The 57,671-nt window shown below is 49.6% G+C and carries 49 protein-coding genes, 21 tRNA genes, 1 rRNA gene and 1 riboswitch (1 of these 72 running past the window's edge); of the genes, 9 read left to right on the top strand and 62 right to left on the bottom strand.

What is annotated here, in order from left to right; translation table 11 throughout:
- From BMW55_RS12175 to acpS, 19 genes are all read right to left on the bottom strand, one after another.
- Window positions 1-130, bottom strand: partial view of a L,D-transpeptidase family protein gene (locus BMW55_RS12175; protein WP_089969608.1) — the 5' portion only. The gene continues 623 nt to the left of window position 1, outside the view; the window shows 130 of its 753 coding nt (coding positions 1-130); it begins with the start codon at window positions 128-130; its stop codon lies off the left edge, out of view.
- A 263-nt stretch (window positions 131-393) separates the two neighbouring features.
- Window positions 394-1,182 (bottom strand): RNA polymerase sigma factor SigB, encoded by a 789-nt coding sequence (gene sigB, locus BMW55_RS12170; protein ID WP_089969607.1) that lies wholly within the window; start codon window positions 1,180-1,182, stop codon window positions 394-396.
- Window positions 1,145-1,633, bottom strand: coding sequence for an anti-sigma B factor RsbW (gene rsbW / locus BMW55_RS12165; RefSeq protein WP_089969604.1), 489 nt, complete (start codon window positions 1,631-1,633; stop codon window positions 1,145-1,147). The genes sigB and rsbW overlap by 38 nt, the downstream gene beginning before the upstream one ends.
- Window positions 1,630-1,965: an STAS domain-containing protein gene (locus BMW55_RS12160; RefSeq protein WP_089969601.1), complete on the bottom strand. Its 336-nt coding sequence runs from the start codon at window positions 1,963-1,965 to the stop codon at window positions 1,630-1,632. Before BMW55_RS12160 ends, rsbW begins: the two co-directional genes overlap by 4 nt.
- A gap of 47 nt (window positions 1,966-2,012) precedes the next feature.
- Window positions 2,013-3,026 (bottom strand): PP2C family protein-serine/threonine phosphatase, encoded by a 1,014-nt coding sequence (locus BMW55_RS12155; protein WP_089969599.1) that lies wholly within the window; start codon window positions 3,024-3,026, stop codon window positions 2,013-2,015.
- A 376-nt stretch (window positions 3,027-3,402) separates the two neighbouring features.
- Complete coding sequence (locus BMW55_RS12150) at window positions 3,403-3,753, bottom strand: type II toxin-antitoxin system PemK/MazF family toxin (RefSeq protein ID WP_089969596.1); 351 nt, start codon at window positions 3,751-3,753, stop codon at window positions 3,403-3,405.
- 5 nt (window positions 3,754-3,758) lie between these two features.
- A complete protein-coding gene (locus BMW55_RS12145; protein WP_089969593.1) occupies window positions 3,759-4,073 on the bottom strand; it encodes a CopG family ribbon-helix-helix protein in 315 nt (104 codons plus the stop codon).
- Between the two features lie 209 nt (window positions 4,074-4,282).
- Window positions 4,283-5,476 carry an alanine racemase gene (alr, locus tag BMW55_RS12140; RefSeq protein ID WP_280139772.1) on the bottom strand — a complete coding sequence of 398 codons (1,194 nt, stop codon included), beginning with the start codon at window positions 5,474-5,476 and terminating at the stop codon, window positions 4,283-4,285.
- On the bottom strand, window positions 5,469-5,891 hold the full coding sequence (locus BMW55_RS12135) for a hypothetical protein (RefSeq protein ID WP_089969590.1): 423 nt from the start codon (window positions 5,889-5,891) through the stop codon (window positions 5,469-5,471). The genes alr and BMW55_RS12135 overlap by 8 nt, the downstream gene beginning before the upstream one ends.
- A gap of 121 nt (window positions 5,892-6,012) precedes the next feature.
- Complete coding sequence (locus tag BMW55_RS12130) at window positions 6,013-7,041, bottom strand: LolA family protein (RefSeq protein ID WP_089969587.1); 1,029 nt, start codon at window positions 7,039-7,041, stop codon at window positions 6,013-6,015.
- 16 nt (window positions 7,042-7,057) lie between these two features.
- The gene (locus tag BMW55_RS12125) at window positions 7,058-8,635 is read right to left on the bottom strand and encodes an NAD(P)H-hydrate dehydratase (RefSeq protein ID WP_089969582.1); all 1,578 of its coding nucleotides are present in this window, start codon (window positions 8,633-8,635) and stop codon (window positions 7,058-7,060) included.
- Between the two features lie 418 nt (window positions 8,636-9,053).
- Window positions 9,054-10,397: a polymer-forming cytoskeletal protein gene (locus BMW55_RS12115; RefSeq protein WP_089969577.1), complete on the bottom strand. Its 1,344-nt coding sequence runs from the start codon at window positions 10,395-10,397 to the stop codon at window positions 9,054-9,056.
- 13 nt (window positions 10,398-10,410) lie between these two features.
- Complete coding sequence (locus BMW55_RS12110; protein WP_089969574.1) at window positions 10,411-10,983, bottom strand: anti-sigma factor family protein; 573 nt, start codon at window positions 10,981-10,983, stop codon at window positions 10,411-10,413.
- Window positions 10,931-11,533 carry an RNA polymerase sigma factor gene (locus BMW55_RS12105; RefSeq protein ID WP_089969569.1) on the bottom strand — a complete coding sequence of 201 codons (603 nt, stop codon included), beginning with the start codon at window positions 11,531-11,533 and terminating at the stop codon, window positions 10,931-10,933. Before BMW55_RS12105 ends, BMW55_RS12110 begins: the two co-directional genes overlap by 53 nt.
- Before the next feature lie 206 nt (window positions 11,534-11,739).
- Window positions 11,740-12,711: a 4-hydroxythreonine-4-phosphate dehydrogenase PdxA gene (gene pdxA / locus BMW55_RS12100; protein ID WP_425283861.1), complete on the bottom strand. Its 972-nt coding sequence runs from the start codon at window positions 12,709-12,711 to the stop codon at window positions 11,740-11,742.
- A 28-nt stretch (window positions 12,712-12,739) separates the two neighbouring features.
- Window positions 12,740-14,041 (bottom strand): four-carbon acid sugar kinase family protein, encoded by a 1,302-nt coding sequence (locus BMW55_RS12095; RefSeq protein ID WP_089969562.1) that lies wholly within the window; start codon window positions 14,039-14,041, stop codon window positions 12,740-12,742.
- A gap of 88 nt (window positions 14,042-14,129) precedes the next feature.
- Window positions 14,130-15,080 carry a 2-keto-3-deoxygluconate permease gene (locus BMW55_RS12090; protein ID WP_089969559.1) on the bottom strand — a complete coding sequence of 317 codons (951 nt, stop codon included), beginning with the start codon at window positions 15,078-15,080 and terminating at the stop codon, window positions 14,130-14,132.
- Between the two features lie 115 nt (window positions 15,081-15,195).
- Window positions 15,196-17,025: a sigma-54-dependent Fis family transcriptional regulator gene (locus BMW55_RS12085; protein ID WP_089969556.1), complete on the bottom strand. Its 1,830-nt coding sequence runs from the start codon at window positions 17,023-17,025 to the stop codon at window positions 15,196-15,198.
- A gap of 181 nt (window positions 17,026-17,206) precedes the next feature.
- The gene (acpS, locus tag BMW55_RS12080; RefSeq protein ID WP_089969553.1) at window positions 17,207-17,593 is read right to left on the bottom strand and encodes a holo-ACP synthase; all 387 of its coding nucleotides are present in this window, start codon (window positions 17,591-17,593) and stop codon (window positions 17,207-17,209) included.
- 329 nt (window positions 17,594-17,922) lie between these two features.
- On the opposite strand from acpS, the gene BMW55_RS12075 reads away from it, so the two are divergent.
- The 4 genes from BMW55_RS12075 to BMW55_RS12060 all read left to right on the top strand — a co-directional run bounded on the left by BMW55_RS12075 (window position 17,923) and on the right by BMW55_RS12060 (window position 20,833).
- Window positions 17,923-18,210 carry an antibiotic biosynthesis monooxygenase family protein gene (locus BMW55_RS12075; RefSeq protein ID WP_089969550.1) on the top strand — a complete coding sequence of 96 codons (288 nt, stop codon included), beginning with the start codon at window positions 17,923-17,925 and terminating at the stop codon, window positions 18,208-18,210.
- A 16-nt stretch (window positions 18,211-18,226) separates the two neighbouring features.
- Window positions 18,227-18,679, top strand: coding sequence for a DUF2269 family protein (locus BMW55_RS12070; protein WP_089969548.1), 453 nt, complete (start codon window positions 18,227-18,229; stop codon window positions 18,677-18,679).
- Between the two features lie 141 nt (window positions 18,680-18,820).
- Window positions 18,821-19,342, top strand: coding sequence for an NfeD family protein (locus BMW55_RS12065; protein ID WP_089969545.1), 522 nt, complete (start codon window positions 18,821-18,823; stop codon window positions 19,340-19,342).
- A gap of 3 nt (window positions 19,343-19,345) precedes the next feature.
- Window positions 19,346-20,833: a flotillin lipid rafts scaffold protein FloT gene (locus tag BMW55_RS12060; RefSeq protein ID WP_089969542.1), complete on the top strand. Its 1,488-nt coding sequence runs from the start codon at window positions 19,346-19,348 to the stop codon at window positions 20,831-20,833.
- Between the two features lie 412 nt (window positions 20,834-21,245).
- Here the strand turns inward: BMW55_RS12060 and BMW55_RS12055 are convergent, their stop codons facing one another.
- From BMW55_RS12055 to BMW55_RS12045, 3 genes are all read right to left on the bottom strand, one after another.
- A complete protein-coding gene (locus tag BMW55_RS12055; RefSeq protein WP_089969540.1) occupies window positions 21,246-21,554 on the bottom strand; it encodes a winged helix-turn-helix transcriptional regulator in 309 nt (102 codons plus the stop codon).
- Between the two features lie 228 nt (window positions 21,555-21,782).
- Window positions 21,783-22,412 (bottom strand): LysE family translocator, encoded by a 630-nt coding sequence (locus BMW55_RS12050; RefSeq protein ID WP_211663675.1) that lies wholly within the window; start codon window positions 22,410-22,412, stop codon window positions 21,783-21,785.
- Between the two features lie 144 nt (window positions 22,413-22,556).
- Entirely contained in the window at window positions 22,557-24,059 is a 1,503-nt protein-coding gene (locus BMW55_RS12045; RefSeq protein WP_089969537.1) for a N,N-dimethylformamidase beta subunit family domain-containing protein, read from the bottom strand.
- A 620-nt stretch (window positions 24,060-24,679) separates the two neighbouring features.
- Here BMW55_RS12045 and BMW55_RS12035 point away from each other — a divergent pair.
- Window positions 24,680-25,234, top strand: a complete 555-nt coding sequence (locus tag BMW55_RS12035) for a TVP38/TMEM64 family protein (protein WP_170839910.1) — start codon at window positions 24,680-24,682, stop codon at window positions 25,232-25,234.
- A gap of 63 nt (window positions 25,235-25,297) precedes the next feature.
- Here BMW55_RS12035 and BMW55_RS12030 read toward each other — a convergent pair whose 3' ends face one another.
- Together BMW55_RS12030 and BMW55_RS12025 are read right to left on the bottom strand one after the other, a co-directional pair.
- Window positions 25,298-26,278 carry an L-threonine 3-dehydrogenase gene (locus BMW55_RS12030; protein ID WP_089969526.1) on the bottom strand — a complete coding sequence of 327 codons (981 nt, stop codon included), beginning with the start codon at window positions 26,276-26,278 and terminating at the stop codon, window positions 25,298-25,300.
- A gap of 35 nt (window positions 26,279-26,313) precedes the next feature.
- Window positions 26,314-27,504 (bottom strand): glycine C-acetyltransferase, encoded by a 1,191-nt coding sequence (locus BMW55_RS12025; protein ID WP_089969779.1) that lies wholly within the window; start codon window positions 27,502-27,504, stop codon window positions 26,314-26,316.
- Between the two features lie 354 nt (window positions 27,505-27,858).
- On the opposite strand from BMW55_RS12025, the gene rraA reads away from it, so the two are divergent.
- A complete protein-coding gene (rraA, locus tag BMW55_RS12020; protein ID WP_089969523.1) occupies window positions 27,859-28,365 on the top strand; it encodes a ribonuclease E activity regulator RraA in 507 nt (168 codons plus the stop codon).
- A gap of 93 nt (window positions 28,366-28,458) precedes the next feature.
- Here the strand turns inward: rraA and BMW55_RS12015 are convergent, their stop codons facing one another.
- The 4 genes from BMW55_RS12015 to BMW55_RS11995 all read right to left on the bottom strand — a co-directional run bounded on the left by BMW55_RS12015 (window position 28,459) and on the right by BMW55_RS11995 (window position 32,597).
- On the bottom strand, window positions 28,459-29,007 hold the full coding sequence (locus tag BMW55_RS12015) for a hypothetical protein (protein ID WP_089969521.1): 549 nt from the start codon (window positions 29,005-29,007) through the stop codon (window positions 28,459-28,461).
- Between the two features lie 450 nt (window positions 29,008-29,457).
- On the bottom strand, window positions 29,458-29,862 hold the full coding sequence (locus tag BMW55_RS19460; RefSeq protein WP_089969514.1) for a hypothetical protein: 405 nt from the start codon (window positions 29,860-29,862) through the stop codon (window positions 29,458-29,460).
- A 23-nt stretch (window positions 29,863-29,885) separates the two neighbouring features.
- Window positions 29,886-31,379, bottom strand: a complete 1,494-nt coding sequence (locus tag BMW55_RS12000) for an amino acid permease (protein ID WP_089969512.1) — start codon at window positions 31,377-31,379, stop codon at window positions 29,886-29,888.
- A 100-nt stretch (window positions 31,380-31,479) separates the two neighbouring features.
- A riboswitch (Lysine riboswitch) is annotated at window positions 31,480-31,669 on the bottom strand.
- A 124-nt stretch (window positions 31,670-31,793) separates the two neighbouring features.
- Window positions 31,794-32,597 carry an inositol monophosphatase family protein gene (locus tag BMW55_RS11995; RefSeq protein ID WP_089969509.1) on the bottom strand — a complete coding sequence of 268 codons (804 nt, stop codon included), beginning with the start codon at window positions 32,595-32,597 and terminating at the stop codon, window positions 31,794-31,796.
- Between the two features lie 259 nt (window positions 32,598-32,856).
- On the opposite strand from BMW55_RS11995, the gene BMW55_RS11990 reads away from it, so the two are divergent.
- Window positions 32,857-34,161: an ArsB/NhaD family transporter gene (locus tag BMW55_RS11990; RefSeq protein WP_089969506.1), complete on the top strand. Its 1,305-nt coding sequence runs from the start codon at window positions 32,857-32,859 to the stop codon at window positions 34,159-34,161.
- Window positions 34,162-34,240: 79 nt separating this feature from the next.
- Here the strand turns inward: BMW55_RS11990 and BMW55_RS11985 are convergent, their stop codons facing one another.
- The 12 genes from BMW55_RS11985 to rocF form a co-directional block, all read right to left on the bottom strand.
- Complete coding sequence (locus tag BMW55_RS11985) at window positions 34,241-35,827, bottom strand: asparagine synthetase B family protein (protein WP_170839909.1); 1,587 nt, start codon at window positions 35,825-35,827, stop codon at window positions 34,241-34,243.
- Between the two features lie 255 nt (window positions 35,828-36,082).
- Window positions 36,083-37,159, bottom strand: a complete 1,077-nt coding sequence (locus BMW55_RS11980; protein WP_089969500.1) for a glycosyltransferase — start codon at window positions 37,157-37,159, stop codon at window positions 36,083-36,085.
- Window positions 37,156-38,271, bottom strand: coding sequence for a glycosyltransferase (locus tag BMW55_RS11975; RefSeq protein ID WP_089969497.1), 1,116 nt, complete (start codon window positions 38,269-38,271; stop codon window positions 37,156-37,158). Before BMW55_RS11975 ends, BMW55_RS11980 begins: the two co-directional genes overlap by 4 nt.
- A 1-nt stretch (window position 38,272) precedes the next feature.
- Complete coding sequence (locus tag BMW55_RS11970) at window positions 38,273-39,658, bottom strand: oligosaccharide repeat unit polymerase (protein WP_089969494.1); 1,386 nt, start codon at window positions 39,656-39,658, stop codon at window positions 38,273-38,275.
- Window positions 39,659-39,677: 19 nt separating this feature from the next.
- Window positions 39,678-41,105 (bottom strand): lipopolysaccharide biosynthesis protein, encoded by a 1,428-nt coding sequence (locus tag BMW55_RS11965; protein ID WP_089969491.1) that lies wholly within the window; start codon window positions 41,103-41,105, stop codon window positions 39,678-39,680.
- Window positions 41,106-41,117: 12 nt separating this feature from the next.
- Window positions 41,118-41,894, bottom strand: a complete 777-nt coding sequence (locus tag BMW55_RS11960; protein WP_089969489.1) for a GumC domain-containing protein — start codon at window positions 41,892-41,894, stop codon at window positions 41,118-41,120.
- Window positions 41,895-42,162: 268 nt separating this feature from the next.
- Entirely contained in the window at window positions 42,163-43,989 is a 1,827-nt protein-coding gene (gene glmS / locus BMW55_RS11955) for a glutamine--fructose-6-phosphate transaminase (isomerizing) (RefSeq protein WP_089969486.1), read from the bottom strand.
- 712 nt (window positions 43,990-44,701) lie between these two features.
- Window positions 44,702-46,042, bottom strand: coding sequence for a phosphoglucosamine mutase (gene glmM / locus BMW55_RS11950; RefSeq protein ID WP_089969776.1), 1,341 nt, complete (start codon window positions 46,040-46,042; stop codon window positions 44,702-44,704).
- Between the two features lie 112 nt (window positions 46,043-46,154).
- Window positions 46,155-47,360: a CdaR family protein gene (locus BMW55_RS11945; protein ID WP_089969483.1), complete on the bottom strand. Its 1,206-nt coding sequence runs from the start codon at window positions 47,358-47,360 to the stop codon at window positions 46,155-46,157.
- The gene (gene cdaA / locus BMW55_RS11940) at window positions 47,353-48,195 is read right to left on the bottom strand and encodes a diadenylate cyclase CdaA (protein ID WP_089969480.1); all 843 of its coding nucleotides are present in this window, start codon (window positions 48,193-48,195) and stop codon (window positions 47,353-47,355) included. Before cdaA ends, BMW55_RS11945 begins: the two co-directional genes overlap by 8 nt.
- A 343-nt stretch (window positions 48,196-48,538) precedes the next feature.
- Window positions 48,539-51,325: a phosphoenolpyruvate carboxylase gene (ppc, locus tag BMW55_RS11935; protein WP_089969477.1), complete on the bottom strand. Its 2,787-nt coding sequence runs from the start codon at window positions 51,323-51,325 to the stop codon at window positions 48,539-48,541.
- Between the two features lie 495 nt (window positions 51,326-51,820).
- Window positions 51,821-52,723, bottom strand: coding sequence for an arginase (gene rocF, locus BMW55_RS11930; RefSeq protein ID WP_089969474.1), 903 nt, complete (start codon window positions 52,721-52,723; stop codon window positions 51,821-51,823).
- A 217-nt stretch (window positions 52,724-52,940) separates the two neighbouring features.
- Between rocF and BMW55_RS19835 the strand changes: the two genes are divergently transcribed.
- Both BMW55_RS19835 and BMW55_RS11920 read left to right on the top strand, forming a co-directional pair.
- Entirely contained in the window at window positions 52,941-53,447 is a 507-nt protein-coding gene (locus tag BMW55_RS19835; RefSeq protein WP_089969471.1) for an amidase family protein, read from the top strand.
- Window positions 53,422-54,435 (top strand): amidase family protein, encoded by a 1,014-nt coding sequence (locus BMW55_RS11920; protein WP_089969468.1) that lies wholly within the window; start codon window positions 53,422-53,424, stop codon window positions 54,433-54,435. Before BMW55_RS19835 ends, BMW55_RS11920 begins: the two co-directional genes overlap by 26 nt.
- Window positions 54,436-55,021: 586 nt before the next feature.
- Here BMW55_RS11920 and BMW55_RS11915 read toward each other — a convergent pair.
- The 22 genes from BMW55_RS11915 to rrf all read right to left on the bottom strand — a co-directional run.
- Window positions 55,022-55,096, bottom strand: a tRNA-Gly gene (locus tag BMW55_RS11915).
- A 10-nt stretch (window positions 55,097-55,106) separates the two neighbouring features.
- A tRNA-Lys gene (locus tag BMW55_RS11910) sits at window positions 55,107-55,182 on the bottom strand.
- A gap of 28 nt (window positions 55,183-55,210) precedes the next feature.
- Window positions 55,211-55,287: transfer RNA gene (locus BMW55_RS11905), tRNA-Asp, on the bottom strand.
- A gap of 73 nt (window positions 55,288-55,360) precedes the next feature.
- Window positions 55,361-55,437 (bottom strand) — tRNA-Glu (locus BMW55_RS11900).
- A 5-nt stretch (window positions 55,438-55,442) separates the two neighbouring features.
- A tRNA-Thr gene (locus BMW55_RS11895) sits at window positions 55,443-55,518 on the bottom strand.
- Window position 55,519: 1 nt separating this feature from the next.
- Window positions 55,520-55,594, bottom strand: a tRNA-Asn gene (locus BMW55_RS11890).
- 7 nt (window positions 55,595-55,601) lie between these two features.
- A tRNA-Gly gene (locus tag BMW55_RS11885) sits at window positions 55,602-55,675 on the bottom strand.
- A 5-nt stretch (window positions 55,676-55,680) separates the two neighbouring features.
- A tRNA-Gly gene (locus BMW55_RS11880) sits at window positions 55,681-55,755 on the bottom strand.
- A 10-nt stretch (window positions 55,756-55,765) separates the two neighbouring features.
- Window positions 55,766-55,841 (bottom strand) — tRNA-Lys (locus tag BMW55_RS11875).
- Window positions 55,842-55,850: 9 nt separating this feature from the next.
- Window positions 55,851-55,925 (bottom strand) — tRNA-Gln (locus BMW55_RS11870).
- 10 nt (window positions 55,926-55,935) lie between these two features.
- Window positions 55,936-56,021, bottom strand: a tRNA-Tyr gene (locus BMW55_RS11865).
- A gap of 5 nt (window positions 56,022-56,026) precedes the next feature.
- Window positions 56,027-56,102 (bottom strand) — tRNA-Val (locus BMW55_RS11860).
- Window positions 56,103-56,137: 35 nt separating this feature from the next.
- Window positions 56,138-56,214: transfer RNA gene (locus tag BMW55_RS11855), tRNA-Glu, on the bottom strand.
- A 65-nt stretch (window positions 56,215-56,279) separates the two neighbouring features.
- Window positions 56,280-56,354: transfer RNA gene (locus tag BMW55_RS11850), tRNA-Gly, on the bottom strand.
- An 11-nt stretch (window positions 56,355-56,365) separates the two neighbouring features.
- A tRNA-Lys gene (locus BMW55_RS11845) sits at window positions 56,366-56,441 on the bottom strand.
- Between the two features lie 8 nt (window positions 56,442-56,449).
- Window positions 56,450-56,524, bottom strand: a tRNA-Gln gene (locus tag BMW55_RS11840).
- Window positions 56,525-56,534: 10 nt separating this feature from the next.
- A tRNA-Tyr gene (locus tag BMW55_RS11835) sits at window positions 56,535-56,620 on the bottom strand.
- 3 nt (window positions 56,621-56,623) lie between these two features.
- A tRNA-Val gene (locus BMW55_RS11830) sits at window positions 56,624-56,699 on the bottom strand.
- A 34-nt stretch (window positions 56,700-56,733) separates the two neighbouring features.
- Window positions 56,734-56,810: transfer RNA gene (locus tag BMW55_RS11825), tRNA-Glu, on the bottom strand.
- A gap of 5 nt (window positions 56,811-56,815) precedes the next feature.
- Window positions 56,816-56,891, bottom strand: a tRNA-Thr gene (locus BMW55_RS11820).
- Between the two features lies 1 nt (window position 56,892).
- A tRNA-Asn gene (locus BMW55_RS11815) sits at window positions 56,893-56,967 on the bottom strand.
- Between the two features lie 611 nt (window positions 56,968-57,578).
- A 5S ribosomal RNA gene (gene rrf, locus BMW55_RS11810) occupies window positions 57,579-57,671 on the bottom strand; the annotation flags it as partial.

Here is a 57,671-nt window from a genome sequence, read left to right as displayed (position 1 = left end):
ATAACTTATTGGTTCTTTTATTAATTTCGATTTTGTAATCTGTGAACGCGGCAAAACCCGCACCGGGAAGCGTGAGAGTGGCCATCAGCGCCAGTATAGCTGTCATCACAACCCATTGACGCCATCTCATATGTTTAATGATGTTCTCCTCCCCTTGCTACTGCAAACAACTTCTCGCGGCATGAATATATGATAGATGAAATGATGATTTCTTGGAAGTAGGTTTGCGAAAAAATTTTATAGAATTAAACTGTTTATATAAATATTGCTATTATTTGTATAAAAATGGGATTCAGAAAGATCCAAACACCGCAGGCTGGGTGTGACTATATGGATCGCCGGCGCAAATAAAAAAGCGCGTACCTCCTTCCCGTTTAAAGTCAGGTACGCGCTTTATTTGATCACTTCTGAAGGCTCCATGCGAATCGCTTCGCGAAGCTTTTGCAAGGCTCTTCGCTGCAGGCGGGAAACGTGCATTTGGGAAATTCCCAATTGTTCTCCCGCTTGTTTCTGGCTGAGATTTTCAAAGAAGGTCATCTGCAGAATCTGTTTTTCCCGTTGGGTCAGCACGGAAAATACTTTTTCCAGCAGCAGTTTTTGATCGATTTGATCATATCCGGCGTCTTCGTTGCCCACCAGGTCAAGAAGGGTGACCTGACTTCCGTCACTGGCGGCTTCAATGGGATGATCGACGGAAACCGCATTGTAACTGCGTCCCATTTCCATCGCTTCCAATACTTCTTCAGCGGAAACACCCAGATATTTGGCGATTTCATCTACTTGCGGGGAGCGTTGCAACTGGGTTGTCAATTCTTCGACGGCACTTTTGATGCGCGGCCCCAACTCTTTAATCCGTCTTGGCACATGGACGCTCCATGTTTTGTCGCGAATGTGCCGCTTGATCTCTCCGATGATCGTCGGAATCGCAAATCCTTCAAAACTGCGTCCCAGTGACGGGTCATATCTTCTCAAGGAGGCAAGCAAGCCGATCATGCCGACCTGGATTAAATCTTCATAGGGTTCAGAGCCGCGGGCAAATTTATAAGCCAGCGTTTCCACCAGGTCTTTATAATGATTCACTAATTGCGCCTGGGCCTCTTCATCCCCATTCTCCTGGAATCTACGGATCAACTCAAGAACTTCTTCATCGCTCAGAGCGGCAGGATGTGGACGGCTCGACATGTGACTCCACCACGTCCTTTCGGATATACTTGGTCATCGTCACAATCACTCCATTATCGCCTTTGATGTCCACGTGATCCATCAATGTTTTCATGAGATAAAGTCCGAGTCCCCGCTCCCTGACAGAGTTAATGGAAGATTCCATGCTGATCGGACCTGTTCGCCTGACCACTTCGTTGACATCAAAACTGTTCCCGCGGTCGATCACGACAATCACCAGGCGGTTGGGATAAATATTGCAGCTGACTTCAATCTCTCCCTCTCCGGCGCAATAAGCATGATCGACAGCGTTGGTGCAAGCTTCCGCTACCGCCAGTTTCAGATCTTCGATATCGTCATACGAGAAACCCATGCGATTGGCAATGCCGGAAACCGTCAACCGGGCAATACCTACATAATCCGGCTTCGCGGGAATCGTCAAATTTACCAAATCTAGGGGCTGTTCACTCATGGTTGGCCATCCTCCTGCGCACTTTCTTCGATCTTCATAATTTCATGCAAACCAGTAATTTTAAAAAGCCTCAGCAAGCGGGAGTTCATTCCTTTCAAGATGAGCTTTCCGTCGGTTCCCCGCTGCATTTTGTAGGCTCCGATGAAGACTCCGAGTCCCGTGCTATCTATATAGACACATTTGGATAAATCAACGGTCACCGTTTTGCCTTCCTGGCAAAGGGGCAGCAGTTTCTCCCTCAATTTGGGGGCTGTGTATACATCTACTTCCCCTTCAATGCAAAGCGTAACGTTCTTTTCATCATCCATTTTTTCTTTTACCTGCAAATTCATACTCTCCGACCTCCAACCTATTCGGCGTCCATCCCGCAAAAGCTTTTTTAAGTCTCTGATCGGGTCCGTTTTATAATCAGAATCGTTTGATCATCGTTCAATTCATAATTGGTCATTTCCAGGAGCTTCTGGTGAATCGCTTCCACGGCTTGTTGCGCCGGCAATGCCAGATGTTCCCGGATCAGCCGTTTCAGTTTGCTTCTTTTCATGAATTTCCCATCCACTTTACACTCGGTGACACCGTCAGACAACAAGATGATGGCATCGCCCGGAGCCAATTTCACTGTATATTCGGGATAGTCGACATCTCTGGCCACACCGAGCACAAGTCCTTTTGTTTTCAGCTCATAAAAACGGCCTGCTTTGGCATGATAGATAAATCCGGGCTCATGTCCGGCTGTGGAATAGCGAAACTTATGATTCAACGAATCATATACCCCGTAGACCATGGTAATAAACATACTGGGATCCACATTACGCTCCACGACCGTATTTAAATCCCGCAACACTTCGGACGGCGGCAGGGGATGATCATCCAGACGGTCCATCGCATACTTGATCATCGACATGCACAGCGCCGCGGGAATCCCTTTTCCGATGATATCGGAAATAGCCACTCCGAGTGAATGGCGCCCATGATCGACAAAGTTGTAGTAGTCGCCGCTCATTCGGTTGGCCGCAACACTGATCACACCGATCTCCGTACCAGGAAGAGGAGGCGGATTTTCAGGCAGAAGGGTTTGTTGCATCCGTGCGGCCACATCGATCTCATTTTCCAGTTCACGCTGACGGTTGACCAGTTTCTCCGTTTCCTGATAAGCCACCCCGTACCCGATCATGACCTCAATTAACAGGTCAAATGAATGTTTCAGCTGCGGAGGCAGGTCCGGGAGCAATTTCTTCACCGTGCTAATGTGAAAATTGACCAATTCTTCGGGAGGAATCCGTTGCTCCATGATCCATTTGCTCAATTGTTGCGCACTGTATAAATGGTCCTCTCTCGGGTCCCGGATATACGAAGCGAGCAGCCTCTCATATTGTTTTTGCAAGTAAATGTCCATATGAAGATCCCCTTGAATCGGGCATCAAACCGATTCCATTTTTTCTTTCTACCAATCTATCAGATTCACAACATGGTTTGTAATGGGGAACAAAAGAACGAAAGCCGCTCAGACAGCCTTCGCCCTTTGACTCGAATGATTTACTTGTCCTTAATTGCTGCCCAAGCGGGAACACAGCGAATCTTGCGACACTCCGTGTTACAGCCCGGCGGCAGACAACGCCAACGGAACGCTTGACACATGCCCTGAGCTGGAAGATCCGTTCGCCACCAGTTTAACACAAAGAGGCCGGACTTGCGAGAGGGCAGCCCCCCGGTCTGGCCCCGTTTCTGATAAACAAAACGAGGGAACGGATCTTCTCTTCCGCTCCCTCGGGTTAAAAGTCGATCATTCCCAAACTGATTTGCAAAGCTTCGTTGACTCTGCTCATCATCTCATCATCCAAGTGGGTGATTTTATCCGTCAACCGTTGTTTGTCAATGGTGCGGATTTGCTCTAAGAGGATGACAGAGTCCCGGTCAAACCCGTAAGCTTTGGCATCAATTTCGACATGGGTAGGCAATTTTGCCTTTTGAATTTGAGCTGTAATCGCGGCGACGATCACGGTGGGGCTGAACCGATTGCCAATATCGTTTTGAATGATCAAAACCGGACGAACCCCACCCTGCTCGGATCCGACCACTGGGGAAAGGTCTGCAAAATACACATCGCCACGTTTTACAATCAAACTGATTACACCCCACTAACTAATCGATCCAAAGTATCCTCAGCTTCTTCTTCCGCAACGAAAGCTTCCGAGGCAATATTGAGGTTGATTCTGGCCATCTCCATATAGCCTCTTTGCATCATTTCGCGGATTAAGCGTTTTTTCCTCTCTTGAAGATACATTTTCATCGCTTGACGAATAAACTCGCTTCGATTGGAGTTATCCCTTTGCACCATACCATCTACTTCTTGAAGCAAATTTTTTGGTAGGCTGATCATAATTCTTTTGGTACTGGACAACTGACGCACCCCCAACCAATCATCACCGTTAGCAATTCCCATATCAATATACCATTATGTCGAACCTGTTGCAAAAATATACTTTATTAATGAGTCCCGAAAAGAGACCGTAACCGCAGACATAGTTAAATTTATTCGTTCTTATAGATAAAATTCCTTCCCTTCCGGGCAAAAATTTGCTCAAAACCCGTCGGCGGAGCCCCGTTGACTACCTGCAAAAGAGCCGTACGTTCATCCCCGGTCTCGTTCCGTCATTCTGCCGGCTCCGGCCTTAAATGATTGACAATGGTCACGGGTTGGCCGTTTTTCAAGTAGATCCGTGGAATCCGGCGGCCCAGCATGCAAGTCACTTCATAGCTAATCGTGCCTAAGAGTCCGGCAACCTCTTCGACGGAAATCCTCTCCCGGCCCTGCTCTCCGTACAAGACCACTTCGTCTCCCACTTGGACAGGCATCGCATCGCCCACATCCAACATGACCTGGTCCATGGTGACCCGCCCCACGACCGGCACTTTCACCCCGCGGACCAGTGCATGCCCCTGGTTGGATAAGCGGCGGCTGAAACCATCGGCATAACCGACCGGGATCGTAGCGATCCACTCCGTTCCGCTCGTTGTATACGTTTTTCCATAACTGATCCCGGTACCAGGGGGAGATTGCTTGAGATGGACGATTTTCGTTTTAAATGTTAAAGCGGGCTTCAATTCAACCGCACGTTGATTCACTTCTGCAGAGGGATAGTAACCGTACAGACTGATCCCGATCCGGACCATATCATAAACGCGGTCCGGCAACTCAATGGCTCCGGCACTGTTTGCGATATGAATGAGCGGAAGCTCGATTCCCTCTTTTTTCAGCTCCCGGATCACACCGGCAAACCGTTCCTCTTGAAAACGGGTATAACTCTTATCCCGTTCATCCGCTGTCGCAAAATGCGTAAAAATCCCTTCCACTTGCACATGCGGAAGAGACAGCGCCCTGCGCACAAAAGCGGCTGCTTCTTCCGGGGCAAGCCCGATTCTCCCCATTCCCGTGTCTACTTTTACGTGAACTTTCGCCTCCATCCCCAGACGGGCGGCTTCATTTTCCACAGCCTGTAAACTTTCCTCAGAGTAAACGGTGATCGTCAGCCGGTGGCGAATGGCATCCCTGGCCGCATAAGGAGGAGTATATCCCAAGACGAGAATGGGAGCTTCGATGCCCGCATTCCTCAGCTGAATCCCTTCATCGACGAAAGCAACTCCCAGATAAACGGCTCCGGCTTCCAAAGCCGCTTGGGCCACCGGAACAGCTCCGTGACCGTAAGCGTCAGCTTTGACAACGGCCATGATCTGCGTTTTCACGGGCAAATGCTTGCGAAATTCACGGACATTGTGCATGACTGCATCCAAATCAATTTCAATCACCGTATCTCTGCCGTATTTACTGTTTGAATTCTCACCCACGTTTGATCACTTCCAGACGGACATTTAACTCACTCAGAAATTCATCGCTGACCAGGAGCGGCGTTCGCTTGTTTTTAATCTGAAAAAAATAGGGCAAATCAAACTCGCGTTGGATCTCCGTTAGATAATAAGATTCCTTCTTTTTTCCGATCTCAATCACAAGTTTATCCTTATAAAGGACATACCGCGGTTTAAACAGCACCCGATAAACCGCCGGAACGACAAATATAACCCCCACAGCCAGCAGCAGGGTGGCCGCGATCATGGCCGGACTGCGAAATTCAAACCGCAAGAACACAAAAATAAATCCCAACAAGAAGAAAAAGGTTTCCAGCAGGCGAAGCGTCCGGTTTTTTCGATAGAGAAGCACTTTATAGGGAGTTTTCTCCTCTTTGATCAGTGTTTTTTCTGTCATCATCTCATCCTCAAGCTTTGCCGGTATCCAACTGATAATCTGTATTATACCAAAGTTTCACCGAGAAGTAAGGAGGACAAAAAATGGACAGTTCTCCCGCTGTCCATTTGAATCAACACCCTTATTTTATTGGCTGGTCAAAGGTTGAATTGGCTATTTGTGTCATTTCTTCCACCGGCAAATCTCCCAGCAGTTCAAAGTCGGTACCGTTATAGGTCCAGGCGAGCCGGTTTTTATCGCCCAACTCCAACCAGACACCGATCGTTTGCTCCAATTCGACCGGTTTTCCAAACACCGGCAAACTCGCCTCCACTTCCTGCGGATGCCTTTGCGTGAGTGTGAAAGACTGTTTTCCTTTATATCTCATAATGACAACAGGTCCGCCCGGACTTTGGATGGTCTGTTCATCGAGCAGCTGCGTTCCGGCGGGAATATATCCGGGGGTAATGGCTTGAACCGGTTCCTTTTCCGGTTCTTTCCCCTTTGCTTTGGCGATCGTCTGCCGGGATTCATCGGGCAGACTGTTCAAATTGCGCTGAGTATCAAACGCATCTTTATCAAATGAAGGTTCTGCCTTAAACCGGTCAAACTCCATTTTGACCATCACTTCTCCGTCTGCGTTCAGAACATCCACTTTTTTCGGATAAAGATTTTCATCCAGCCAGATCCGCTGAGTCGTCAGATTTTGATTGATGGAGTATTTGGCGGCCACTTCAAATTGATATTCCTTTTTCCCGGCCTGAAACTGCCGTTTTTGGTCATCCACAATACTATTCATGAGCGTTTGATAAAGATAAACCTGCCCGCTCGACTCCGGCCAGTCACTTTGAAAGCGGAAACTCTTCTTCAGATGGGGAGTCAGGACATACACACCATCGTCATTGCGGAGCAAAATCTGGACAATGTCCTTTTTCACATTTTTAAGGGCTACACGGTAATAATGAGGCTTTTTATACCAAACTTCCACTTCGTATTCCAAGGGTTCCTCCCCTGTATAAAGGGTCATTTTTCCGTGGCTGATATAAGACTCCAATTCCTCCGACCGCTTCGACAAATCGCTGACAATTTCCTTGGCCCCTTTGGCGCCGCATCCAGCCAAATTTGTCGCAATCGCAAGGATGATGAGCAAAACCCATGCTTTCCGACGCATGCGATCCTCCCCTTCGTCAATTTCCCGGGAAATGTGTCGGATAGGCAGGGACAATTGTTGACACCGTTTGATGGAGAGCCGTTTCCATTGCCGACAAAATATCCGAAACCACCACACTTTGAGGCAAAAACTTGGCAGCCAATTCCCCTGCTTTTCCATGCAGATAGACAGCCATGCAGACAGCATCCTTGACGGGAATGTTCCGGGCCAGGAACGAGGCGATCATTCCGGTCAGAAGATCTCCTGAACCCGCTTTTGCCAGGGCGGGACTTCCTGTTACATTCAGCCGTTGCTTTCCATCCGGAAAAGCGAGGATCGTGTATCTTCCTTTTAAGACCACAGTCATGCCTGTTTGCCTGGCCAGTTCGGTTGCGGCCTCTCGCCGGGAAGTTTCCACTTCTTTGACCGTACAGCCGATGAGTCGGGCCATTTCTCCGGGATGCGGAGTTAAGACCGTCGGCAGATGAGGGGGACGTTTCTCAACCAGAGCCGGATGATCCGCTAAAATGTTTAACGCATCTGCATCCAACACCAACGGAACTTCAATCTTCTTCATGAGCTCTCCCAGCCACTCCTCTTCCCCCGCAAACCTTCCCAAACCCGGGCCAATCGCCACAGCGGAATAGCGGCTTTTTCTCTGATCCAGCCATTGGTAACTCGTTCGGGAGAAAACGCCTTCACCGGGCCAGCTCCAGATGATTTCCTGGGTTGCTTTGGCAGCCAGCGCAGGATGTTCCGACCTGGGAACCGTGAGCGTCACCAGGCCGGCTCCCGTCCGGTAAGCCGCTTGCCCGGCCATTGTCACCGCTCCGAGCATTCCCTGTGAGCCTCCGATGATCCATACATGGCCATGCGTTCCTTTGTGCGCCCAAGGGGAGGGTGACCGGAGATGCTGCTTCCACTCGTCTGGAAGATTGATCCGGGCTGACGGTTCCAGATTAACATCGGGAACGGGAGCCAACCCGATGTCCGCCACCTTCACTTCTCCCGAACAGTCCGCCCCCGGCCGGAGATAATGCCCCCACTTGGGAAAAGCAAAAGTGACCGTCAGATCAGCCTGTACCGCTTCTCCATCCACTCTGCCCGTATCGGCATCCACCCCTGTCGGGAGATCGACCGCCACCACATACGCTCTTTCCTGTTGATTGATCAAAGACACCAACTCGGCCATCAGCGGGCGCAACCCGCCTTTTGCCCCCGTTCCCAACAGCGCGTCGACAATCACCTCTGCCTGCTGCAAATGCTGCCACAGCCGCTCCCGTTTCTCCGGCTGATACCTTTCAACCGGAGCAACCCTTTTGCATACTTCATAAAAGACGCGCGCATCAGGGGTTAATTTTTCCTCATCGCCTGCCAGCCAGAGGTGAACGTTCCACCCTCGAAACAACAGATGGCGGGCCGCTACCCACCCATCCCCTCCGTTGTTTCCCGCACCGGCGAGAACAACGGCTGTCTTCGGCTCCGGAAAGCGGCGCATCACTTCGTCTGCAACTGCTTTGCCGGCGTTCTCCATCAACACAACCCCGGGCAAACCCGTCTGTACAATCGTATAGCGGTCCAGATCACGCATCTCCTTTGCTGTGACCAGATACACTTTTGTCCCTCCTAACCGCGTAATAATATGTATGTCCCAGCGCTTCCAGTTATGCAGACAAGCGTTTACATGGATTGTCGCTGTGATCCCAATCAAATCATACGCCAATGGTGTACAAGTTTTGATCCGATTGATTGCCCGGAGAACGCAAACGGTTTTTCCCGGGGGAACTGACGACGGAAAACCAAAAAATCATCTGTTTTCTAACGGGCTGAAATCGATTGTCGGTCCGAATCGTCAAGAAGAAAAAAACATCGGCAATGGTTGTTATTATTTTTACATAGTAAGGCAGGGCCAAAAAGCATCTATTTGCTTGTTTCCCCTAGCATTTCAATCCTATATACCGGACGAACGGCCAAAATGACAAACCCCGACCCTTTTCTTCAGATCAGGTCCGGGGTTTTGTCATAAAGATAGATTATTTGCCTTCTTCTTCCTCCGGCTTCCCTTTTTTTCGCCACTTTGACCAATAACCTTTGATCCGCGGCATCCAATCGATGACAGTTGAACCGATGGCCAGGAGAAGCAGTCCGGCCGACAGAACCCAACCGACGACCGGAACCCATACGAGATGGGCAACCACCAGCACACCCAGCACCAGGGACTTCCACTCCGCTTGCCCGTCCAGCTTCAGCTGTTTGAATATCCGTTGTCCGATCTCGAGCGCCAGTGCGGATAAGCCCGTCCAGCCGGCCATCACCAATGCGATCAGAACCGCCAGCGCAAAGGGAATTCCGATGATGGAAACAGAGAGCAAAAACATGACCGGAATCGACAGAATCACCGTCAGAAATCCTGTCCACAGGGCCCGCCACGGGATTTCCGTCATATTCCGGCGGGATTCGTCCATTGCCTTCCGCAAAAAAGTATATACCAGAAAGGAAAGGGCGATTACTCCCAGCAGCAACGGAATCCATGCCCAACCCCAACCGCCGTTCAGATCAAATTCCCTGACCACATGGGGCTCCCCGTGATGAACGGGATGGGGTCCCATCATCGCTTCATGATTCATCATCCCTTCATCGCTGGTCGTTGCTTTTGTGTTGATAATTTGCAAAGGAACACCGGGCTTGCCGATCAAGCGCCCCTTCACGTCTGCCCCCGCTTCCAGAATAACCGAGGAGCCGTTCACGTAGACATCCCCCTCGATCACGGCTGATTGGCGAATGAGGATTTGGCTGCCTTTTACTTCTCCGCGCACATGACCGGCTACATCCACCTGGCTTTGCTCTCCGCCCACAGGACCATACACCACACTGCCGCGGCCGATGGAAACCTGCTCCGCTTCAATCCCGCCATCCACACGAACGGATGGTTGACCCGTGTGGGAGAACATCTCATTTTCCTGCAACTTCACCCGCTTCGCTTTGATCTTTCCCTGCACCCGGCTTTCCATGATTTCTACGGTCTCCGATGCCGTGACCATTCCCGAGACGCTGGCATCAGTGATCAGACGCACATTGCGCGCTTGAACATCCCCGATCACTTCACCGTAAATCTCCACATTTTTTCCCGGCTGGTTCACACCCGCCCGCCCGGAATTCGGGTCGATCTGCAACCATCCGTCTCTCTCTGAAGACATCGCCGGACGCCCCGGAACAGGTTCAGCCGGCCGGTCATAAAGCAGCCAATTCCAGCCGAAATAACGGGCCACATGCTCGGCCAGCGCCCCTCGTTCCAACATGCTGAATCCCAGCAGAACGCCTGTGATCAGCACAAAGACCAGCATGACTTTTAAAAGGACCAGAATTGCTCTCTTCATTTTTCTCCCTCCGTCAAGTCGTCCATTTGCTCAAGCGCAGCCATTGATAACCCGCCGCAATAAAACAAAACAGCAAGATGAAAAACACCATGCCGGCATCGGGCTGATTCCATACCGATTGCACCGTCCCGACCGTGTTGTCCCATTGAACAGAAAGAGAGGCAACCACCCCGCCTCCGATCTCCCACTCGGACAAACGGCTGCCCAGCCGGCTAACAAATCCTCCCCATTCCGCCAGGGTAGAATAAACTGCCGGCCCATCCAGCCAAATGACGGCAAAACACAGCAGCAAGCTCAGAGATAAAGCACAAATCATCACTTCACCCCAACTCATATCCCTCCGGCCTGCTCTTGCTTCCTGTGCGATCGATGCCATGATTCTCTCTCTCAGCCCCTCAGGTGCCGGTTCCGGGGCCAACGCGGATTCCAGCTGACGATTCAGCCTTTTTTCAGTCTGAACACTTGCCTGACATCTGGGACACTCCTGCAAATGCCGGGAGATCCATTCCTCCAATGGCCGTTCCAGCTCACCGTTAATATAAGCGGTCAGGTTTTTTTGCGTATCCCGGCATGCAAACCGAATCATGCGGTTCCGCCTCCTCTTCACTCCATAGCCACTTGCATCGTTTTTTCAACAGCGCTTTGGCCCGATGCAGCCTCGTACCCACCGCCTGGACGGAAATATTCAGCACATCGGCAATCTCCTTGTAGGACAGTCCCTGCTGATGGTAAAGGAGCAGAATGACACGATATTTGTCCGGCAGAGCGCGGATCTCCTCCAGCAGCATCTCTTCCAGTTGCCGGTTCTCCACAATGCAGTCGGGCGTTTCCCCTCCAGATCCAGGGAAGACGAACCCGTCCCCTACTTGCCTCTGCTCCCGTTTTTGTTTGCGGATGCGGTCCAGGCAGGTATTGGTGGCGATGCGGTAAATCCACGTGGAAAACTGCGCTTCTTCGCGATAATGCGCCAGCTGACGGAATACCTTGATAAACACTTCCTGGGTTGCATCCTGGGCATCGGCACGATGACGCAACATGCGCAATGCGAGGTTATAGATTCGGGCTTCATACCTGTTGACGATATAGGCAAATGCTTCTGTATTTCCAGCCAGCACTTGCGCAATGATGTTTTTCACGGGTTCATATGGAACCTCCCTCTATCCCGTTTGTTTATTTAGACGGCGTCTCCTTTTCTTTTCTTACACAAAAAGACCTTCTTTCGGGACGTTCAAAAAGTTACTCTGCCTCCGTCCCTTCGAAAATACTGGAAACAAAAAACTGCTGACCTTGTTGATTTTCGTCTTCGGTCAGCAGTCTTTCGTTGATAAAAAAGTGATGTTGTTTAAGTCCCTCTTTTCGGGGCCAGTTCCACAGCCTGGCGGATCGCTTCCTTGAGGCTCAGCTCGTCGGCGATCCCTTTTCCGGCTATATCAAAGGCTGTTCCGTGATCAACACTGGTCCGGATAATCGGCAATCCGACGGTAATATTCACTCCTGCTTCAAGCCCCAGCACTTTGACCGGCCCGTGTCCCTGATCGTGATACATGGCGACCACGATGTCAAAATCTCCCCGGGTGGCGCGGAAAAACAAGGTGTCGGCCGGAAGCGGGCCTACTGCGTTGATTCCTTCACGCTGTGCCCGTTTGACCGCAGGAACGATTTTTTCTTCTTCTTCCCCGTAACCAAACAGCCCGTTTTCTCCCGCATGGGGATTAATGCCGCAAACCGCGATTTTCGGTTCCGGGCACCCGGCTTTCTGCAGGGTATCATGAGCCATGCGAATCACTTTGTAAACCCGTTCCGGATTGATCATCTTCACCGCATCCAAAAGCCCCACATGGGTGGTCACATGGATCACCTTCAGTCGGGGGGCGGACAACATCATGGATACATCCTTGGTTGCGGTCAAATCAGCCAGGATTTCCGTATGGCCCGGATAGAGATGACCGCCTTTGTGCAAAGCTTCCTTATTGAGCGGAGCCGTGCAGATGGCATCGATCTCTCCCGCTTTCGCCAGTTCCACCGCTTTGGCCAGGTAACGATACGCTGCATCCCCCGCCCGGGCGGAAACCTTGCCAACCGGCAGATCCGCAGGCAACAGGTCCAGATCGAGGCAATCCACCGCCCCATGCTGAAATCTGGCCTCTGAAACAGCTGCAACGGAATGTACTTGCAAGTTCGCCCTCACCATTCCGGCAGCCCGTTCCAGGATTTTGGCATCACCAATGACCCATGGCCTGCAAATGTCGTAAACAGCAGGATCCCCGAGCGCTTTCATAATGATTTCCGGCCCGACGCCTGCCGCATCACCCATCGTAATCCCCACAATCGGTCTGGTCACATCAATCTACCCCTTTCAGCGCACGCAGGGCATGGACAAGGGTTTCTTTCGTTCCAAATGCTCCCGCTTTGGTTACCGCAAATAAATCCCCGGCACCCGCCAACCGGCTGACCGGCACTCCCGGTTCCAATTCCTTCAACAACTGCATGCCCGAGACTCCCAAATGCCGGCAAACGGCTTTCGCGGTATCTCCGCCGGTTAAAATAAGCCCTTGCAGGCCGCCGGCATGGGACCGGACAACTTCTGCGGCAATTCTGCCGAGACCATCGGCAACCCGATTGGAAACGGCGGATCGGTCCCATCCGTTTTTTCTGCCGAGTTGAAGGGCTGCCTCGACCAACTCCCGGGAAGAGCCGGCAACAAGCGCCAGATCATTTCCTTGCTCAGCCGCTTGCAAAAGCTCGTTTCGGCAGCGTTCCAGTTCTGCCTGGCACTCCTCTTCGCAGCCGATGACCCGGAGCGGATTTAATTCCACCTGACTCACACGGGGACGCCGGCCATATCCAGCCACTTGCTCCCGCGTAACGGCGGAAATGCTTCCGGCCACCAACAAGACCGGTCTGTCTGTTGCCTCCATCTCAAGGGGAACCGGCTTCCGGACGGGAAGATTCAGTTTTTCCGGCAGAAAATCGGCCAGCCCGGCCGAACCGACCCATAAAATGGATTTACCGCAACCGGCTAAATCGGCGATCACCTTCACATCGTCTTCCGTTTCCGCATCGCACACCAGCACTTCCACTCCGTTTTCACACAGCTGAGTCATCCGCTGAAGAATGGCCTCTTGCCCGCGCCGAACCGTTTCCAGCTGAATTAAACCGGTCTTTCGTTTGGACTGCGATGACAAAAGCTTGAGCAAATCCGATTCCGTTACGGGCGTTTTCGGGTCCCGGCCGATTTCTGTTTGAGCAACGGGAACCCCCTTTACATAGTGGCATCCGTTCAACGTGGTCCTGCCTATTTTCGGAAATGCAGGAACGACGACGGCAAAGTCAAACGAACCGACGTCCATAACCGCATCGATTTCGGCCCCGAGATTCCCCCGCAACGTGGAGTCCACTTTTTTGTAGAAATGCGTAAAACCGGCTTCCTTGAATCGGGCGGCCGCTTTTCTCACCCGTTGATATGCTTCCGGTGCGGGAATTCCGCGGCTATCCGTATCGAAAACGACTACCTCTGTACCGGCTGCCGGGAGAAGCGGTGTTAACTCAAACACCACCTGCGTCCGCAATCCTTTGTTGGTAAACTGCACCCCTGAATCGGATGCTCCCGTCAAGTCATCCGCGATAATGGCAATGCTGTGCAAAAAGTTTCACCCCCGTATTGAGCCGTCTGTCTTCATGAAGAATGCCCCGGGGATCGCAACCCGGGACATTCCCGCAATCCTCATCCGGTTACCGCCCGGCTCCAACCCGTTTGGCCCACCATGCCGTTACAATCGGTACCAGGATGGCAGTCACAATGACCGAAGAAGCAACCAGCGCCGTAGCTGCCGGAGCAACCGGAGCATAGACGGAATTGGCCGCAGCCACCGCAGCCGGGACGCCGGCCGCATTGCCGGCAGTGGAAGCAGCCGCCAATCCGGCAACTCCGTTTCCCCCGGTCAAACGATCCACCGTCCAGAGAGCCGTACCGGTGATCAGAACCACGGCAACCCCCAGAAGAACGCCTAACAACCCGGCTTTCCATACGTTGTTGAGATCCAGCCCCGCCCCCAATGCGAAGGAAAAGAACGGAACCATGACCGGAACGGCTTTACCGAGGAAATCTCGCAGGTCCTTGTCCAGATTGCCAAGAATCATTCCGACGACAAGCGGAAGGATGGCTCCGACCAAGGTTTGCCAGGGAAACGCCGCCAATCCGGCGACCCCGAGAGTGACCATGGTGAAAAACGGTCCGGACTCCAAACTCATGATCGAGTAAGCCCCTACATCTTCTTTCTTGCCGAACTGCCCCATCAGTGCCATATACAATCCGCCGTTTGTGTCGTTCATGGCCGCCACGATGGCAAGAACAGACAAGCCGGCAAACAGGCCCCCGCTGATCATTCCATCCCCGAGAAACCGGGCCGCAATGACACCGGTCAGAGCTGCGATCCCTACTTTGGTCGCCAGGAGCGCCCCGCCTTTTTTCAAAATGTACGGAGTTGCTCTAAAATCGATGGTTGCACCCATGCAGACGTAAAAGACAGCCAGGATGGGCAGCGCACCTGTCAACAGCGCACCCGTGAATGAGCCGAAAGTATCTGCCGCATCCGGAAACAAGGTATGAATGATGGCGCCCAGCAACAACGGGACAATCATCATGCCACCGGGAACACGCTCAATAGTGGCTTTAATGTTCACGCGGTTTCTCTCCCTTCTTAATAGGAAAGCAGTTGTTGTTATAAATTGCAACAAACTCATTTATTTAACCGCTTTCATTTTTTCATTATAGGGAATGATACCGGAACAATCAAATTTATATTGTTTTATTATGCAACACATCACGCAATTTTCGCCACAATGTGGATCGGTTGATCCCCAATCGGTTCGCCGCTCTGGATTGATTCATCCCTTCTTCCCGCAAAATATACAGCAAAATCCGCCGTTCGATCTCATCCCACGATCCGGTCAAGTCAATTTCAGCCCGCTTGGCGGAATCTTTTTCATTCATTTCGGACCGGTGTCGCTCCAGCACTTCCTCCGCCTCTTTGCCCCCCACATAGTGGCCGTTTGTCAGCAATAACATTTCCTCCACGACATTTTCCAGTTCCTTCACGTTCCCCGGCCACGGGTATTCCATCAATGGCTCCAATATCTCATCCTTCAGACCCACAATTTGTTTTCCGTACCGGGAGTTATGAGCGGCAATCAGCACCCGCGCGATCTCCTCGATATCTTCCGCACGCTGCCGCAGCGGCGGAACCGGGAGCAGGTGTTCACCGAGCAAGATCACCAGCTCTTGCGCGAACTTTCCTTGTTTGACCAGTGTCATTCCGGGGATGGAGGAGGAGACAATCATCCTTTGCCGGGTTCCGTTCTTCAGCTTCTGCAGCAACTTTTGCTGTAACCGACTGCTCATCTGACCGATTTCCTCCAGATAGATGGTCCCCGCCAGCGGCGAATCAAGCAGACCCGGCTCTCCGCCCGTACCAAACAAAATCCCTTCCAATTCGTCATCATCCATTCCGCAGGACAAACGGTAAAAGGCGGCCTGATTCCGCCGGCTTGCCGAGTGGATCGCCTGTGCAAACAAGGATCTTCCGCTCCCGATTTCTCCGGTGATCCAAATGTTTTTGTCCGTTTTGGCGAAAGCTTTCGCCCGTTTAATGGTTTGCCGAATCTCATCGCTGGAACCGATAATTTGAGCAAAAGTGGCCTGTCTGTCCTGAACGTATGCCCGCCCCCGCCCAGGAAGGTGATCTGCCGGTTCCAGATAAAAGATAAAAAGAGATTCGCTCCCGCTCCTGTACGTCACCACATCCACCTGAACCCCCTGATCATGCAGCCAAACACGCTCTTTTATTCGTTGTGCGGGTTCGGCTCCTTCTTTCCGGATCAGGTCATGAAGCAGAGCAGAAACCCGATTCAGCCTGGTCCCCGGCAACTCATCCTCCCGAAACCGCAACAGGTCTGCCGCCGCCCGATTGGCGTATCGGATCACTCCATGCGGATCTGCGATGAAGATTCCGTGCGCGTCATGAGTCAGCACAGTCTCATATAATTTGATTATTTCCCGTCCTTTCCGCTCCCGTTCGCACACCCGCACCACTTCTGCAAACGCTTCTTCAATCGATTCACGCCCTGATGTGATCAGAATTCCGTGACAGCCCATCTCCTGGGCCGTTTTCACCGTAACGACATCACCCAGGACGATTTGCACTCCTTTTTTAAATGCTTTGCGGAGCGCTGACCTTACCTCTGCCTCGCTTTCGATGGGGTAGACGGGAATTTCAAAATCGAGCAGGCTGGAAACGGCCTCCGCTCCCCGGCACACATTCGGAAAGCCGATGATCGCCACCTGGCTGTTTGAATCTTTCACCAGCGTGAGAACGCGCAACATATCATATCCCGATACGGGAATATCCACAACGGGAATGGAAACGTGCTCCCGGATGAGGGAGGCCGTTCCCCCGCGGCTGACAATCACTTCAACCCCCTTTTGCTCCGCCCGTTTCACGATGGGAACCGCTTCCTGTAAATCGGCGGTTTCGATATCCATTTCGATCTGGGGATACTCCCTGCTCATCTCTTTCAGTAAGTCACCCAGCCCCGGATAGGGAGCGACTGCCAAAGCCTTTATGTTCATCTTGCCTCTCCTTCGTCTGTTGCAAAATTAAACACTCAACTGATACCATTATACTTCTTCAAAAGAGCGGGATCAAAACAGGGTACCCCCTTGGGATCAAGCGTCATAAAAAAAGAACCCCATCGGCTCCCGACCGATTCAGGGATGCCAAGGGTTCCTCGTTTTACCCGATCGCACGGCCTCATTCTTCAGCCGCCAATTCTTCCACAACGGCCATGGCGGTGGCATACAGTTCCGAATGTGAGACGGATAAGTGAATCCGGACACACCCGTCACCGAACAGGCGGTTCCGAATCCCTTCCGGCAACACGACAAGCGGGGCTCCTTTTTCATTGTTTACGATCTCGATGTCGGTAAACGAGACCGATTGCCCGATGCCGGTTCCCAGCGCTTTGGAAACCGCCTCCTTGGCAGCAAACCGCCCGGCGATATACTCCAGTTTTCTCCGCTCCCGGGCCGGCATCATGTCTTTTTCTTTCTCTGTCAAAATGCGCTTGGCCAACCGTTCGATGCCCATCTCTTCAATCCGCTTCATTTCCACAATATCGGTTCCGATTCCCCTGATCATCATACCTTCCTCCGTAGATCCACACACCCCATAAGATAAAAACAATGGATAATGAGACAATTAAAAACGCGAAACTTGTTCGCAAAAGCCGGACACGCCCAAAGTCAGTCATCATTCATTCCCTCATATTGTAACAAATAAACTTGAGTCTCTGTGATTCAACGAACCAACCAGCTCCCCCAGAGAAGCCAAACAAGTACCGATGGCGTTATGTCCGGCCTCTGTCTCCGGCCGGATCTGACTTCTTTGTGGATATTTTATGTCTGGTCCCTACTTTTTCAGGAAAGATGATATAGTAAAGGATGAAAACCATGATGGAGGACTGAACGATGTATCAGGTGAACAACCGGATCGAGATCACTTCATCCGAACATCTGGCTATGTTGAAAGAGCGTTTCAGCAAAGCGCCCGAATCGATGAAACAGGTGCCGAGCTTTATTTCCTTCCGACTGCTGGAAGCGGAAGACGGCTCCCATGTGGTGGCCGAAACCATCTTTGAGTCAAAAGAGGATTTTATCCGGTGGACCGAAAGCGAGCATTTCAAGCGCGCCCACGGAGGGCGTAGCGGGGATGCACGGCGGGCCGATCTGGCCAGTTATTACGTGGTAATCAAATGAAAAGGAGTTCGTAAATATGGCAATCCATCTGGCTCTATTTATTCACGTGGTCTGTGTGGCTGCCTGGTTTGGCGGCATTTCCGTGATGGCTATGTATTTGCGCGATTCCATCCGTTCCGGCAATCCGGAAACGATGTCCTATGCTCTTGGCAAGGTTCAGCGATGGAACTTGACCATGTTTATCCCCACCGCTGTTCTCGTGCTGTTGACCGGGATTTACATGCTGATGCAATACGCCAATAAACCCACCTGGCTGTTGGTAAAAGAGCGCTTCGGCAGCTTGTTTATCGTTCTTTTCATCGTCCTGATCGCCCTTTACGGACGCAAACTGCTCAACCAAGTAAAAGCGGCCGGAACGGACAGCGCCAAAGGACAAGCCATTCTCAAACGGTATATCATGCTGCTAAATCTTTCTCTCGTCTGCATGATCATCTTGATATTCTTCGTCACAGTAAAAATCGGCGGATGAAAACCCTCACACCCAGGATGCAAGCATGTCTTGCGTGCTGGGTTTTTGTTTTTTGGCAAATAGAATTTTTTCAAATTCTCCATCGCCAACATCCATATTTTTCGTATAATGGGCTTAGACGGGTGCAAAAGGGGGAACAGCATGACACTGGAGCTGGTCTTCTGGGGTTGTCTGATCGGCGGAGTCATCTTCACGCTTCTTACCCTCTTGCTGGGAGACCTGCTGGCAGGAATCATGGATGGACTGATGGAGTTCGGCTTTCCCATTTTCCAGCCGATTACTCTCGTCGGCGCCATCACCGTCTTCGGGGGAACCGGACTGATTCTGGATCAAGTCACTCTGCTTACGCCCACCTATCTCCTCATCTGGGCGATTATTGCAGCTATTCTTTCCTTTTTCCTCTTATATGCCTTTTACGTTCGGCCGATGAAAAACGCGGAAAATTCCACCGGTTTCCGCCTGGCCGACCTGAAAGGAAAAACAGGGGAGGTAACGGTTACCATCCCTGCCCGCGGCTTTGGCGAAGTTATGATTCTGACCAGTGCCGGCAACACCAACCAGATTGCCGCAAGTGCCGAGCAAGTGGAAATTCCCCGAGGTTCCAGTATTATCGTCGTCGAGATCAAAGAACACATTTTGTATGTTGCGCGAAAGGAGAGCTGACGTTTGCCGGTAGAAACGCTGCAAATCGCACTCATTGTCATCGGGGTATTGTTCGTATTGGGGATCGCTTTCTGGGCCCGTTACAAGACTGTAGGGGCCGATGAAGCGATGATCGTCACCGGGAGCATGCTGGGAAACAAAAACGTTTTATCTGATGACGCAGGACGCAAAATCAAAATCATCCGCGGCGGCGGGGCATTTATCGTTCCCATTTTTCAACGTGCCGAAAAACTGAGTCTCCTCTCACACAAACTGACGGTTTCCACGCCCGAAGTCTACACGGAACAAGGTGTCCCCATTCTGGTGGACGGGGTCGCCATCATTAAAATCGGCGGATCGCTGGAAGATGTGGCCACAGCGGCCGAACAGTTTATGGGCAAATCGGATGAGACGCTCAACGATGAGGCGCGGGAAGTACTGGAAGGGCATCTTCGCGCCATCCTCGGAACCATGACCGTGGAAGAAGTATACAAAAACCGCGAAAAATTCGCCCAGGAAGTTCAAACGGTGGCGGCCAGGGACTTGAAGAAGATGGGGCTGCAAATCGTCTCCTTTACCATTAAGGATGTGCGCGATAAAAACGGCTATCTGGAAGCTTTGGGACGCCCCCGTATCGCCGCTGTCCGCCGGGATGCGGACATCGCGGAAGCCAACGCGATCCGCGACACGGAAATCCAAACGGCCAAAGCACGCGAAGAAGGAACGAAAGCCGCCCTTCTCTCCGAAACCAACATCGCCGAGGCACAAAAGAATAAAGAGATCCGCATCGCCGAGTTCAAAATCGAACAAGACATGAAACGCGCCGAAGCGGACCAGGCCTACCACTTGCAGGAAAACCGCTACAAGCAACAAGTGGTCGAAGAAGAAATGAAGATCGAGCTCGTGCGGAAACAAAAACAAATCGAGCTGGAAGAAAAAGAAATCCTGCGCCGCGAAAAGCAATATGATGCCGAAGTGCGCAAAAAAGCGGATGCGGACCGTTATGCCAAGGAACAAGCCGCTGAAGCTTTCCGATTTGAACAAGAAGCCAAAGCCCGTGCGGAAGCTGCCGCCATCAAAGCCAAAGGAGCCGCCGATGCTGAAGCGAGCAAAGCACGGGGTACGGCCAAAGCGGAAGTTGAAAAAATGGAAGGGATTGCAGCCGCAGAGGTCATCCGTGCCAAAGGCTTGGCCGAAGTGGAAGCCAAACAAAAACTGGCAGAAGCCTTCGAAAGATACGGACAAGCTGCCGTTCTTGACCTTATTGTGAAGATGTTGCCTGACCTGGCCAAACAGGTCGCCCAGCCGCTCGGCAATATCGAAAAATTAACCGTGATCGATACATCCGGGGATCAAGGAGACGGGGCAACCAAAGTGAGCAACTATGTCACGAAGCTTATGGCACAGGCCCCTGAGATGGTCAAGCAGGTTTCCGGCCTCGACATCAACCGGATGATTCAAGGATTGACGGAACAGAAAGACGTTCCGCCAAAATCGACAGAGTCCGATTAATCATAAAGCTCTGCTGAAGGCGAAAGGCGGTTATTTTTTCGCAAATGGCTGCCGGCGATCCATTAAATAGCCATCATGACCGGTAATCGAACGGCCAGAGGGATGAACACAATCGTCCCCATCTTTCAATGGGCAGACTTTCATTGTGCCTGACCAAATATCTCGCCGGATCAGTGAATCTTTTGGGATTGTCGGTCAAAATGCCATCCATTTGATCGTCTATATAACTGATATTCCATAAACAAACAGCGATGGACAGATATAAAACGCCCTTCTCAGGGAGAAAGATCCCAAAGAGAAGGGCTTCTGTCGAGTTGAACCCGATGTTCAAAATCAAGGGCGTTGTTCGTTCCTGTAGCAGGCAGATGAAAAAACAACCGATGATTATTTGATTCAATCACTTTTTGTTGCATCAGCACCACTCATCCGCCCATCTTTGCAACTGATCCAGCGCCGGTTGCAACGCTTTCCCTTTTTCCGTCAACTCATATTCGATGCGCACGGGAGTCTCCGGGTAAACGCGGCGATTGACAATTCCGGCTTCTTCCAGTTCTTTGAACCGCTCAGAAAGCATCCGGTCACTCATCCCGGGAATCTGTCCGGAAATATCTTTAAACCGCCTGGGTCCATCCAAGAGTACCCGGATAATCAATCCCGTCCAGCGTTTTCCGAGCAATTCAAAAGCTGTTTCAAATTTTGGACAGAGTTTAGAGTCATGCATATAACATCAACTCCTAGAATACATTTTACCATAGTAACTTGACAAAAGTAAGTTAAAGGGAATAGAATAAAATAAACAACTAAATAAAAGTAAGCCATTGGCCGTATTACCTGGTTCGCATTGGTTCATGTACGATCAAAGTTTAAATCAAACGACAAGCGACTGGCCGGACACGGATATGATTGGTTCAAGAAAAAACAAGAGGGCCGGGGATGGCTCTCTTGTCTATTATTTTTCAGCGAGGGCCAATCGAACCCCGATGACGGTAAATAAAGCTGCTTTTCCCAGATGGATATACGTATGAATTTTTCTGTTTGTTATCAGCTTTTGACCAAATGTCCCGGATAATACAGAGATCAGCGTAAAAATAAGAATTGCCTGCAGCATAAAGAGCAGTCCCAGCCCGATCATTTGCCAGGTGAGATTTCCTGCCTCCGGGGAGACGAATTGGGGCAAAAAAGCCAAAAAGAATAATGAGACTTTGGGATTGGTGACATTCATTACAATCCCTCTTTTAAACAGGGCTCGGAGATTTTGCCCCGAAACGGATTGAACCGATGACGGCAGCGGATGTTTGCTCTCTTTCACCGCCTGCCAGGCGAGGTATAAGAGATAGGCGGCTCCTGCATATTTTACGAATTGAAAAGCTACGGAAGATTGATAGAAGAGCGCGGCAACGCCAAATGCCGCCGCCATTGTGTGAAAGGTAATTCCCGTACACAATCCGAGTGATGTGGCAATCCCTGCTTTCCGGCCATGAGTGATGCTCTGAGCCATGACAAAGAGATTATCGGGTCCGGGCATCAAGGTAAGAATAACCGAAGCTGTGAGAAATTGAATCAGATTTGAGAGCTCCAATCGCCGTTATCCCACCTTTATCTTTCATGTCTGTAAATCAAAGTTGAAATCAATCTTCTGCTCATCTTATCATAATCTTGCCTCAAATATCGGCAAAAAACAAGGCTCAGAAGACGACAACGGACTGCTGAGCCTTGTTTTTGCTTATTTCTTCAATTCGAGTAATGCATTGCGGGTAATTTGCTGAATCGCCTGATTTTCTTTGGCACGATTGGTGTAATGAGTGGAGTCCAGAAACCAGTTCCAATAGAAGGTACCCACCGAAAATACTTTTCCGCCCCCGGGCTTATTGTACCAGGCTACATCGGCGTAGTTGGGCTTGCCGTACAACATCACAGGCGAATGGGCGATCACTTCAACTCCGGGAAGTTTGCCTCTGTAAGTATCCACTTCCCCCCCGACAACTCCGGGAATTCGATCCCCCCGTTTCAGTCCTGTTCCTTCATAGAGCCAGTGCCCCAGATTGGAGACCACCAGAGGTGCAGGCGCTTCCGGGATCCCGCTGTACATGATGCCCAAGATTTGGTCTTCCGGCATGTTGACAGGCTGATCGCGCCATCTTCCGGTCACCAGATGTTTGTCTTTTAAACGATACGGATCTTTCTCCCTGGCGAATTGTTTGTACGAAACCATGAGACGGTTGGGGCGGCCTGCATCATCCGGTTGCATGCGTACCTGCCAATAGGCGACGTTCGCGCTAAACACTGCGAGATTGATCTCGGAGGCGGACCATTTCTCCACGCTTTTGCGCATCTCCATCGACCAGTACTCGCTGTGGCCAGCGATCAGCAGGGCCTTGATACGGGACTTTTCCAGGATTCCGTTATGCAAATCCATGTCGCTGATAAAGGTGAGGGAGTATCCCTCTTTCTCCAGCCAGCGAATCAAATTGTATTCAAACTGAAAAAAGAGTCCGGCACCGTAATAATCCCGGAAAGGTCGGTTAAACGAAACCTTCATCGCCTGTTGCCCGAATTTGCTGTTATACGAGTATAAGCTCCTGCCACCCCAGTTTTTATAAGCGTGATACGTGTTGGTCGCACACAGGACGGCAAAATCGGCGGTCGGCAGAGTTTCCCTCACGATAAAAGGAATATAGCTTTCCTTCCCGTTCTCATCCACCAGTTTGTTCAAGTAAAATCCTGACGGCCAATGAGAGGGAATGTGAAAAACATGGCTGGGTTCCCACGAACACTCCATCGTTTCCGGGTTGGGAATCAGATTTTGTCTCATCGCTTTTAACCCGGTAACCGTCTCCATCAATCTTGCTCCCAAGCCTCCATAATAGCCCATGCGATAGATTTCCATGCGGTATGGCCTTACACTGTGCACAAAAAAAGTGATCGGGGCACCCTGCTCGACGGAGAGTTCCGACGCATATCCCTGCAGATGCGGATAGCCTGGTTTCGTAATCTTCCATAATTTTGTGCCCGCATTTTGACCTTCCGCATGACCGATCGCAGACGACTTTAAAGAAGGAGTGGTACCGGTTAAATATTTTTCTACCAGTTTAACCACTTCGGGTGTCAGAATCGCAGAACCAACAACAAGCCCCGTCACTTGCGAGATTTTAGACAAAAATTCGCGGCGCGTCACTTCTTTTCCAAATTTCTCCTCAATCTTGCGAAGAACATCGAACTTATCCATCAACCATTTCTCCTACTCACCATTTTTCTTCATCGGTTTAGCGTTCTGCGAATCCATCTATCATTCAAGAAATCTATGAGATCTGTTATAAAGGAGCTGTATAATATTATATAGACACTTAAAAACTCAGCAATATATTATTTTTTTCTAAAATGTGGATCTGCGCTTCTCCTTGAATTTTCACGGAATTGTGCCCATCCTTCTCACAAACCTTGCAGACCAAGGCCAAAACCGGGATGGGCACACAGGAGGCCGCAAAAATTCCTTGACAGGGCAGAAACAGTTCAAATGCAAACTGTTCCCAAAAATGCTCGGTATATCTATGAGTATTGCATTTATTTATCTCATTCTCGTATTTACTTTTCTGCTTCGTTTTCTGTGAAAGAGTGCTGTTTAACGAGGTTCCTGTGATTGGGCTTTCCGGGGCAATCAACCGTGTTGATCTTTCGTGCTCTTGAGGCCGGCAGACGAAGTGACTCTGCACTGCATCGGAACGGAGTCGTAAAAAAGATTTCGGATCAGGGGGCAAAACAGAGGCACTTTCATCTTCCTGCTTCGCGGAAACAGGCATGCATGTTTTTATTCGATCATTACATCAGATAAGAAATTCGGAGGTCTCTATGGTCCGTTCTCTCGTCGATTACTTTTCCGGGCTGGGGATTTGGGCGATCCCGTTCAGCCTTGCGATCAATGGGTTCATTAACATCATCGGCTTCATTCCGTCTGTATTTATCACCACTGCCAATGTTCTGGTTTGGGGCCCCTTGGCGGGCGGAATATTATCGTGGTTTGGGGAGATGATCGGCTCCGCCGCCGCGTTTCTTTTATATCGCAAAGGAATCCGTGCGGCAAAGATCAAGCATCATGAACAATGGAAGTGGCTGCGCTCCTTAAACCAACTGTCCCGATCCAAACAACTGGGGATGCTGATCTTGGGTCGCCTCACTCCGGTGATTCCGGCGGGAGTGGTCAACCTGGCCGGGGCCCTGTCATCGGTTTCGTTTCCTGTTTTTCTGCTCGCCACGGCCATCGGAAAAATTCCTTCGATCGGCCTGGAAGTTCTAATCAGCTACGATCTCATTCATATTCAGGAGAATATCGTCCGATTAGTGCTCACTCTTTCTGCGTTGGGACTGGGATTTATTTTATTGAAACAAAAAAAAGGGGATAGCTGATGATGCTGTCCCCTTTTACACATAGGCCGATATTTGAATGAACGCCCCGTCAGATGAGTCCTGTCAGACGGTGGCCACTGTTTCCTTTGAGGTTAAGTCCAGCTTTTGCCTCAGTTTTGCCAGCATATCCGTTGTCATCTTCTCTAAATCAAATTCCGCCTTAAAGCCCCACTCTTCTCTTGCGGCCGTCGGATCAATGGAATTGGGCCAACTGTCCGCAATCGATTGTCTGACCGGATCGACCCGGTAATCTATTTCAAACTCCGGAATATGCTTTTTGATCTCAGCAGCAAAATCCTCCGGTGCCGCGCTCATGGCCGTGACATTATACGCATTTCTGTGTTTCAGTCTGGAAGTATCTGCTTCCATCAATGCAATAATCGCATTCAACGCATCCGGCATGTACATCATATCCATGTAGGTTCCTTTGGCGATATAACAAGAATATCTGCCTTTCCGGAGCGCTTCGTAATAAATTTCGACTGCATAATCGGTCGTTCCGCCGCCCGGAGGCGCCACATAGGAAATAAGTCCCGGGAACCGGAGCCCTCTCGTATCCACTCCGAATTTATGATAATAGTAATCGCATAAAAGCTCGCCGGCAACCTTATTTACGCCGTACATCGTGGTGGGCCGTTGAATGGTCACCTGGGGAGTGTGGTCTTTCGGTGTGGCCGGTCCAAAGGCGCCGATCGAGCTCGGGGTGAAGAATTGGCATCCCAGCTCTCTTGCCACCTCCAGCGCGTTGACCAGACCGCCCATGTTCAAATTCCATGCCAGGAGCGGCTTGGCTTCCGCAGTCGCCGATAGTAAAGCGGCCAAGTGAATAATGGTATCCACCTGATATTTTTTGGCGATTTCATACATCCCTTTTGCGTCTGTGACATCCAGGATTTCAAACGGCCCTGATTGGACGGCGGGATGATCATCCATATTTCGAATATCGGATGCGATCACCTGATCGGCCCCGTAAATCTCTCTCATCTTCATGACGAGTTCCGAACCGATCTGGCCTAAAGATCCGGTTACTAATATTTTTTTCATAGCACACCTCCAAGAAGCGGGAATCTGCTGTCCTTTTAAATGATCCCCATTTCTTTGCCCACTTTTTCATAAATGTCCAATGCTTTGTCCAGCATCTCCTTCGTATGCGCCGCTGTCGGCATATTTCTCACCCTGCCGGTCCCTCTTGGAACCGTTGGGAAAACGATCGCTTTCGCATAGACGCCTGCTTCGTAAAGCTTTTTGCTGAATTCTTGCGTTGAAACTTCATCTCCGATGATGCACGGAGTAATCGGTGTTTCACTTTCTCCAATGTCAAAACCCAAATTTTTCAGGCCTTTCTTCAGGTAGTTCCCGTTTTCCCATAATTGGTTGATCAGTTCCGAACTGTTCATGAGCATGTCAATCGCTTCAATGCACGCGGCCACAGCTCCCGGCGTAACCGCAGTGGAGAATAAGAAGGGTCTGCTTCTGACTTTCAGCCAATCGATCAAATCCTTTTTCCCGGCAACATACCCGCCAACGACGCCGATCGCTTTGGAAAGGGTTCCAATTTGAAAATCGACCCGGTCCGAAAGTCCGAAGTGTTTGACAGTCCCTGCACCATTTCCTAAGACCCCTGATCCGTGGGCATCATCCACATAGGTAATGAGGTCAAATTCTTCAGCGATTTCCAAAATATCCGGAAGTTTGGCGATATCTCCGTCCATGGAGAAAACCCCGTCCGTAATCACCATGATTTTTTTGTACAAACCCGATTCTTTCGCTTCTTTCGCTTTCGCCCTTAAATCGTCCATGTCGGAGTGGTTATAGCGAATAATTTTCGCTTTGGATAGCCGGCATCCGTCAATGATGGAAGCATGGTTCAACTCATCCGAGAGAATGGCATCATTCTTGTCCATGACCGCGGAAATCGCTGCCATATTGCAGTTAAAGCCTGACTGGTAAGCGATCGCAGCTTCTGTATGCTTAAATTGGGCCAGCTTTTCTTCCAACTTGACGTGGATATCCAATGTCCCGTTAATCGTTCTGACTGCGCCTGCACCTGCGCCATATTTTTTCGTGGCTTCAATACAAGCGTCGATCAACCTCGGATGCGTGGCTAAACCCAAGTAGTTGTTGGAGGATAAGTTAATCAGTTCTCTGCCGGCGATGTTGATGACCGGACCGTTCGGACCCTCCACCGGGTCAATCACATTGTACAGTCCCCTCGATTTCAAATCTTGCAAATTTTCTTTCAGATAGGTTTCCAACACTTTGCTACCCACCATTGGCTCCCCCCTGTTTCTTAACAACCGGAATCCGCAAAACGGATCACCGATGTCGGCTACATGCTTTCCGCTACCGATGAATCCGCTTCCAGAGTATATATGTTCACTTGTGGCGTACATATCTGGAGTGGGACAATCACTTTAATATCAACGTTTCTACTTAATAAGCTAACACATCTTATCATAAATGTCCACATACAGAGGACTATTTATGCCTGTCCAAATTTTGATACGGAATGGAGTCTCCACACCGCCGGCCACAGTTTTACCATAGACAGCAAATGAAATCAAAACTAGAATAAATGATAACGAATATTCAGCGATTCATCATTGCTGTCGGGAGGTAAGCCAGTGAAGATAAAAACGACAGACTTATGCGACCAGTTTTCGGATCAGATCCATGTTTGCGAAGATATTTTCCAATCTTTCGGCAAGAGGAAAAACTTTTACGGACCCATCCACACCGTCAAGGTTTTTGAAGACAATGTGCTGGTCAAACAAGCGTTGGAGACGATTCCTTCAGGGTCTGTGCTGGTTGTGGATGGAGGCGGGTCAAAGCAATGCGCCCTGCTTGGGGACCGCTTGGCGGGGATCGCCGCCGAAAGAGGACTGGCCGGCATTATCATTTACGGTTGTGTCAGAGACACCGCTGATCTGGCCAAGCTGGACATCGGGGTGCTCGCAATCGGCAAAAACCCCCGCAAAAGCCGTAAAGAAGGCAAGGGGGAAGCAGGGATTCCCGTATCCTTTGCCGGCATTCAGTGGGAACCGGGACATTATGTATATGCGGATGAAGACGGGGTCGTGGTTTCCAAAACAAAGCTCTCTTCACACGGCAACCACAGCCGTAAAACATAAAAAGCCCGCCGCTTCTGAACAGCCGGGTCTTTGATTTCGGGTGTATGGATTGGATGTGGGGTGAACAAACGGTCATGCGCTGAATAGATGGGTCTATCTCTCTCTTTTTTCGCGGTGCAGCCAGTGCCTTAAAAAATTGACCACAGCCGCAGCCAGGATGAGGTAAATACACCAGAGCAGGACCTTTCCGGCTTCATGCACGGGGTCCGGCTCCGGATGTTTGGAAGGCGGCTTCCCTGTTCCAAGCTCCTGCAAATCATCCTTTGCAGATGAGTATAACTTCGTCCGGCTGCAGATGGATGTCGTCCACTCACCCTGATCATGGACCCTTGCATATACCAGATATCTTTCTCCCTCAACAAAAGGATAGCCGCAAGCAGGTTCCTGGCTGTGTGTCACCACCATGACCTCTGATGTTTCGATTCCTTTCCACACGGAATCCACGTGGAAAATGACGCGTTTTTGCATGGACTCTTCGCTAATCCGGATCACTTTTCCGGAAAAAACCGCATCGCTCTCCGCCATTTCTTGCCGGGGTGGGCCGGTTGGAACACAACTGCAAGCATCCGCCTTCAATGGAAAAAGGAGCCAAACGATGCAAGAATAGATACATCCGGCGACAATCCAACGACTTTTTTTCATGCTACCCTCTCCGATTTTGTAAGCTAACGAAAACCGGTATCACCTTTTTTTAGGAGACGGGGGAAAATGTTGAAAAGTTGCATGCCGGAACAAATCCAAAATGAAAATCCATTTATGTACTCTCCCGAATTCAAAATGATCACGACTCAAAGTCACAACCCGGAGATGAAAGACGGATCCGGAATTTATTTTCCGTCTCCGCGTGGGTTTAAGGGGCAGAGCCGCTCCTCCGGACAGCAAAATCATCCGCTCAGTCATTGCTATCCCGTTTCATACCATAACAAAAGGACATAACGATCTGATCCTGATCCGAATCAAACCCGTTTACGTCCTGAATGAATCTCATGGACGTCCCGCAATCCCCATCTTAACATGGAATGGGGAATTCTGGAATATAAACGTATGCAATATCTACGATTACTTTTCAAAAGCGGAAGTCCAATTGATTACCTATGACTTTCCCTTTATCATCCATAATCTCGTATTCCAGCGGACATGACCGGCTTTTCCTCTAAACGTTTTGACCAGTACTCGTGACATACTGGGCACAAGTTCCAAGCGATCCAATTGAACTCGGGTTCGATCCGGGGCGGTAAAGATTTTTTTGCTCCCGGGTATTTTTTCTGACAAGCTTATCCGTTTGGCTCCGGTCCAGGAGATCGGTATGTTTCCCTCCGGAATCTGTAGAATTTGCACAATCTCCTGAAGGGAATATTTTTCAAAATAGTACGATCCGGTAGATTCTTCCAGGTGGTCGAACAGGTCGCGAACTCCAATCTTTTCAAATTCTCTTTCCCATTCTATGATCACAGGTTCCGTGAACGAAATGTGAACAAAAAAGAAGAGGAGCCTCACAACTCCTCTTCCATTCGACCCGCTTACCGGACTTCTCCCGAGTCAAAGCTAAAATCACATTCTTCCAGCGGAATCACTTTTGTCTTTTTCACCCATTTGTATCCCAGCCATACCAGAAGAAAGAGCGGCAATCCAATATAGGAAACCAACACCCCATGCCAGTCGATCTCTCCGCTCAAAAAGGCCCCGTAATTTTGCCCGAGAATGACGACCAGGCAAACAACGAAGGCGAAGAGCGGGCCAAACGGGAACCATTTGGCTTTATAGACCAAGTCATTCAGATCCCGTCCCTGCGCCACGTACGCCTTGCGGAAACGATAATGGCTGACGGCAATTCCCAGCCAGGCGATAAAGCCCGATAAGCCGGACGCGTTCAACAGCCAGACATAGACGGTTCCGTCCCCAAACAGGGAAGCGAGAAAGGCCAGCATGCCTACCATGGCCGTGAGGATCAGGGCATAAACCGGAATGCCGCGCTGATTGACTTTGCCGAAGATCTTGGGTGCTTTTCCCTCTTTGGCCAGCATCCACAACATCCGGGTCGATGCGTACATACCAGAGTTTCCGGCAGACAGTACGGAAGTTAGGATCACCGCGTTCATCACCGAAGCGGAAAAGGCAAGGCCAGCTTTTTCAAAAACGATCGTGAACGGGCTTTTGGCGATTTGCGAAAGTTCGCTGCTGGCCAGATTGGGATGAGTGTAAGGCAGCAGCAAACCGATGACCAGAATCGACAACGCATAGAACAGCAAAATTCTCCAGAACACCTGACGAATCGCTTTCGGCACGTTTTGTCGCGGATTTTCGCTTTCACCGGCTGCTACTCCCACCAGTTCGGTTCCCTGGAAGGAAAAACCGGCGATCATGAAGATCCCGAGAATCGCCAGCCAACCGCCTTTAAACGGGGCTTCTCCCGCGGTAAAGTTTTTGAATCCGACCGCTTCCCCGCCCATGATGCCAACAATCATCAACAGGCCAACCGCGAGGAAAATCAAAATGGTCGCCACTTTAATAAAGGAAAACCAGTACTCCGATTCCCCGTAACCTCTGACCGACAAATAGTTCAATCCGAACATCAGCGCGAGAAAGAGAGCGCTCCATAAGATGGAAGGACTGTCCGGAAACCAGAATTTCATGATCATGGCCCCTGCAGACAACTCCACCGCGATCGTAATCGCCCAGTTATACCAGTAATTCCAGCCCAGCGCGAAACCCAGCGCCGGATCGACGAATTTGCCCGCATACGTACTGAAAGAACCCGAGACCGGCATGAAAGCAGCCATTTCACCCAGGCTGGTCATCAGGAAGTAAACCATGAGACCGATGGCCAGATATCCCACCAGAGCTCCTCCGGGGCCCGCGGACTGAATGGCAGAACCGCTGGCCAGAAAAACTCCGGTTCCGATCGAACCGCCAATGGCGATCATCGACAGATGTCTGGACTTAAGCCCCCGCTGCAATTCAGAGCCAGTTGGTTTTGTTGACTGCGAACGGGAAACGGATAAGCTTTCGTTCATAAAAAAACACCTCTCTTTAAACTCGCGAGGTGGTTTGGGCAATAAAAAATACCGCCAATACAAGTGTACGGACGGTATGTTCAACCCACACCGCACCTTCGCTGAAGATAGCGCACCACGTTTACCCGGCACGTAAACGTGACAGTGCTGTCCCTGTTCGGAAACAGCCCCAGCCCGGCGGCACGGAGACTACAGCCGGACTTCGGCGGCTTTTCCTTTCTTCTGCAGTCCTCGATCTTCTCCGCATCTCCTGCAGAATACTCATAAAAGCCGCAACCTCTACCTCACCGAGACCGATGAGGGTGATTGATTTGATTTTCACACACACTTTTATAGTATATAAGAAAAAATCCACCAAGAACAAGCGGTAAACCGGCATTCCATGGGTGGTAGATCTTGTCAATGAACGGACGGTTATGCCAAATCGCTGACAAACTGCAAGAGCTCCTGATAAATGGCGGGATGACAAGCAATGACACTGCTCCGGCGCTCGAGAGAGAGCGGGTTGCCTTTGAAATCAGTGACGATCCCGCCCGCTTCTTCCACCAGCACCTTTCCGGCCCCGTAATCCCAGGGATTGGTTCCCATGGTGACAAAACCGTTATTTTTTCCCGCAGCCACTTTGGCCATCGCCAGCGCTGTCGCCCCGTAAGACCTCATTCCCCTGATTTTGGAGCAAAGCCCAAGCAGTTTCCTGCCTTTTTCCAATTCCGCTTCAGTGGGAAAATTATACTCAAACGATATGAGGGAGTCGATCAAGGCGAGATTGCCCCGCATGACCGTCTGTTCGATCCCGTTGACATACATCCCTTGACCCTTGATGGCATGATACATTTCATCCCTCATCACGTCATAGACCACACCGAAAATCCCTTGCCCATCGTGGTAAAGAGCAACGGAGACCACGAAATCCGCCTGTTGCGTAACGAAATTGGAAGTTCCGTCGATCGGGTCAATCAGCCAGACATAACCGCTAAAATCTGCAGGTTTTTCCCCGATTCCTTCTTCACCCAATATCTTGTGGTCCGGAAAATGCTGCCCAATCCGCTCCACAAAAAAATTCTCCACCGCTCTGTCGACCACTGTAACCAGGTCGGCTTCATGTTTTTTTGTTTCAACCTTTATTTCCCCGCTTTGCAGAAAACCACGAATCAGCGAACCGGCTTGCCTTGCCCACTCTTTCGTTTGCCGATACGCATGGTCATGAATACAGGACATGGATTCCCTCCGCTATTTTTTTAGTGACCCACACAAACCAAGCTTACCTGATCCTAGTATAATCTGAATATCGGTATGACGTCCAACCCCGGTGAATGGTCGGGGAATCCCGCAACCACCATGCATCCCGGCACTTTCTAAAAATCTTTATCAACAACATTTTTTTAAGTATAATGAAACTAATTCTACGAGATATTAATGAGAGGAGTCCGCCGCATTCAGGACTCCTCGTTTGTTTGTTAAAGGGGAGAACAGTCATATGCAAACCACAATCGCCGTAATCATCTTTTTGGTCACCTATGCGGTTATTGTTACGGAAAAAATCAACCGGGCTGTCATCGCACTCGCCGGAGCCGCCCTGATGGTACTCCTGGGCATCCTCGATGTGGAGGAAGTTTTCAAACATTATATCGAGTGGAATACCATCGTTCTTTTAATCGGCATGATGATTATTGTCGGGATCACCAATAAAACCGGCGTCTTTCAGTACATCGCGGTGAAATCCGCCAAGGCGGCCAAAGGAAATCCGATCCGCATCCTGATTTTCCTGGCGTTGTTGACAGCGGTTACCTCAGCGTTTCTCGACAATGTCACCACCGTCCTTTTGCTTGTCCCCATTACGTTTTCCATCACGAAAATACTGGGAGTCAACCCGGTGCCTTACCTGATCTCCCAAGTGATCGCCTCCAATATCGGGGGAACGGCTACCTTGATCGGAGACCCGCCGAATATCATGATTGGCGCCGCCAATGAACATTTGACGTTTAATCAGTTTATTCTTAACCTGTCACCCGTGATCGCGGTCATATTGGCAGTCACTTTGTTTCTGTTTTATCTAATGTTTCGCCGCCAGCTCAATGTCACCCCCCAGAACATCCATGAATTAATGGAACTGAATGAGAAGGAGTATATTCATAACCCGGCCTTAATGAAAAAATCTTTAGTTGTCCTCTTCATCACCATATTGGGTTTTGTCCTTCATTCTGCGCTTCATGTGGAGGCGTCGGTGATCGCGATGGCCGGGGCCACTTTGCTGATGTTGATCGGGCTGAAAGAAGAGGAGATTGAAGAATCCTTTCAATCGATCGAATGGGTATCCATTTTTTTCTTCGCCGGATTGTTTACCCTGGTAGGAGGACTGCAAAAAACGGGCATCATCGAACGATTGGCCCGACAAGTGCTGGATGTCACGGGCGGTGATATTTCACTGGCTGCGGTGCTCATTTTATGGGTATCCGGTGTAGCATCCGCATTTATTGACAACATTCCGTTTGTGGCCACCATGATCCCTCTGATCAAAGATATGGCGGAAGGATTGGGGCTTGCCACCAATTCTCCTCAGATCAACACTCTGTGGTGGTCGTTGTCGCTTGGAGCCTGTTTAGGCGGAAACGGAACCATCATCGGCGCGTCGGCCAATGTCGTTGTGGCCAGCTTGGCCGCGAGGGAAGGAAAAGGATTCAGTTATATGGATTTCTTGAAGATCGGGGCCCCGCTGACCCTTGTGTCGTTAATTATTTCAAACATCTATATTTACTTGCGCTACTTGATTCACCTTCCGTAAATAAAAAACAACAGAGCCGTTCACCGGAGCGCTCTGTTGTTTTTTATATCGAAGGTGAAGGCACACCCGTTCCCCTTCTCTATTGTGATCGACCGATCAGCTTTTCAATATAATCCTTGACGATGATGGAGTTAATATTGTAGGGAAGCGAAAAAGGAACATGTTTATATCTGAAACGGGTTTCTCTCAGATAATCAATATAGCTTCCGGTGATGCCGAACCAGTTCATCGGATCGCTGAAATATTGTTGGAAAACCAGTTTCGTCGTATATCCTCTTCTTAAGATCTTATGGATCGGCCCTTGTTTCCATTTAAACATCGAGCTGGACAGTTCCTTCGTGGGGTGTGAAAAATAGTCCGGGTACATTTGATGGAGCGTCAAATCATACAAGTATTTACGGTAGCGAAGTTCAACCGGCACCTTTAAAAAGAAATCGACAATCTCATCATCCCAAAGAGGGATTTGCCAATCTTGCCCGAAAAACTCATAAACTCGGACCGAGTTGGTAATAAACTTGGCCTGCCGCTCTTTCCAATCCCAATACTCGAATGCCGCGCTTGCCTGTTCCCTGTTTTGAAAAGGAAAACCTTGCAGGGAATCTTTGATTTCTGAAATAATGAGCGATTTCACCTGTTGATCCGGTGTATCCCACAGTCGGTGATGCTTGCGCATGATCTGATGCACCACTTCGTCCAACTCAAAGGTCCGGTCGATCGTTAAGTCGTACGGAATATGGCTTCCTGCAATAAAATCTCCGGCATGTCCAGGGATAAAGACAAAGGAATCCTCATAACGCTCCATCATTTGCTTGACTGCGGGCCAATCCTGCAAATGGCCGATGGAAGTCAGATTGGAGGCCTGCTCGACATAAGATTCCCAGTCTTGCGAATGATACCATTTAAACCAGTCGGCCTTGGAATAGGTATAAAATTCCCACGGAATCCCCAACCGCTCCGCAATTTCCTTACTGACTTGCGCTTCTTGATTGCCGGGCTTTCCATAACTGAAACTGCGGATGGGTTTGACATCAAACTCTTTTAACATCAGGGCAATGATCCGGGAATCATAACCGCCGCTCAAGGGAATCATGACCGACTGGCCGGCAATGCGTTTAGCCAATCGCTCAAATACCCGGTAGAATATTTTTTTAAGCTCTTCCACGCCGCTTGCTTCATCCAGCGCTTCATCCACTTGATGAAAAAATTGGAAATAAGAAGTCACCGAAACCTGGTTGTTTTCAATCACCAGGTATTGTCCGGGTTCCAGCTGCAAAATATCTTTGACCAATGTTTTTTCATTGGATACATAACCCGTAATAATAAATTCAAACACAGACGTATCATTCAGGTTCCGTTTCACCAGATCCCTGCCCAGATGGTCGGTTACAATCCAACGGTCATGGTCGTCGCGGTAATAAAAAAGCGGGATGGAGCGTTTGCGATCCACTGCGGCAAAAATTTTTGTTTCGTCTTTTAAAACGATGGCAAATTCGCCGCGCCACTCCGTTACAGCTGATGGCCGGAAGCTATGGGTTTTAAAGTAATCACGGATATTGGTACGATCATAAGTGCCCCCGTCAACTTCTAGATAACCCGTAAACCATATCGTACTATTCCCTTCAGATACACGTACCCATCTATCACTTGTAATAAAAATATTTTCCAAGACCATCACCTCAAAAATATACACCGTGGTGATTACTTCCATACTTTACCCGGCAACCGATTCCCTTACTTAAAAATATCTGCTTTGAAGAGGATTTTTTACTTACAAATCCCACCAGTCCCTGACCACTCAATTTCTCATGAGGAGCACTGGCAAGGATGCGCGATCCGAACCTGTCTTCTCTTATTTATTCGTAAATAGCTCCGTTTTTGATGAAACGGTGCTGAATAATTCTCTTCCGTTCAAGATTGTGCGCTATTTTTGCCTGATCGTCCGCAAGGTTTTCTCATACAACGCTACCATCCGGTTTGCGTTTTCAATCCAGTCGTAACGTTCCTGAACGAAGCGGACCCCGTTGGCTCCCAGTTTCTTTCTGAGGGATTCATCCAGAATCAAACGCTTAAACGCCTGCACCAGATGATCGGGATGATTATCGGGAATAATCAATCCGGTCACTTCATGGTCGACAACTTCAGGAAGCCCCCCCACATTGGTTACCACGACCGGAACTCCGCAAGCCTGGGCTTCAACCGCCGCCACACCAAAGCTTTCCCGGTAGGAGGGCAGGGCAAAGATATCCATCTGGTTGATATAATAGGGAATTTCGGAATTAGCCACAAACCCCGTAAAAGTGGCCTTATGAGCGATCCCCAGCTCTTCTACCAGGGCTTCATATTCAGCCCGTTTGGGACCGTCCCCGACGATGAGCAAGCGGGAATGGGGAAATTCCTTTTCCAACTTGGCAAAGGCTTTAATCAAATTGGAAATGCCATATACTTCGGTCAAACCTTTGGCTGTTCCAATCGTGATCATCTCATCGGTTTTGGTTAAGCCCAGCGGCTTAAACTTGGAGAGATCCACCCCGAACGGCGTGATTTCAACCGGTTTGTCCGTATATTTTCTCGTCTCTTGGGCCATGTCGTAGCTGGTCGAACAGATCACGTCCGCATGATTTAATGCATACTCTACAATTTTTCGGTTAATGATATTGGTAGTCGGAAAATGATAAATGTCTGAGCCCCAAACAGAAATATAGAGAGGGTGATAGTTGGTCAGTGCCGCAACAATGCCGTAACTGGACACATAATGGGCATGGAAAATATCCGGTTGAATGTCCGCCAGAATTCTTTTTAACGCAAACACGCTCGTGGGATAAGACAATTTGCGCGGCAAAAATTTAGGCAGCTGCAGGGTTTCTACCTCTTTGGCGTTTTCAGGGCTAAAATGATTGGAAAAGGTAACAACGATAACCTGATACCCTTTGGATTGGTAAAACATGGCCCACTTATGGGTATGAACTGAATTTCCTGGCGCAAACAGCAAGATTTTCACAACACACCCTCCTCTATTAGCGTGCTTTTCACCGTGCGAACCCTTGCTAACCAAGAATGGTGCCGTAGAAAATCGCGTTCAATTTGCGCCGCATACACTGCCTGGTTCTCAATCATCTTCTCTATCGCTTGAGCCATGGATTCAGGAGTGGCCTCACAAATCGTGCCATAGGGTCCTGATTCGATCAGGCTCTGCTGTGCAGTACAGTTGGTAGCGATCACAGGTAAGCGATTGGAAAGGTATTCGACAAGCTTTACCGGCACGGAAAAATGATTGTACTTGCTGGGAAAACGCGGGATAAGCGCAAAGTCCATTTCCCGGTAAAGCGCATCCAATTCCGGTCCCGATACATGTTTGACTTGCACGTTGCATTCGCTGATTCGCACTTTTTCATTTTCCGGGAGAGCCTGATACTCTCCTTCCCGGCAAACGATGGTGAGTGAAAACGGGATGTCTCGGCTTTTCACGATCTCCAACGCGTCTAACATTAACGACAAACCGTAGTCCCGATGGGCGATTCCCCCCACATAAAGCCCCTCATAGTTGCGTTTCGAGACGGCCGGCTTCGGCTCGGATAAAGATTTGCCGCCCGGCGGGAGGGCAGCTTTCATCCGGTCGATGCCCACATATTCTCCCATGGCAAGGCTGGGCAGGAAAATCGCTTTGGCATACGTTTGAAAAAACTTTTCCTCGATCCGATAAACCATCCTCATCAACTTTTTTTTCCATCCTTTGAGAGGATAGAGCTCATCAAATTTCCAATAAACATCCCGGTAAAAAACGCCGATCGGCACACCTTTCTTTTTTAAAAAGCGAAAGACCGTCCAGTCGATGAAGGGAGCCTTCGGAATATGGCCGGGGTCGGTCAGCCACACCGGAATCGTTTGGTTCTCAACATAACAAAAGAGCAACTGGTCCAGTTCGCCGTTTTTGCGGAGCTTGTGAAACTGTTCTTTGCGTTCCCTGGAATTGCCGTGTATGGCGATCACCTTCACATTTTCGGCATTTCCCCAAGCTTCAAATGCTTTCAGCATTTCGATCGGGCGCAATTTGGAACCACTGTCTGCTTTTGTAGCAAGTGTAAAAGGGTAATAGACAAGTACACTTCTCATATTAAGTGTTCCTTTCCTTCCTATAACCAAGATAGCCGATGAAGCGATGCCGCAATTGAACGAAAACATAGGAACTGACCACAATGGCAGATAGCATGAACCATACGGGATTCAGAATCAAATCCGAGAACCCGCCTACCAAAGCTCTTGGGATGTTGATCATGAAATATATGAATAAACTTAAGAACACAGGATGTTTCGGCAAACGAAGAAACACCATATACAGCAGTTGGATAAAAACGCCTATCATGATTGTACCCAGAATAACACCGGGAACACCATAGGTTGCGTATGCTTCCCCTACATAAAGAGTATTCAGAACCCCGGCCGTTCCTGCCTCAATTCGTTCAGGGAAGAGATCTTCCATCAAAACACGGGATGAACGAACCTGATCAATATGATATAACTCCAGGAGAGCCTGTGGTAAGCCGCGCTCTTCCAAAAAAGGATAAACCTCATCATACCGGTCCACATAAGCGTACATGGGAGCAATCTGGGTTAAAATGATTCTTCCGATCGGCCCTGAAGAATAAGAAAGATATTCTTTCGCGTCCTTCACACCGAGTGAAGCATACATCACCAAGAGATAGGAAAATGCCAAAACGACAAAAACCAGAAATTTCTTTAAGCTCATTTTTGTCTTGCCGAGATACATCCGAAGCAGAATGAACGAGGCGATATAGAAAATCACGGGCGATTTCTGAAAATCGTAAATATTGATCAGCACCGAAGCGGCAAAAAGGACGGCAAAGAGGATCGCCCACTTCGGTTCTTTTGTCTTTACTTTATAGGCATATGCGATTAAGGAAAGAATCGGGGTTAATCCAATCGCAAAAATATTTCTCAAATAGGCACTGATCCCTTTGAAGCCCTCCTTGGCTTCAATGCGAAGCTCACTCAAATTGGCATCCGGGTTCAAGAAGGCTTCAAAAATCGGGACATGCTCAATTCGTAAGAACGTATACAGAATGGAGCCCAAACAGATAACCGATAATGCGAAAAAGATCCGATAAAACGTATCTTGTTCTCGTTTTGAAAGAGATTCCACCACTGGAGAGTTCCAATAGCGGTCAAACTCGTGTCTGGGATGAAAGCCGGACAGTTTGGAGATGACAAACATCGTCAGCGGCAAGAGCACCATGACTATACAAACGAGAGAAAATCCAATCTGCCGTGACTTTTCCTGAAAGATCAACTTGACGATGATATACGAGTGGTCAATATTCAGCACAATCAGGAGCGATCCGATAAAACTAGACAAAAGGAGAGAATAATAAAAGATCAATGAGTGCAGATTTGGCCGAACAAGTGACAGTCTGCCCGATGCTTGTTGAAACAAAAATACGGAGGCAGCGAGTACGATCAGCCAGATGACGATATAAACCATGCTTCTGTCTCTCCTTTCGCTAGTTTTTCATGCCCAGGCGAAAATCGCGATCCACCCGGCTAATCATGAGTGATCCGATAAAATATACCCAGGGAAGCAGTTGATAAGCACCCGGTAAATGGGAAACCTGAATGTACACAAGCGAACCGGCAGAAAGAATCGTTTGGAGCAGGATAAAAACGAGTTTACCGGCTGACACCGGGATATAGTAGGCTTGCTGGCTTTTGCGGAAGATGATCGCCACTGCAACGATATAAGCGATCAGGTTGGCAATCACGGTTCCCCAGATTGCATACAATGGAACCAAGACGATGTTTAAAATGACGCTGAGGACGGCACCGAATCCAAAAGCGTATGAAATAGGCTTGGTCTTTTTGGTAAACAAGAGTCCGGAAGAAATGATCAGGTAATAAAAGCTTATAAAGGTGATCAGGGAAAGAAAACCGACGTACTGGAATGCGTCAGCGTAATCTTTCTTCAACAGTTGAAAAATCCATGGAATCAAGGTTGTGACGGCCATGATGCCCAACATGCCGATCACAAAAATCGCAATATAAATTTTTGCAAACAAATCCCTGCTGTTTTCCTTCTTTTTGATCTGCATGGAAAAAGGGCGCCAGGCCATCTGGATACCATAGGTCAACAGAGAGATCATCGACGCAAATTGAAAGGCCGCATTATAAATTCCTGCCGCCTCCAAGCCGTGAGGTCCCAGCATGGCAGTCATCACATAACGGTTGGAGCTGCCGATCACCCAGAAAGACAGGGTAGCCGGAACCAACGGCGCAGAGTATTTGAGAACCTCTTTTAAGATTTCTTTGTCGAACGAAAGTTTCAGATATTGCAAAACAGCTTTGCCACATAAGAGCAAAATAGCTCCCACACTGATCAGTCTCGCCCATAAGATCGAGTCCAGCGAGCCTTGAACATAAACAAGCAAGATGTACGAAAGGACGGCGATCGAAGCCATTTTTAATACGGTCAGGATGACCACCCGGACTGTCAGCATTTCGTACCGATAAATGGTGATCACCAGCGTGACGACGGTATCCAAAAGAAGCGTCAACATGCTGATATTCAGGGCAAACCCGAATACGGGGCTGTTGGTGACCATCAGAGAGATCTCTTTTCCCAGCGTCCAAATGATGACAGAAAGAGCAAGAGCAACCGCCAGTCGAAACCCTAGGACATTTTGTACATAGCGGAGTTTTTTTTGCGCATCTTCCACTTCGAAATAGTAGTAAGCAAGAGCCGAATCGGTCCCGAAAATAATCAGGAAAGTGAGGATGGAGACAGTTGCATCAATATTTCCCAGCGCCCCGTATTCAGCCGTGGTGAGGTGATGGAGATAAATCGGCACCATGATAAAAGCGATGAGCTTGGTGCTCATGCTCATGAACGCATATAAAAAAGAGTCGCCAACTAAACGCTTAACCTGGGAAAACAAAATGAACCTCACCTACTCTTCGGGATCCGATTGTTTGGTCAAAAGCTTTGCCCTTTGTTCCGCGTCGATCCAATACTTCCAGAAAATGAGGACGACACAGGTGAGCAGAACACTTCCGAGAAAAGCCACCAACAAGTTAGCCATCAATGTGGAAGGCTGTTTGGAAACAGCGGGAGCTTCTATAAACATGGGCTTGTCAAGCAACAAAAGGTCCGTTTGAATAATCTGCAAACGCTCCTGGCTGGCGGAAAGTTCCTTTTGGTTCTCGATTAAAAGCTCAGCGTTCGCCGGATCTGCAAGATTTCCTTTTGTTTTTTGCTGGTAGAATTCAATCGATTTCTTGAGCTCTTCAATCCGTTTCGAGAGCGTTTTTGCATAGTTGCTGCTCAGCTGATATTTTTGGTTGTACAGACGGTCCAAGGAACCCAAATAAGCATTGGCGATCCGCCCAATCTCTTTTTCCACTTGCTGCTGATTCTCACCGCTCAACTGCAGAGAAATTTTGCCGCTCCCCGGCGAGAACACTTGAAAAGTGGATTGGAGTTCCGCTGACATCCCTTCACTGTACTCTGCTTTAATCAGGTCGGGATTGACGGTTGAATCCTTGGTCACCCCGCCCACATACACCGTTGCCTTCCCGACGAATACATCTTTTTGAAATAAACTGAACAAAAGAGTCGCAAGTACGAAGACAACAGGTACCATGATGAGCAGCTTCTTCTTTTTCCAAAAAAAGAGCAGGTATTCATACAGTGCTAAATGGCGCTGTTCCGAGTGCTCTCTACTCACAATTACACCAGCCTTTTCCTCGTAAAATTTCACAAGTCGGGAATTTATGTCAAATCCCGCAACAGCGTTATCGTATTTAATGAGTTTTTTTACATAAAATAATAGAATAACACTCGTATAAGATAGCTTATAAACGCAAAAATATCAAGGGGTTTGTAGATTAATTGAAATTATTTACAATCCTTGATCCCATTGGCAGACATGTGCATAAAGGAAAAGGTTGTTACTGGAAGTTCAGTAACAACCTTGTTCGTCACCGGTTTCTTCTTTATTCCACAGTCACACTCTTCGCCAGGTTCCGCGGTTTATCCACATCGTATCCACGCTCTACGCAAGCGTAGTAAGCGATCAATTGCAATGGGATGACAGCCAGCACCGGTGTCAGCAGATCGATGGTGGCGGGAATGCGGATCACTTCATCAACGGATTTTCTCAGTTCAGTGTCGCCTTCGACCGCAAGACCCAGAATATGAGCACCGCGTGCCTTCACTTCTTGAATGTTGCTCACCATTTTGTCATAGACCGATTTTTGCGTTGCCAGCGAAATGACCGGAATGTTTTCCTCGATCAGCGCGAGGGTGCCGTGCTTCAGCTCTCCGGCAGCGTAGGCTTCCGAATGGATGTAGGAAATCTCTTTCAACTTGAGAGAGCCTTCGAGCGCTACGGCAAAATCAAGGCCGCGGCCAAGGAAGAACAGATTTTGATGTTTGGCGATGGAACGTGCAAAGGATTCAATTGATTTTTCCAGTTTGAGCACCTGTTCCGCTTTGCCCGGGAGCTCCTGCAGGTGTGTCACGATCTCCTGGAGCTCGGCTGCAGATTTGTGCCCGCGTACTTGGGCAAAATAGACTCCCAGGAGATAGATGGCGATCAACTGCGAGGTGTAGGCTTTGGTGGAAGCAACCGCAATTTCGGGTCCTGCCCAAGTGATGATCACATCGTCTGCTTCACGGGCCACGCTGCTGCCGACCACATTGGTGATCGCTACGACACGGGCTCCCTGCTTTTTGGCTTCACGCAGGGCAGCAAGAGTGTCTGCGGTTTCCCCGGATTGGCTGACCACAATCACAAGGGTCCGTTCGGTGATAATCGGATTGCGATAACGATATTCGGAAGCCACGTCGCATTCTACCGGGATGCGGGCAAGCTCCTCGAATACATATTTCCCGACCATGCCGGCATGATAAGCCGTTCCGCAAGCGACAAAGTGGATTTTCTCGATGTTTTGAATCTCCTCTTTAGAGAGGGAAATCTCTTTCGATAAATCGACCAAGCCGTTTTTGGTGCGGCTGGCCAGCGTATCGCGGATCGCTTTGGGCTGTTCGTGGATCTCTTTTAGCATGAAGTGGTCATAGCCGCCTTTTTCCGCAGTGGCAATATCCCAGTTGACGCGCATCGTTTCGCGCTGTACCGGAGTTCCGTCCACTTTCATCAGGGTAACCTTGTCAGCCGTCAGGACCGCCATTTCCCCATCTTCGAGAATGTACACGTTGCGCGTATGTTTTAAAATCGCCGGAATATCGGATGCGACAAAGTTTTCACCTTCACCGACACCGACGACGAGCGGGCTGGCGAGACGCACGGCAACCAATTTATCCGGTTCGTACTCGCTGATAATGCCGAGCGCATAGGCTCCCTCCAGCCGCGAGACCACTTGCTGCACAGTGGACACCAGATCGCCGTTCCACAGTTCAGCCAACAGCTTGGCAATCACTTCTGTGTCCGTTTCCGAAGTAAATTGGTGTCCGCTTGCGATCAGCTCTTCTTTCAGTTCCAGATAGTTTTCGATGATCCCGTTGTGAACCACTGCAAAACGTCCCGCGTTGTCCACATGGGGATGCGAGTTTTCGTCGGATGGCTTTCCGTGGGTCGCCCAGCGGGTATGGCCGATTCCCAATTGACCCGGCAGGGAATGAACGGCCAGCTTGTCTTCCAGGTTGGACAAACGTCCTTTGGCTTTTCTCACACCGATGGTTTCTCCGTTGTAAACCGCAAGACCTGCAGAATCATACCCCCGGTACTCCAACTTGCTTAATCCTTCCAGCAAGATCCCCTGGGCCTCTTTTGTCCCAATGTAACCAACGATTCCGCACATATATTTAATTACCCCCTAAGGTTTCATACCATGATCTTTTTCTGTACAAGTGGGCAGACGTTCCCTCTTCCGGCCGGTAAAGCGGATCAATCCCTTCACACGTTGATCCGCTTTCGCCCTTCACCGTTCGGGCCCTTTGTCAGACCGGCCTCAAAGGAATTCCGGCCGCGCGTCTCCCCGTCCAACCTTTTTCTCTGGGTTGTGCGAGCCGGTAGTGACCGATCTGAGTGGCAGGTTTTTCTCTACGGCAACGCTCGGGATGTCCCGAGGCAGTCACTTTGCAGAACCCGCTTGTTTTCTTCAATTTCTCTCTTACTTTTTCCGAAACTTGAACGCGTCATGCCACGGTCTTTGTTCAGCAAGTCACCCTGCCGGTTTGTACCATGGCTCCTCGGCTTTGACGCGAAGCCGGGAGGTATCCGCCGATCCGGTTCGATACTCCTCCACCTCGTCAACTGCAAGAATCCGTCCCTTGCAGTCCTGGCGCTTTACGACAAACAGTGAACATGCCCCCTGCTTTTTCCTTTCCTCACCTCCCTTGCATGGTATACCAGAAGACCCATGTTTCTATGCTATGCAAAAATGATCGAAATGTAAAGACCGTTGTCAAAATTGTTCATTTCGATATCGTGAACAACAAAAGGAACGCTTCCGATTTCCCGCCGTTGACAAGGTACGGAAAGGCTCATCCGGAAAACGTTCCTTTGTCGTTTCAACCTAATTGTTTGCGCACTTCTTCCGAGATCTGATCCACATATTTCTTTAACATCTCTTTATCGGGGCCTTCCGCCATGACACGGATGAGCGGTTCCGTACCCGAAGGACGAACCAATACCCGGCCGTCGCTACCCAACAGTTTTTCCACTTCTTCGATGCTGGCCCGAATCGCTTCGTTCCGGTCCCAGCCTTCTTTTGATTTGACCCGCACATTGACAAGCAGTTGGGGGTATTTGGCCACCTTTTTCCCCAAGCTGTGCAATGTGAGTCCTTTTTCCTTCACGACACGGAGCAGTTGAACCGCCGTGAGCATTCCATCCCCGGTGGTATTGTGATCAAGGAATATGATATGGCCCGATTGCTCACCACCGAGATTATAGCCGCCCGCACGCATTTTTTCCATGACGTAACGGTCGCCCACTTTGGTTTTTTCCGTGGAAATTCCCGCCTCATCAGTCGCCTTGAAAAAGCCGAGATTGCTCATGACGGTGGTAACGATCGTGTCTTTCTGCAAAAGACCTTTTTCTTTGAGATATTCACCGCAGATAAACATGATCTGGTCTCCGTCGATCAGTTCCCCTTTTTCATCCACGGCGATCAAGCGGTCTGCATCCCCGTCAAAAGCGAGTCCGAGATGGGCCTGCTTTTTCAGCACTTCTTCCTGTAATCGTTTGGGGTGGGTTGATCCGCACTCCACATTGATATTCCTTCCATCGGGATGGATATTGATGGCCGTTACATCTGCCCCGAGATCGCGAAGCAGAAGGGGAGCCAGCTCAAATGCGGCACCATTTGCACAGTCGACTACGATATGCATGCCGCAGAGATCCGTATCGATGGTTGATTTTAAATGATCGAGGTAAGCGCGGACCGCTTCGTGATTGTTCGTGACAAGCCCCAGGCCCTCCCCTTGCGGGCGCGGCAATTCATCTTCCTCTTTTTCCAGCAGTTCCTCAATCTCCAATTCTGTCTCATCCGACAATTTATAGCCATCCGCACCAAAAAATTTGATTCCGTTATCTTGGAACGGATTGTGGGACGCAGAGATCATCACCCCTGCATCGGCAGCCAAATGGCGGGTCAGGAATGCGACGCCGGGAGTGGTGACGATGCCCAACCGGATCACGTCACAGCCGATGGAAAGCATACCGGCAACGAGGGCTGCTTCCAGCATTTCGCCGGACAAACGGGTATCCCGGCCCACCACCACTTTGGGGCGTTTTTTCTCCCTGGTCAGCACATAAGCTCCCGCGCGCCCCAAGCGGAACGCCAACTCCGGCGTCAGCTCAGTATTGGCTACTCCTCTTACTCCGTCTGTTCCAAAATATCTTCCCATACATCTTCTGCTGCCTAGAGAACAGAAGATCCCGCTCAGGGATTTTTCCATCAGCAGCAGGGTTTCACCTCTCATTTTTTAAATTTTTCGGCCCGGACAATTTCCTGCATCCTCAAGACGGGCTTAATTGAACCTCTGCCGTTAAATGTAACTGTCCATGGACTTGGATATAGGGAGGCAATGTAAATTGGATGGGGACCTCATGTTTTCCCGCGGGCAAATTGGAAACATCGACATATGCTTTAATATCGCCCGTGCTTACTTGGCCCAGGTTATTGGGCGCCCCTGAAAGAATGATATTTACATTTCCACCCTCTGGTGAAAGAATTTTGGCAGTCATCCCTTCCGCAATTCCCGTCAACTGAAGCGGAACCTCTCCAATGTTTTTAGTCTCAGCACGAACCATTTTAACATAGATTTCTACTTCTTGGGGCTCCACTTTTGTCGCCTCGTCACGAACGGGAATGGGAACCTGGATGGTCACATCCTTTGTAATGTTGGACAGATTGAGCGAAGGTCCAGGGTAATACTGGAGTGAGTCGATATAGGAACGGGGCCCGTAAACAGTCAGTTGATCAATGGATGGCTGGATGCTTTCAACGGCATAGCCGGAGGGCGGACCTTTACCGATCTCTATATGGAACGGTACTTTTTTGTTCGGGCTGTTGATCGCTATTTCTACTCTGACTGTTTCCGGATATACATCCACTTCATTGATCGGGCCGTTTTCCCCAAATGCTTGTAACTTGATCAATTTGTTGACAGATTTTGCCGTTTCACTGAGAGGTACGATCGCTTTCACGGCCGAGACCTGATCCAGCTTCGATTCTGATCCGCGAACCAACACTTTTTCCGGATTGACGATCGGTTTCTCAGCTGTCGCTCCTTCGGGCAATTTTCCGATCAAGTCAACCTGGACAGGCATTTCTCTCTGCAGCTTCGATTCCAGTTCCACTTTCAGTGTAGACGGACTTACTTTTTCCTTCACTCCAGCCGGCAACCCCTCGACATGGACAGGAACGCGATGGGTCCCGGCTCCCAGCTTTCGGAGATCCACATAAATGCGATAGGTGGAGGGAAGCCGATCCAGAGTAAACTTATCTCCATACAAAGTGAGTTCAACTTTACCGGGATTTTGCACGAGTTCAAAACGGTCCTTGTCGTAAACGGCTTCTACGGAGACATCACGGATGCGCGTGCTGTATGAATCATCAGACGCGTAAAAGACCGATGCGTCCGTCACTCCCAGCCACAGCATAATAGCGACGCCTACCGAGATCAATCTTAAGACGACGTCGTTTTCCAGCCATTTATTCATCCGACTGTTTTCCCTCCTTCTCCCGGTAAAATTTTTCTTTGTAAAACTTGAAAGAATGGATGTTTTTTTCCGGAGGCTTCAGTTCCTGGTATAAGCGTGAAACCAATGTTTCCTCATTCAGGCCTCTTTCCAAATTCCCCTGGATGGCCAGCGATATTTGCCCGGTCTCCTCTGAAACGATGAGCACCACCGCATCGGAGAGTTCGCTCATTCCAATTCCCGCCCGATGACGGGTGCCCAGCTCCTTGCTGATGAACGGATTTTCCGAAAGTGGCAGATAACAGCCGGCAGCCATGATTTGTTCATTTCGCACAATGACAGCTCCGTCGTGAAGCGGTCCGTTTGGTAAAAAAATATTTTTCAAGAGCTCTGAGCTGAGCTTGGCTTCCAGCACGACCCCTGTTTCTATATAATCAGACAAGCCAGTCTGGCGTTCGATCACGATCAGCGCCCCGATCCTCTTTTTGGCAAAGTGGATCGCCGCTTTGGTGACTTCACCCACCATTTTGGCGGCGATTTGATCTTCCGCCTGTCGGTTTCGGCCGAAAAAGCCCCCTCTTCCCAATTGTTCCAATGCCCGCCTGAGTTCCGGCTGAAAAATGATGATGACCGCAATCACACCAACCGAAAACAGATTCTCAATCAACCATTGCAAGGTGGACAAGTGAAACACATTGCTGATCAACCAGATGGCGATCAGCACAGTAATACCCTTTAACAGTTGAACCGCCCTTGTTCCGCGCAGAAGGATCAGCAGTTGATAAATGATGTAACTGACAATCAATATATCGACAATGTCGTTCACATAGCTTGTGATTCCATCCAACGATTGCATCGGGTGCCTCCAAAGATTCATTCCATTCCTTTATTATGCTACCAAAAAGCTCGTCCGGATTCTTCAACCCTTTTTTCTCTACATTATGCGATAAATAGTAAAAAAAAGAAATGCTAAGGCTATTTTTGGAATAAACATACAAAGAAAGTTGTAAAAAACAAGACTTCTTCCAGACAGGAAGAAGTCCTGAATACAGAGGTCTTTTCAAATACGGGCAATGTGAGTTTCCAGCGGATGCTGTGGGACGGCCCTTTCAATAACGGAAAACAAATGTTAACCGAGTTTGACTGATGGTTCCTATTGTCGGCAAGTGATCCACGCTTCAGATGGGTCTCTGATTTTATTAACCCGTGTTCCGCATTCCGGCAGCGATTCCGTTGATCGTAAGCAACACTTCCTCCAGCACGGGGTCTTCGGAAGTTCCGGTTTCGCTTTGTTTGCGCCTTTCTGACAGCAGATAAACCTGGATGAAGCTGAGCGGGTCAACGTATGGGTTTCGCAAGCGAATCGATTCCTGAATGACCGGCACATGATCCAGCAGTCCCTGTTGACCGGTAATCGAGAGCACCTGCGAGCAGGTCAGGCGAAACTCTTCCGCAATGATGTTAAAAATCCGTTCACCCGCTGTCTTGTCCTTGACCAGTGAAGTATACTCCCTGGCGATCACCAGGTCCGCTTTGGCCAATGCCATCTGCAGATTGTCGATCAGCGACCGGAAAAACGGCCAATGTTGATACATCTCTTTGAGCATGGACAGCCTCTCTGCCGGATTTTTGTGGACATACTTGGAGAAGCCGGTTCCAGCCGCATACCAGGCAGGGAAGAGATAACGGGTTTGTGTCCAGGCAAACACCCAGGGAATCGCCCGTAAATCCTCAAAGCGCTGGCTGTTTTTCCGCCTGGAAGGACGAGATCCTATTTTTAACTCTCCCACTTCAGGAAGCGGAGTCGCCTCCTGGAAAAAGGAGAGGAAGTCAGCATCTCCAAAAACCAAGCTTTGATACTTTTCCAGCGCATAGCCGGAAATCTCTTCGATCGCCCGCAACCAATCCTGATTCAGCTCATGTTTTTCGCCTTTAAATGCCATGGCGGCTGAGATCAGGAGAGCCGAAGTGGCCTGTTCAAGACTGCGCTGAGCGATCGGTTTTAAAGCATACCGTGAAGAGAGCACTTCTCCTTGTTCCGTTATTTTCACGCCGCCCAGGACCGCTGATACGGGATTGGCCATAATGCTTCGGTTGAGCGGGCCGCCCCCTCTGCCAAGCGCTCCTCCCCTTCCGTGGAAAAATTTCGCCTCCAGCCCGTATTTGCGCGCTAAGCGGGATAGCAGAAGTTGTGCCCTGTACAACTCCCAGTTCGCACTGATCATCCCGCCGTCCTTATTGCTGTCCGAATAGCCCAGCATGATTTCCTGAATGGGATGACCTTCCCGCTTGTCAGGCACGAAGCAAGGATGCTGAAAATAGGCTTCCATGATCTGTCCAGCGCGGTGAAGATCATCGATCGTCTCCAACAGGGGGACCACGTGCAGGCGGGAAGTTTTTTGTTCGCCGCACTGCCTGTACAGGCCGACTTCCTTGGCCAGAAGCACCACTTCAAGCAGATCGCTGGTTCCTTGCGTCATACTGATGAGATAGTTGCGGATGGAATCTTCTCCGAACTCTTCTTTTGCTCTGGCGATGGTGCGGAATAAATCCAGGCATTGTCTGGTTTCCGGCGAGTATTCCAAAAAAGACGACGTCAACGGCCGGGGATCTTGCAACAGCTCCGTGAGCAACTCAATCTTTTCCGATTCGGAAAGTTGGTCATAATGCGGCTCGATTCCGAGCACAGACAAAATTTCCGTCAATGCTTTTTCATGTTCGGCGCTGTGCTGGCGAATATCCAGGGTTAACAAGTGAAAGCCAAACAGCTCCACCTGGCGGACCAACCTGGCGATATCATTGTTTGCCAGTACTTCCGCATGGTGAGTCCGCAAGCTTTTTTGAATGTGCTTTAAATCTTCCAGCAGCTGACCGGCATTTTCATAAACACCCAATTCTTTTTGACCCGTGCGTGTATGTTTGAGGCGGGCGAGCATATACATGCATTTACGGCGATAGGGCTCATGTTCGTTTCGCCATTTTCCTTCACCCACATCCCCCAAGTGGACGGTTAATTCATCGTGGCGGATGGATTCAGCCAGTTCTTCCGTTATCTGAATCTTTCTTGTAGAGTAGCTGAGCTTTTTTATCAGTTGCTTGATCGATTCTTCATATTTTTGGATCACCAGCGCCCGTTGCATGGACAATGTTTGCCATGTCACTTCGGGTGTGACGGATGGATTTCCGTCCCGGTCTCCCCCGATCCAGGAACCGAAGCGCAAGAATGAAGGAACATGCCACTTGCGTTCGGGATAGTACTCTTCCAGACATCTCTCCAGCTCTTTATGAACTTGGGGAAGAACATCGAAAAGCGTTTCATCCACATAGTACAGGCCGTTACGCACTTCATCAATCACTGTCGGTTTGCGCAGGCGCAACTCATCGCTCTGCCAGAGGGTACATACTTCGCCAATCAATTTTTGCCTGATCTCTTCCCGTTCGCTGTCGGTAATATACGGATGATCGAGGCGCATCATCTCTTCAGCGATCCGATGGTGAATATCCAGCACAGTCCGCCTGACCGCTTCTGTCGGGTGGGCCGTGATGACCAGCTCCAATGAAAGGAAATGCAGGATCTCTTCTACTTCATCAGCGGTTAAGCCCTTTTCCTTTAACTGCCGGACGGCGCTCTCTATCGAGTGGGGCTGGATCTCCCCGGTTTCCGAACGGCGATAATGGCGGTGTCTTCGCACGCGGTGATTTTGTTCTGCGATATTGACCAGCTGAAAGTAAATGGCGAAGGCGCGGATCACATCCCGGCGCATTTCGGGGGTAAGCTGATGAATCTCCTCTTTGCAGCGCTCCAGCACTTCCGGTTGGAACGACGCACGAAGCTGTTTGGTCAGCTCGCGGATTTTTTCCACGTGATTCAGAAGCTCCAGGCCCCCTTGCATCACGAGAACATCACCCAAAATATGCCCCAGAAATCGAACATCCCGGCGCAACGGAATATCTTTCGAAGATGGCATGAACTCCTGCTGTCTCATCTGTTGACACCTCTTTTCATCACCATATGTGCGGCCCTTTTCCATATAAATGGAAGTTTATTTCCAATTCAGCCGGATTCTTTGTCAGGCCGGTCTCGTTTCGACAGTCCCCGTTTCCGCTCCGGCTAAAGCATTTGGCCAAAATCACCACTCTGTTCCGCTGGTTCCAGGCGATTCTTTCGATCAATTGGCGCTATTCAAAATAGAAAAACTTTACCTTTGCATAAACATTCATTTTTTAATCTTTTCTTTATTATGCCATAGTGGTACACTTTAACCAACAATAGATTTTTTATAAATTTTTACCTGTAACAAGAATCCAAGACCGCTGGCGTTTCTTGAAAGGGAGATTGAACACCCTCCTCAACAGCAATGGAAAACCAAACGTATAAAAAATAGCGTAACCCTCAGCAGGCTACGCTATTTTTTGCACTCTATATGTGAACACGGGAAGTCCCATGAGATCGGACTTGTATCAGGGCAATCGGCCGTCTGTTATAAGATTTTCATACCAAATACGGAACCAATCAGAGCGACAGCCACTTTGGCCGTTTGATTTTCCCGATCCAGAATCGGATTGACTTCCACGAACTCTGCAGATGTGATGATTCCGGCTTCTGCAAGCATCTCCATGGCCAGGTGGCTTTCCCGGTAAGTGATTCCCCCTGGAACGGGCGTGCCTACTCCCGGCGCATCTTTGGGATCCAGTCCGTCCAAATCCAAACTTAGATGTACCCCATCGGTTCCCCTGCTGACAATGCTGATCGCCTCTTCCATCACACGGGCCATACCGATCCGGTCAATTTCATGCATGGTGAAAACTTTAATTCCCATTTCTTTAATCAGTGTTCTTTCGCCCGGATCCAGTTCTCTCGCACCGATAATCACGGTATGTTCGGGGCGAACCTTCGGAAAATAGCCGCCAATTCGAACGAGGTCCGTGTGGCCCGTTCCCAAGCTGACGGCCAGGGACATTCCGTGAATGTTCCCCGATGGCGATGTTTCTCCCGTATTTAAGTCACCGTGAGCATCAAACCAGATGAGCCCCAGATTTTCATAATGCCTGGACACCCCGGCAATGGTCCCGATCGACATGCTGTGGTCTCCGCCAAATACGAGAGGAAAACGTTTTCTCTCCACGACACTGGAAACCGTATCCGCCAGGTGCTCGCATACTTGTCTGATTGCTGACAGATATTTGAGTTTTGGTTCTCCGATCTGTATCGATTCAGGGCTGGGCACCGGAAGGTCACCGATATCCTCCACTTCATATCCCAATTGCTCCAACAGACGTTGCGCGGAAGCGTAGCGGATCGCACTCGGCCCCATATCGACCCCGCGTCGCCCCTGTCCCAAATCCATAGGCATTCCAATGATCGTTATCGGCTTTTTCTCCATCGTTTAATCTCCTTTACCTGCGGATTCAGCGCTTACATTTTAACATAGAAATTAGTTTACCAACAAAAATGTTATGGTTATGAAAGGGGTTTCCTGGTATAATTATTCAATTGGGAGTATAAAGTCGGAAGATCTAACCAATTTTGATTTCATCGCCAACCAGAAAAGCTTTAAAAATATATGTTTCCATGAAAGAATTTGTTAAAGGAACCGCCAGATGACAAGAACTCCTTGGGTTCAGCCGGATGAGATCGACAAAATCATCGACCATCAGCTCAAAGATTGGAACTCCGACGCACTACGCGACAAAGAATGGATGATTGTAAACGCCGATATCCGCCAATTGAGCGGTTTCCTGGATACAGGGCAAATCACGATAACTGAGATAACCGCTCTTTATCTGCTCCGAATCAAGCGATGGAATGCAAAAATGCGCATGGTCATCTCCGTCAACCCTCATGCAGTTGCTGAAGCAAAAAAATTGGATGCGAGCCGAAAATCAGTCAACCATGCCGGTCCGCTGCACGGGATCCCTGTTCTTGTAAAAGACAATATTCATACCCGAGACGAAATGGCCACCACAGCCGGAACGATTGCTTTCAAGGAGAACTTCGCCCGGCAAGATGCTTTCATCGTGGAAAAGCTCAGGGATGCCGGGGCCATTATCCTGGCAAAAGCAAACCTGTCTGAATTAGGCAATTTTATCTCTTTCGAAATTACCTGACGGGTTCTCGGCACTGGGCGGTCAAACCCTCAATCCCCACGGGCCGGGAACTCTGGATGTAAGTGGTTCCAGTTCCGGATCGGCGGCAGGGGTGGCACTGGATCTGGCTCCTGTTGCCATTGGAACGGAAACATGCGGTTCGATTATCAGCCCCTCCATCGCCAATCAGATTGTCGGATTGAAACCGACCGTCGGCCTGCTCAGCCGTTCGGGAATCATCCCGCTCGCCGGTTCTTATGATACCCCGGGTCCCATGACAAAAACCGTTTCCGATGCCGCTCTCCTGATGAATATCATGGCACAACCTGATGAAAATGATCCGCTTACCATCAGTTCCAGGCCTAACTACACCGACTATGCGGCCAATCTTCATCTGGAAAGCCTTCAAGGCGCCAAGCTGGCCGCGCCTCTCTATTTTCGCAGGCACCCTACCGGCCGAGCCATTCTGTCACTCTTACAAGAAGCCGGAGCCAGGACTGAGCTTGTCGATTTCACCATCCCGGAAGTGAGTTTTCAAGTTTTTCTCGACGTGTTGCTCTATGAATTTCGCCGGGATATGAACCACTACCTCAAAACAAATCACCCTGCTCTCGGAATCGATGATTTATCCGATTTGATCCGCTTCAACAAGAAGGATCCGGACAAACGAGTACCGTACGGACAAGATATCCTGATCAAATCAAATCTGTGCCCTTTATCGGAAATTGAATATAAAAAAACGGCCCAAGAACTGCGCCAGCTCGCTCACCGAAGAGTGATCGCCCCGTTATTCGAACAGCAAAAGTTTGACGCCATTTTAGGCAATCACCCGTTGCTATGCGCGTACGCCTCCTTGCCTGCTGTAACGGTGCCTTTTAGCAAATGGAAAGAAAAAGGAGCAGAATTTGATCAAGTCACGTTTGTCGGTCCTCCGTTATCGGAAGCCAAGCTGCTTCAATTTGCTTATGCTTTTGAACAAAAGACCCGTGCGAGAAACACACCTGTTTGATCCGATTGACAGTAAGAACAAATCAGGGGGCCATTTCCTTATTCACGATAAACTCTAATCGGAAAATAGAGTACGGGTCCAATGACGTTGCCATCCGATTCACTTTAGCATTGCACCGACCGTTAGGATCACTTTGAGTGTGGAAACAAGTGAATGCAACCATCAAAAAAACCAACCTGTCTGTCAACACTGCAGGCTGGTTTTTTACAAATGCAAAAGGCATGTTCGAGCAGGAATTCTGCCCTTTCAATGGGGTACGATGAAAGTAGGCAATGTACAGGTTCCCCCCGCGGGCAACTTAATAGCAGTCATTTAAGCGGAACACTTCAAACTACATTCGAGCAAAAAGTCTCGAAAAGAACGATGCCAATTTACGGACCGTGCCTTCTTGCAGAGAGAATACGATGCAGGCCGATTCGACCAAATGAAAGCCCGTCATTTCGATGGCTATCGTTCACATTTACAAATCCGTTTAATATAAAAAAGCCACCAACTTCATTTTGGCGGCTTGCGAAGGAATAAAGGTTGCACTCATTTCGGGACTGAACCCAACATCCCCGACACGAGTTGACAACAACCATCGATTTGGAGCGGAAGACGGGATTCGAACCCGCGACCCTCGCCTTGGCAAGGCGATGCTCTACCCCTGAGCCACTTCCGCATTTTTCAAATGGTGAGCCATGAAGGACTCGAACCTTCGACACCCTGATTAAAAGTCAGGTGCTCTACCAACTGAGCTAATGGCTCGCGAATTCTCAAATACTGAGAAATAAAATGGCGGAGCTGACGGGATTCGAACCCGCGATCTCCTGCGTGACAGGCAGGCATGTTAGGCCTCTACACCACAGCTCCGCATTAAGTGGACGGGGTCCTGGTGACCGTACCGTCCATATGAAAAGGCCAGATGATTATCCGGCCTGTTCTTTGGTGACCCGTAGGGGATTCGAACCCCTGCATGCCAGCGTGAAAGGCTGGTGTGTTAAACCGCTTCACCAACGGGCCAAATCTGGAGCTTCCTACCAGGCTCGAACTGGTGACCTCTTCCTTACCATGGAAGCGCTCTACCGACTGAGCTAAGGAAGCATGGCTCCTCAGGCAGGACTCGAACCTGCAACCTACCGGTTAACAGCCGGGCGCTCTACCATTGAGCTACTGAGGAATATTCATGGAGCGGGTGAAGGGAATCGAACCCTCGCATTCGGCTTGGAAGGCCGATGTTCTACCACTGAACTACACCCGCAAAGATGGAGCGGAAGACGGGATTCGAACCCGCGACCCTCGCCTTGGCAAGGCGATGCTCTACCCCTGAGCCACTTCCGCATTTTTCAAATGGTGAGCCATGAAGGACTCGAACCTTCGACACCCTGATTAAAAGTCAGGTGCTCTACCAACTGAGCTAATGGCTCATGTTTCAATGGCTGGGGAGGTAGGGATCGAACCTACGCATCGCGGAGTCAAAGTCCGCTGCCTTACCGCTTGGCTACTCCCCAGCGGTTAAAATGGTGGAGGGAGTAGGATTCGAACCTACGAAGGCGAATGCCAGCGGATTTACAGTCCGCCCCATTTGGCCACTTTGGTATCCCTCCGCAACTGGTGGACGGTGACGGGATCGAACCGCCGACCCTCTGCTTGTAAGGCAGATGCTCTCCCAGCTGAGCTAACCGTCCAAGTCAAAGGCCAGATGATCATCCGGCCTGTTCTTTGGTGACCCGTAGGGGATTCGAACCCCTGCATGCCAGCGTGAAAGGCTGGTGTGTTAAACCGCTTCACCAACGGGCCATAACATTTAAAACCCATTTGGTCAGTGAGGCATAAAAAAACCTTCATCTATTATGAAGGAATGTTGGAGCGGAAGACGGGATTCGAACCCGCGACCCTCGCCTTGGCAAGGCGATGCTCTACCCCTGAGCCACTTCCGCACCGTTTCAAATGGTGAGCCATGAAGGACTCGAACCTTCGACACCCTGATTAAAAGTCAGGTGCTCTACCAACTGAGCTAATGGCTCATGTTCAATGGCTGGGGAGGTAGGGATCGAACCTACGCATCGCGGAGTCAAAGTCCGCTGCCTTACCGCTTGGCTACTCCCCAGCGGTTAAAATGGTGGAGGGAGTAGGATTCGAACCTACGAAGGCGAATGCCAGCGGATTTACAGTCCGCCCCATTTGGCCACTTTGGTATCCCTCCGCATGGTGGACGGTGACGGGATCGAACCGCCGACCCTCTGCTTGTAAGGCAGATGCTCTCCCAGCTGAGCTAACCGTCCAAATCAAAGGCCAGATGATCATCCGGCCTGTTCTTGGTGACCCGTAGGGGATTCGAACCCCTGCATGCCAGCGTGAAAGGCTGGTGTGTTAAACCGCTTCACCAACGGGCCAAATCTGGAGCTTCCTACCAGACTCGAACTGGTGACCTCTTCCTTACCATGGAAGCGCTCTACCGACTGAGCTAAGGAAGCATGGCTCCTCAGGCAGGACTCGAACCTGCAACCTACCGGTTAACAGCCGGGCGCTCTACCATTGAGCTACTGAGGAATATTTTAATCAAGAAGACAATTTACATTATATATTTTTGAAAGGCGAATGTCAACCTTTTTTTATTGGATCAGATTTATTTCCAATCCATTGCTTTGCTGTTTACCAGCGACGTCTATCAATATACCACGATACTATGCGAAAATCAACTATTTTTTATTGGTATGTTTATCCAAAATTCACTGGGATAAATACTTCTGGCAGGCAGAGTCAAATTTCATCTCATACAAAAATCTTGTTACAAAGCTTGTGTAACCCGGTTTCACGTTAAGCCGTGATCATTTTCTCATCAATCACATGGTATCATTGACGAATCCTTGGAAAGAATCATGAGCAAACTCGACGGCATTTCAACAACTGTAGACGACAATAAGAGCGGATCTGCAGCCTCTTGAGGCATTTTGGGAGCAAAAATGCTGCCAAACTAAATGATCACAGGTAATAAACATGCCATCGGATAACCGGCAGAAACATCTGTACCAATGAGTAGCGGTTTACATAAAACCGCACGCAGTTCACACAATAATGATTAAGATGCTCATCAACCATGATCTCCCGCGATTTTTGCCGAAACAAAAACCACCCGTTCAGGGACGGGCGGTTAGATGCTCGCCTGGCAACGTCCTACTCTCCCGGGGGTCATCCCCAAGTACCATCGGCGCTGGAGGGCTTAACGGTCGTGTTCGGGATGGGAACGAGTGGAT

The sequence above is a fragment of the Lihuaxuella thermophila genome (assembly GCF_900110165.1).
Taxonomy (GTDB): Bacteria; Bacillota; Bacilli; order Thermoactinomycetales; family Thermoactinomycetaceae; genus Lihuaxuella; species Lihuaxuella thermophila.
The sequence above is the reverse complement of the archived record's forward strand: the minus strand, read 5'-3'. Positions and strand labels throughout refer to the sequence as shown.

Coding starts and splice junctions, on each gene's coding strand:
- glmM (WP_089969776.1), bottom strand. CDS start 46,042: ATGGGAAGATATTTTGGAACAGACGGAGTAAGAGGAGTAGCCAATACT.
- BMW55_RS12075 (WP_089969550.1), top strand. CDS start 17,923: ATGTATCAGGTGAACAACCGGATCGAGATCACTTCATCCGAACATCTG.
- BMW55_RS12045 (WP_089969537.1), bottom strand. CDS start 24,059: ATGGATAAGTTCGATGTTCTTCGCAAGATTGAGGAGAAATTTGGAAAA.
- BMW55_RS11995 (WP_089969509.1), bottom strand. CDS start 32,597: ATGTCCTGTATTCATGACCATGCGTATCGGCAAACGAAAGAGTGGGCA.
- BMW55_RS12065 (WP_089969545.1), top strand. CDS start 18,821: ATGACACTGGAGCTGGTCTTCTGGGGTTGTCTGATCGGCGGAGTCATC.
- BMW55_RS12145 (WP_089969593.1), bottom strand. CDS start 4,073: ATGGGAATTGCTAACGGTGATGATTGGTTGGGGGTGCGTCAGTTGTCC.
- glmS (WP_089969486.1), bottom strand. CDS start 43,989: ATGTGCGGAATCGTTGGTTACATTGGGACAAAAGAGGCCCAGGGGATC.
- BMW55_RS11945 (WP_089969483.1), bottom strand. CDS start 47,360: ATGAATAAATGGCTGGAAAACGACGTCGTCTTAAGATTGATCTCGGTA.
- cdaA (WP_089969480.1), bottom strand. CDS start 48,195: ATGCAATCGTTGGATGGAATCACAAGCTATGTGAACGACATTGTCGAT.
- sigB (WP_089969607.1), bottom strand. CDS start 1,182: ATGTCGAGCCGTCCACATCCTGCCGCTCTGAGCGATGAAGAAGTTCTT.
- BMW55_RS11970 (WP_089969494.1), bottom strand. CDS start 39,658: ATGGTTTATATCGTCATCTGGCTGATCGTACTCGCTGCCTCCGTATTT.
- BMW55_RS19835 (WP_089969471.1), top strand. CDS start 52,941: ATGACAAGAACTCCTTGGGTTCAGCCGGATGAGATCGACAAAATCATC.
- BMW55_RS11975 (WP_089969497.1), bottom strand. CDS start 38,271: ATGAGAAGTGTACTTGTCTATTACCCTTTTACACTTGCTACAAAAGCA.
- BMW55_RS12055 (WP_089969540.1), bottom strand. CDS start 21,554: ATGCATGACTCTAAACTCTGTCCAAAATTTGAAACAGCTTTTGAATTG.
- ppc (WP_089969477.1), bottom strand. CDS start 51,325: ATGAGACAGCAGGAGTTCATGCCATCTTCGAAAGATATTCCGTTGCGC.
- rsbW (WP_089969604.1), bottom strand. CDS start 1,633: ATGAGTGAACAGCCCCTAGATTTGGTAAATTTGACGATTCCCGCGAAG.
- BMW55_RS12110 (WP_089969574.1), bottom strand. CDS start 10,983: ATGATTCGGTTTGCATGCCGGGATACGCAAAAAAACCTGACCGCTTAT.
- BMW55_RS12035 (WP_170839910.1), top strand. CDS start 24,680: ATGGTCCGTTCTCTCGTCGATTACTTTTCCGGGCTGGGGATTTGGGCG.
- BMW55_RS12030 (WP_089969526.1), bottom strand. CDS start 26,278: ATGAAAAAAATATTAGTAACCGGATCTTTAGGCCAGATCGGTTCGGAA.
- acpS (WP_089969553.1), bottom strand. CDS start 17,593: ATGATCAGGGGAATCGGAACCGATATTGTGGAAATGAAGCGGATTGAA.
- BMW55_RS12015 (WP_089969521.1), bottom strand. CDS start 29,007: ATGAAAAAAAGTCGTTGGATTGTCGCCGGATGTATCTATTCTTGCATC.
- BMW55_RS12115 (WP_089969577.1), bottom strand. CDS start 10,397: ATGAAGAGAGCAATTCTGGTCCTTTTAAAAGTCATGCTGGTCTTTGTG.
- BMW55_RS12070 (WP_089969548.1), top strand. CDS start 18,227: ATGGCAATCCATCTGGCTCTATTTATTCACGTGGTCTGTGTGGCTGCC.
- BMW55_RS12155 (WP_089969599.1), bottom strand. CDS start 3,026: ATGGACATTTACTTGCAAAAACAATATGAGAGGCTGCTCGCTTCGTAT.
- rocF (WP_089969474.1), bottom strand. CDS start 52,723: ATGGAGAAAAAGCCGATAACGATCATTGGAATGCCTATGGATTTGGGA.
- BMW55_RS11990 (WP_089969506.1), top strand. CDS start 32,857: ATGCAAACCACAATCGCCGTAATCATCTTTTTGGTCACCTATGCGGTT.
- BMW55_RS12000 (WP_089969512.1), bottom strand. CDS start 31,379: ATGAACGAAAGCTTATCCGTTTCCCGTTCGCAGTCAACAAAACCAACT.
- BMW55_RS12160 (WP_089969601.1), bottom strand. CDS start 1,965: ATGAATTTGCAGGTAAAAGAAAAAATGGATGATGAAAAGAACGTTACG.
- BMW55_RS12130 (WP_089969587.1), bottom strand. CDS start 7,041: ATGCGTCGGAAAGCATGGGTTTTGCTCATCATCCTTGCGATTGCGACA.
- BMW55_RS12135 (WP_089969590.1), bottom strand. CDS start 5,891: ATGACAGAAAAAACACTGATCAAAGAGGAGAAAACTCCCTATAAAGTG.
- BMW55_RS12085 (WP_089969556.1), bottom strand. CDS start 17,025: ATGAACATAAAGGCTTTGGCAGTCGCTCCCTATCCGGGGCTGGGTGAC.
- pdxA (WP_425283861.1), bottom strand. CDS start 12,711: ATGGGTGATGCGGCAGGCGTCGGGCCGGAAATCATTATGAAAGCGCTC.